Origin of the sequence: Paenibacillus sp. DMB20 (assembly GCF_000987955.1) — a bacterium.
In the GTDB taxonomy this organism is placed as follows: Bacteria; Bacillota; Bacilli; order Paenibacillales; family Paenibacillaceae; genus Paenibacillus_AQ.
On sequence record NZ_LAZU01000047.1, the window covers coordinates 1 to 57671 of the forward strand.

General features: G+C 50.5%; 61 protein-coding genes, 2 rRNA genes, 12 pseudogenes and 1 other annotated feature (1 of these 76 running past the window's edge). Of the genes and pseudogenes, 69 read left to right on the top strand and 6 right to left on the bottom strand.

Annotation, left to right across the window (positions count from 1 at the left end; translation table 11 throughout):
- Positions 1-235: ribosomal RNA gene (locus XI25_RS26210) — 23S ribosomal RNA — on the top strand; the annotation flags it as partial.
- 68 nt (positions 236-303) lie between these two features.
- Positions 304-420, top strand: a 5S ribosomal RNA gene (gene rrf / locus XI25_RS26215).
- A 90-nt stretch (positions 421-510) separates the two neighbouring features.
- Here rrf and XI25_RS26220 read toward each other — a convergent pair.
- The 3 genes from XI25_RS26220 to XI25_RS26230 all read right to left on the bottom strand — a co-directional run bounded on the left by XI25_RS26220 (position 511) and on the right by XI25_RS26230 (position 2110).
- Positions 511-921, bottom strand: a complete 411-nt coding sequence (locus tag XI25_RS26220; RefSeq protein WP_082112512.1) for a DUF4362 domain-containing protein — start codon at positions 919-921, stop codon at positions 511-513.
- 153 nt (positions 922-1074) lie between these two features.
- A complete protein-coding gene (locus XI25_RS26225; protein WP_046680929.1) occupies positions 1075-1800 on the bottom strand; it encodes an SRPBCC domain-containing protein in 726 nt (241 codons plus the stop codon).
- Positions 1784-2110 (bottom strand): ArsR/SmtB family transcription factor, encoded by a 327-nt coding sequence (locus tag XI25_RS26230; protein WP_052759774.1) that lies wholly within the window; start codon positions 2108-2110, stop codon positions 1784-1786. Before XI25_RS26230 ends, XI25_RS26225 begins: the two co-directional genes overlap by 17 nt.
- Positions 2111-2296: 186 nt before the next feature.
- Here XI25_RS26230 and XI25_RS26235 point away from each other — a divergent pair.
- From XI25_RS26235 to XI25_RS26255, 5 genes and pseudogenes are all read left to right on the top strand, one after another.
- A pseudogene (locus XI25_RS26235) lies at positions 2297-3248 on the top strand (ABC transporter ATP-binding protein).
- Positions 3241-4002: an ABC transporter permease gene (locus XI25_RS26240; protein WP_046680930.1), complete on the top strand. Its 762-nt coding sequence runs from the start codon at positions 3241-3243 to the stop codon at positions 4000-4002. Before XI25_RS26235 ends, XI25_RS26240 begins: the two are co-directional and overlap by 8 nt.
- 52 nt (positions 4003-4054) lie before the next feature.
- Complete coding sequence (locus XI25_RS26245) at positions 4055-4435, top strand: GntR family transcriptional regulator (RefSeq protein ID WP_046680931.1); 381 nt, start codon at positions 4055-4057, stop codon at positions 4433-4435.
- A 1-nt stretch (position 4436) separates the two neighbouring features.
- A complete protein-coding gene (locus XI25_RS26250; protein ID WP_046680932.1) occupies positions 4437-5150 on the top strand; it encodes an ABC transporter ATP-binding protein in 714 nt (237 codons plus the stop codon).
- Positions 5147-5893, top strand: coding sequence for a hypothetical protein (locus XI25_RS26255; RefSeq protein WP_046680933.1), 747 nt, complete (start codon positions 5147-5149; stop codon positions 5891-5893). The genes XI25_RS26250 and XI25_RS26255 overlap by 4 nt, the downstream gene beginning before the upstream one ends.
- A gap of 269 nt (positions 5894-6162) precedes the next feature.
- Here XI25_RS26255 and XI25_RS36575 read toward each other — a convergent pair whose 3' ends face one another.
- Entirely contained in the window at positions 6163-6552 is a 390-nt protein-coding gene (locus XI25_RS36575; protein WP_327204864.1) for a DUF4183 domain-containing protein, read from the bottom strand.
- The gene (locus XI25_RS35420; protein WP_052759775.1) at positions 6465-6818 is read right to left on the bottom strand and encodes a hypothetical protein; all 354 of its coding nucleotides are present in this window, start codon (positions 6816-6818) and stop codon (positions 6465-6467) included. Before XI25_RS35420 ends, XI25_RS36575 begins: the two co-directional genes overlap by 88 nt.
- 231 nt (positions 6819-7049) lie before the next feature.
- Between XI25_RS35420 and XI25_RS26265 the strand changes: the two genes are divergently transcribed.
- The 8 genes and pseudogenes from XI25_RS26265 to pssA all read left to right on the top strand — a co-directional run bounded on the left by XI25_RS26265 (position 7050) and on the right by pssA (position 16148).
- Positions 7050-7463, top strand: a complete 414-nt coding sequence (locus tag XI25_RS26265) for a DUF4183 domain-containing protein (protein WP_046680934.1) — start codon at positions 7050-7052, stop codon at positions 7461-7463.
- 466 nt (positions 7464-7929) lie between these two features.
- Positions 7930-8391, top strand: a complete 462-nt coding sequence (locus tag XI25_RS26270) for a CtsR family transcriptional regulator (protein WP_046680935.1) — start codon at positions 7930-7932, stop codon at positions 8389-8391.
- A 27-nt stretch (positions 8392-8418) separates the two neighbouring features.
- The gene (locus XI25_RS26275; RefSeq protein WP_046680936.1) at positions 8419-8943 is read left to right on the top strand and encodes a UvrB/UvrC motif-containing protein; all 525 of its coding nucleotides are present in this window, start codon (positions 8419-8421) and stop codon (positions 8941-8943) included.
- A 52-nt stretch (positions 8944-8995) separates the two neighbouring features.
- Positions 8996-10070: pseudogene (locus XI25_RS26280) on the top strand (protein arginine kinase).
- A 153-nt stretch (positions 10071-10223) separates the two neighbouring features.
- Positions 10224-12678: pseudogene (gene clpC / locus XI25_RS26285) on the top strand (ATP-dependent protease ATP-binding subunit ClpC).
- Between the two features lie 230 nt (positions 12679-12908).
- Positions 12909-14276 (top strand): DNA repair protein RadA, encoded by a 1368-nt coding sequence (radA, locus tag XI25_RS26290; RefSeq protein ID WP_046680937.1) that lies wholly within the window; start codon positions 12909-12911, stop codon positions 14274-14276.
- A gap of 13 nt (positions 14277-14289) precedes the next feature.
- The gene (disA, locus tag XI25_RS26295; RefSeq protein WP_046680938.1) at positions 14290-15366 is read left to right on the top strand and encodes a DNA integrity scanning diadenylate cyclase DisA; all 1077 of its coding nucleotides are present in this window, start codon (positions 14290-14292) and stop codon (positions 15364-15366) included.
- Between the two features lie 52 nt (positions 15367-15418).
- Positions 15419-16148: pseudogene (gene pssA, locus XI25_RS26300) on the top strand (CDP-diacylglycerol--serine O-phosphatidyltransferase).
- 298 nt (positions 16149-16446) lie between these two features.
- Here the strand turns inward: pssA and XI25_RS26305 are convergent.
- Positions 16447-16842, bottom strand: coding sequence for a hypothetical protein (locus tag XI25_RS26305; protein WP_046680939.1), 396 nt, complete (start codon positions 16840-16842; stop codon positions 16447-16449).
- A gap of 313 nt (positions 16843-17155) precedes the next feature.
- Between XI25_RS26305 and XI25_RS26310 the strand changes: the two genes are divergently transcribed.
- From XI25_RS26310 to rpsK, 54 genes and pseudogenes are all read left to right on the top strand, one after another.
- Positions 17156-18229: a PIN/TRAM domain-containing protein gene (locus XI25_RS26310; protein WP_046680940.1), complete on the top strand. Its 1074-nt coding sequence runs from the start codon at positions 17156-17158 to the stop codon at positions 18227-18229.
- Between the two features lie 98 nt (positions 18230-18327).
- Positions 18328-19005 carry a 2-C-methyl-D-erythritol 4-phosphate cytidylyltransferase gene (ispD, locus tag XI25_RS26315; protein ID WP_046680996.1) on the top strand — a complete coding sequence of 226 codons (678 nt, stop codon included), beginning with the start codon at positions 18328-18330 and terminating at the stop codon, positions 19003-19005.
- A 119-nt stretch (positions 19006-19124) separates the two neighbouring features.
- Positions 19125-19613 (top strand): 2-C-methyl-D-erythritol 2,4-cyclodiphosphate synthase, encoded by a 489-nt coding sequence (gene ispF / locus XI25_RS26320; RefSeq protein WP_046680941.1) that lies wholly within the window; start codon positions 19125-19127, stop codon positions 19611-19613.
- Between the two features lie 35 nt (positions 19614-19648).
- Positions 19649-21112, top strand: a complete 1464-nt coding sequence (gene gltX / locus XI25_RS26325) for a glutamate--tRNA ligase (RefSeq protein WP_046680942.1) — start codon at positions 19649-19651, stop codon at positions 21110-21112.
- Between the two features lie 560 nt (positions 21113-21672).
- Positions 21673-22376 (top strand): annotated as a pseudogene (gene cysE, locus XI25_RS26330) (serine O-acetyltransferase).
- 23 nt (positions 22377-22399) lie between these two features.
- Complete coding sequence (gene cysS / locus XI25_RS26335; protein ID WP_046680943.1) at positions 22400-23806, top strand: cysteine--tRNA ligase; 1407 nt, start codon at positions 22400-22402, stop codon at positions 23804-23806.
- Positions 23803-24243: a Mini-ribonuclease 3 gene (locus tag XI25_RS26340; RefSeq protein WP_046680944.1), complete on the top strand. Its 441-nt coding sequence runs from the start codon at positions 23803-23805 to the stop codon at positions 24241-24243. The genes cysS and XI25_RS26340 overlap by 4 nt, the downstream gene beginning before the upstream one ends.
- Before the next feature lie 91 nt (positions 24244-24334).
- A complete protein-coding gene (rlmB, locus tag XI25_RS26345) occupies positions 24335-25084 on the top strand; it encodes a 23S rRNA (guanosine(2251)-2'-O)-methyltransferase RlmB (protein WP_046680945.1) in 750 nt (249 codons plus the stop codon).
- A 5-nt stretch (positions 25085-25089) separates the two neighbouring features.
- Positions 25090-25611: an NYN domain-containing protein gene (locus XI25_RS26350; protein ID WP_046680946.1), complete on the top strand. Its 522-nt coding sequence runs from the start codon at positions 25090-25092 to the stop codon at positions 25609-25611.
- Between the two features lie 161 nt (positions 25612-25772).
- The gene (sigH, locus tag XI25_RS26355) at positions 25773-26417 is read left to right on the top strand and encodes an RNA polymerase sporulation sigma factor SigH (RefSeq protein WP_046680947.1); all 645 of its coding nucleotides are present in this window, start codon (positions 25773-25775) and stop codon (positions 26415-26417) included.
- 496 nt (positions 26418-26913) lie between these two features.
- Complete coding sequence (rpmG, locus tag XI25_RS32570; RefSeq protein WP_006212941.1) at positions 26914-27063, top strand: 50S ribosomal protein L33; 150 nt, start codon at positions 26914-26916, stop codon at positions 27061-27063.
- A gap of 21 nt (positions 27064-27084) precedes the next feature.
- Positions 27085-27277: pseudogene (secE, locus tag XI25_RS32575) on the top strand (preprotein translocase subunit SecE).
- Between the two features lie 21 nt (positions 27278-27298).
- Positions 27299-27833: pseudogene (nusG, locus tag XI25_RS26360) on the top strand (transcription termination/antitermination protein NusG).
- 23 nt (positions 27834-27856) lie between these two features.
- Positions 27857-28324, top strand: coding sequence for a 50S ribosomal protein L11 (gene rplK, locus XI25_RS26365; RefSeq protein ID WP_046680948.1), 468 nt, complete (start codon positions 27857-27859; stop codon positions 28322-28324).
- An 85-nt stretch (positions 28325-28409) separates the two neighbouring features.
- On the top strand, positions 28410-29102 hold the full coding sequence (gene rplA, locus XI25_RS26370; protein ID WP_046680949.1) for a 50S ribosomal protein L1: 693 nt from the start codon (positions 28410-28412) through the stop codon (positions 29100-29102).
- A gap of 70 nt (positions 29103-29172) precedes the next feature.
- Positions 29173-29333 (top strand) — a sequence feature (ribosomal protein L10 leader region).
- A gap of 55 nt (positions 29334-29388) precedes the next feature.
- Complete coding sequence (rplJ, locus tag XI25_RS26375; RefSeq protein WP_046680950.1) at positions 29389-29892, top strand: 50S ribosomal protein L10; 504 nt, start codon at positions 29389-29391, stop codon at positions 29890-29892.
- Positions 29893-29958: 66 nt separating this feature from the next.
- Positions 29959-30324 carry a 50S ribosomal protein L7/L12 gene (gene rplL, locus XI25_RS26380; protein WP_046680951.1) on the top strand — a complete coding sequence of 122 codons (366 nt, stop codon included), beginning with the start codon at positions 29959-29961 and terminating at the stop codon, positions 30322-30324.
- Positions 30325-30585: 261 nt separating this feature from the next.
- A pseudogene (locus XI25_RS26385) lies at positions 30586-31196 on the top strand (class I SAM-dependent methyltransferase).
- Between the two features lie 345 nt (positions 31197-31541).
- Positions 31542-35088: pseudogene (gene rpoB / locus XI25_RS26395) on the top strand (DNA-directed RNA polymerase subunit beta).
- A 91-nt stretch (positions 35089-35179) separates the two neighbouring features.
- Positions 35180-38791 (top strand): DNA-directed RNA polymerase subunit beta', encoded by a 3612-nt coding sequence (gene rpoC, locus XI25_RS26400; RefSeq protein WP_046680953.1) that lies wholly within the window; start codon positions 35180-35182, stop codon positions 38789-38791.
- 254 nt (positions 38792-39045) lie between these two features.
- The gene (locus XI25_RS26405) at positions 39046-39297 is read left to right on the top strand and encodes a ribosomal L7Ae/L30e/S12e/Gadd45 family protein (RefSeq protein WP_046680954.1); all 252 of its coding nucleotides are present in this window, start codon (positions 39046-39048) and stop codon (positions 39295-39297) included.
- A gap of 134 nt (positions 39298-39431) precedes the next feature.
- Positions 39432-39851: a 30S ribosomal protein S12 gene (gene rpsL, locus XI25_RS26410; RefSeq protein WP_046680955.1), complete on the top strand. Its 420-nt coding sequence runs from the start codon at positions 39432-39434 to the stop codon at positions 39849-39851.
- Positions 39852-39905: 54 nt separating this feature from the next.
- The gene (gene rpsG, locus XI25_RS26415; protein ID WP_046680956.1) at positions 39906-40376 is read left to right on the top strand and encodes a 30S ribosomal protein S7; all 471 of its coding nucleotides are present in this window, start codon (positions 39906-39908) and stop codon (positions 40374-40376) included.
- 53 nt (positions 40377-40429) lie between these two features.
- Entirely contained in the window at positions 40430-42508 is a 2079-nt protein-coding gene (gene fusA, locus XI25_RS26420; RefSeq protein ID WP_046680957.1) for an elongation factor G, read from the top strand.
- A gap of 96 nt (positions 42509-42604) precedes the next feature.
- Complete coding sequence (tuf, locus tag XI25_RS26425) at positions 42605-43795, top strand: elongation factor Tu (RefSeq protein WP_046680958.1); 1191 nt, start codon at positions 42605-42607, stop codon at positions 43793-43795.
- A gap of 401 nt (positions 43796-44196) precedes the next feature.
- Positions 44197-44505 carry a 30S ribosomal protein S10 gene (gene rpsJ, locus XI25_RS26430; RefSeq protein ID WP_006676490.1) on the top strand — a complete coding sequence of 103 codons (309 nt, stop codon included), beginning with the start codon at positions 44197-44199 and terminating at the stop codon, positions 44503-44505.
- 41 nt (positions 44506-44546) lie between these two features.
- A pseudogene (gene rplC, locus XI25_RS26435) lies at positions 44547-45171 on the top strand (50S ribosomal protein L3).
- Positions 45172-45197: 26 nt separating this feature from the next.
- Complete coding sequence (gene rplD, locus XI25_RS26440) at positions 45198-45821, top strand: 50S ribosomal protein L4 (protein ID WP_046680960.1); 624 nt, start codon at positions 45198-45200, stop codon at positions 45819-45821.
- Positions 45821-46114: a 50S ribosomal protein L23 gene (rplW, locus tag XI25_RS26445; protein ID WP_046680961.1), complete on the top strand. Its 294-nt coding sequence runs from the start codon at positions 45821-45823 to the stop codon at positions 46112-46114. Before rplD ends, rplW begins: the two co-directional genes overlap by 1 nt.
- 29 nt (positions 46115-46143) lie before the next feature.
- Positions 46144-46974 carry a 50S ribosomal protein L2 gene (gene rplB / locus XI25_RS26450; protein WP_046680962.1) on the top strand — a complete coding sequence of 277 codons (831 nt, stop codon included), beginning with the start codon at positions 46144-46146 and terminating at the stop codon, positions 46972-46974.
- 67 nt (positions 46975-47041) lie between these two features.
- The gene (rpsS, locus tag XI25_RS26455) at positions 47042-47317 is read left to right on the top strand and encodes a 30S ribosomal protein S19 (protein WP_046680963.1); all 276 of its coding nucleotides are present in this window, start codon (positions 47042-47044) and stop codon (positions 47315-47317) included.
- A 37-nt stretch (positions 47318-47354) separates the two neighbouring features.
- Positions 47355-47687: a 50S ribosomal protein L22 gene (rplV, locus tag XI25_RS26460; protein ID WP_046680964.1), complete on the top strand. Its 333-nt coding sequence runs from the start codon at positions 47355-47357 to the stop codon at positions 47685-47687.
- A 13-nt stretch (positions 47688-47700) separates the two neighbouring features.
- Positions 47701-48366: a 30S ribosomal protein S3 gene (gene rpsC, locus XI25_RS26465; protein WP_046680965.1), complete on the top strand. Its 666-nt coding sequence runs from the start codon at positions 47701-47703 to the stop codon at positions 48364-48366.
- A gap of 2 nt (positions 48367-48368) precedes the next feature.
- Positions 48369-48803, top strand: coding sequence for a 50S ribosomal protein L16 (gene rplP / locus XI25_RS26470; RefSeq protein ID WP_046680966.1), 435 nt, complete (start codon positions 48369-48371; stop codon positions 48801-48803).
- Complete coding sequence (gene rpmC, locus XI25_RS26475) at positions 48793-48990, top strand: 50S ribosomal protein L29 (protein WP_007132561.1); 198 nt, start codon at positions 48793-48795, stop codon at positions 48988-48990. Before rplP ends, rpmC begins: the two co-directional genes overlap by 11 nt.
- A 42-nt stretch (positions 48991-49032) precedes the next feature.
- A complete protein-coding gene (gene rpsQ / locus XI25_RS26480; protein WP_046680967.1) occupies positions 49033-49299 on the top strand; it encodes a 30S ribosomal protein S17 in 267 nt (88 codons plus the stop codon).
- Positions 49300-49334: 35 nt separating this feature from the next.
- Positions 49335-49703: a 50S ribosomal protein L14 gene (rplN, locus tag XI25_RS26485; protein ID WP_046680968.1), complete on the top strand. Its 369-nt coding sequence runs from the start codon at positions 49335-49337 to the stop codon at positions 49701-49703.
- Between the two features lie 56 nt (positions 49704-49759).
- A pseudogene (rplX, locus tag XI25_RS26490) lies at positions 49760-50118 on the top strand (50S ribosomal protein L24).
- Between the two features lie 27 nt (positions 50119-50145).
- A complete protein-coding gene (gene rplE / locus XI25_RS26495) occupies positions 50146-50688 on the top strand; it encodes a 50S ribosomal protein L5 (RefSeq protein WP_046680969.1) in 543 nt (180 codons plus the stop codon).
- A gap of 46 nt (positions 50689-50734) precedes the next feature.
- Complete coding sequence (locus XI25_RS32580) at positions 50735-50932, top strand: type Z 30S ribosomal protein S14 (protein WP_082112513.1); 198 nt, start codon at positions 50735-50737, stop codon at positions 50930-50932.
- Between the two features lie 22 nt (positions 50933-50954).
- The gene (gene rpsH / locus XI25_RS26500; protein ID WP_046680970.1) at positions 50955-51353 is read left to right on the top strand and encodes a 30S ribosomal protein S8; all 399 of its coding nucleotides are present in this window, start codon (positions 50955-50957) and stop codon (positions 51351-51353) included.
- 29 nt (positions 51354-51382) lie between these two features.
- The gene (rplF, locus tag XI25_RS26505; RefSeq protein ID WP_046680971.1) at positions 51383-51925 is read left to right on the top strand and encodes a 50S ribosomal protein L6; all 543 of its coding nucleotides are present in this window, start codon (positions 51383-51385) and stop codon (positions 51923-51925) included.
- Positions 51926-52037: 112 nt separating this feature from the next.
- The gene (gene rplR, locus XI25_RS26510; RefSeq protein ID WP_046680972.1) at positions 52038-52406 is read left to right on the top strand and encodes a 50S ribosomal protein L18; all 369 of its coding nucleotides are present in this window, start codon (positions 52038-52040) and stop codon (positions 52404-52406) included.
- A 27-nt stretch (positions 52407-52433) separates the two neighbouring features.
- A complete protein-coding gene (rpsE, locus tag XI25_RS26515) occupies positions 52434-52931 on the top strand; it encodes a 30S ribosomal protein S5 (RefSeq protein WP_046680973.1) in 498 nt (165 codons plus the stop codon).
- Positions 52932-52943: 12 nt separating this feature from the next.
- Positions 52944-53129 (top strand): 50S ribosomal protein L30, encoded by a 186-nt coding sequence (gene rpmD, locus XI25_RS26520; protein WP_046680974.1) that lies wholly within the window; start codon positions 52944-52946, stop codon positions 53127-53129.
- A 45-nt stretch (positions 53130-53174) separates the two neighbouring features.
- A pseudogene (gene rplO, locus XI25_RS26525) lies at positions 53175-53616 on the top strand (50S ribosomal protein L15).
- Positions 53616-54914, top strand: a complete 1299-nt coding sequence (gene secY, locus XI25_RS26530) for a preprotein translocase subunit SecY (RefSeq protein ID WP_046680976.1) — start codon at positions 53616-53618, stop codon at positions 54912-54914. Before rplO ends, secY begins: the two are co-directional and overlap by 1 nt.
- 80 nt (positions 54915-54994) lie before the next feature.
- Positions 54995-55639, top strand: coding sequence for an adenylate kinase (locus XI25_RS26535; protein ID WP_046680977.1), 645 nt, complete (start codon positions 54995-54997; stop codon positions 55637-55639).
- A gap of 4 nt (positions 55640-55643) precedes the next feature.
- The gene (gene map, locus XI25_RS26540) at positions 55644-56396 is read left to right on the top strand and encodes a type I methionyl aminopeptidase (protein WP_046680978.1); all 753 of its coding nucleotides are present in this window, start codon (positions 55644-55646) and stop codon (positions 56394-56396) included.
- A gap of 9 nt (positions 56397-56405) precedes the next feature.
- Positions 56406-56711, top strand: coding sequence for a KOW domain-containing RNA-binding protein (locus XI25_RS26545; protein WP_046680979.1), 306 nt, complete (start codon positions 56406-56408; stop codon positions 56709-56711).
- A 2-nt stretch (positions 56712-56713) separates the two neighbouring features.
- Entirely contained in the window at positions 56714-56929 is a 216-nt protein-coding gene (gene infA / locus XI25_RS26550; RefSeq protein ID WP_006212898.1) for a translation initiation factor IF-1, read from the top strand.
- Positions 56930-57079: 150 nt separating this feature from the next.
- The gene (gene rpmJ / locus XI25_RS26555; protein WP_003333770.1) at positions 57080-57193 is read left to right on the top strand and encodes a 50S ribosomal protein L36; all 114 of its coding nucleotides are present in this window, start codon (positions 57080-57082) and stop codon (positions 57191-57193) included.
- A gap of 20 nt (positions 57194-57213) precedes the next feature.
- Positions 57214-57582, top strand: coding sequence for a 30S ribosomal protein S13 (gene rpsM / locus XI25_RS26560; RefSeq protein WP_046680980.1), 369 nt, complete (start codon positions 57214-57216; stop codon positions 57580-57582).
- Positions 57579-57671, top strand: the beginning of a protein-coding gene (rpsK, locus tag XI25_RS26565; protein ID WP_046680981.1) for a 30S ribosomal protein S11. Its footprint extends 327 nt past the window's final position; only the first 93 of its 420 coding nucleotides appear in the window; its start codon is at positions 57579-57581; the stop codon falls past the right edge of the window. Before rpsM ends, rpsK begins: the two co-directional genes overlap by 4 nt.

The window sequence follows — 57671 nt, forward strand, 5'->3', positions numbered from 1 at the left end:
ACGAGAGGACCGGGATGGACGTACCGCTGGTGCACCAGTTGTTCCGCCAGGAGCACGGCTGGGTAGCTAAGTACGGAAGGGATAAGCGCTGAAAGCATCTAAGCGTGAAGCCCCCCTCAAGATGAGATTTCCCAATTCGTAAGACCCCTTGAAGACGACGAGGTAGATAGGTTGGAGGTGGAAGTGCAGCAATGCATGGAGCTGACCAATACTAATCGGTCGAGGGCTTATCCTAAAAACACTGAAAAGTGGTTAAAACGCAAAACGTTTCGTATCTAGTTTTCAAGGTTCAACCTTGAATCGTTTGGTGGCGATAGCGGAAGGGTTCCACGCGTACCCATCCCGAACACGACCGTTAAGCCTTCCAGCGCCGATGGTACTTGGACCGAAGGGTCCCGGGAGAGTAGGACGTCGCCAAGCACGAAAAACCGTTGTTGATCATTCAACAACGGTTTTTTTTGCATTCAATTCGTAACATCCATTTAGGCGAAACATATCACTACATGCCACTTATTGTTTTTCATCCACTTGGAGTACCTGAAACTCATGATTTCTTCCGTCACAGCCGGTAAGAACATATTCAACCATCGCTTTGTCGTCTTTTTTCTCCAATCGGTCACAAACATAATTCACGATTTCCGACGAACCGTATTTATCCTGCGAAGGATCATAGCGAAGAGCGATTCGATCGTCGGCATGGCTCAAGGCATAAAATATGGGGTCCCCCTCAACGGTATAGCGGACTATCCTTACGATAGCGATGGATTGCTCCATAAATTGATCCAGCTTCTCAAGGTTACTGACCTTGCCGTGAGTATCGATGACATCCTCCGCTTTATTAATTTTGGGGGAACAGCTAGTCAAAAAGACAGCAAGAAGCAGCGCGTTTATCAAGGTGAAGCAAAGAGAACGGTTCATCATGGAACCCTCCTTGTGTAAGATATGGTTACCATGTTAAACGCTTGATACACAAGGAGGTTGGGTAATAATGAAACGAATTCTTGATCAAAAGAACATAAAGCATCGGAATACGAGATCAGACCTGCATTTATCTTAGGGTTCAAGAGAAAGAACTTATTTTGCGGGAGTTGCCGGGGGAGTCGTACGTCTTTGGCCGTAAGGCAGAACTTCAACATCAGCCTGTAAGACAGATCCATCTCTCCAATAACGAATCATGGCGGATTTATGAGGCTCCATCGAGGTAATGGCTTCTTCAAATTCGTCATAGGAAACGATCGGCGCACCGTTCAGTTCCGTCACGACATCATTCACCTGGAGGGTACCGTCCGCTGGTGAGTCAGCTGCGACCTGGGCGACTTTGACGCCCGAAACTTGGCTGCTTGAAAACGTCAAATGGTTGACGCCGATCCAGCTTTTCCAGAAGCCGGCCCGCAGGTCCTCTTCATGTTCCAACACGCTCCGCATGTTGTTCATAAAGCGATAGGTACCGTAGGCCATGTTCTCCATCTCCATGATCCCCAGGTCACCGCTCCATAAACCGGTATACTCGATGCCGACCTCCGTTCCATCCGGATGGGGCTTCAGCGTCCATATGGTCAATTCGTTTTGTTCATCCGCAAGCACCAATCTTTGTTCCGGAACGATTTCTTTTACGGTGCCGGTGTAAGAGACGCCCCAACCGTAATCCAGCTCGATGATTCCTCCGACGCGGAGCTCCAGGGTATAACTTTTCGTTTCCCATCGGTTGCGCTCTTCCGGAACGGTCAGCCCCCTCCATACTTTTTGGGGTGAAGCTTTAATCACGATACTTCGTATGACGCTCCTATAAGTTTGATCCATCCTCAGATTCCTCCTCCAACCATTGCTTCAAATTCGACAGTTTGTCCTCCAGCAGAAGACCCAGCTCTTCCTTCAGCCGTTCATACTGCTGTTGATATACCGAACGGTTCAATCGGTAGTAGCAGTACCTTCCTTCTCTTCTTTCTTGAATCAACCCTTCATCCAATAAAATGGCCAAGTGCTTTTTTACGGCTGGCTGGGAAATGGTAAATTGCCTCACCAGCTGCGATTGCGTCTGTTCCTGATGAGCGACAAGGTTTAGAATGTGCCGCCGAACAGGATCGGATATAGCCCGGTAGAAGTCTGTCATGTTGATTCCTCCAATGTATAACCTTTTGGTTATGCGATGAAGTATACGACATTTCGAACCGTATGTAAATACCTGGATGTGTTGAGGGATAACGAAATCATCGAAGTTTAGTGAAATAACCTCTTTACACAACCACAAACCTAGTGTACTATTTAACTATAACACTAACACAAAGGGAGTGGAGACATGAACGGAGCTTTTGACAACAATTCGGATGCCGTGGTACTCCGTGCAGATAAGATAACCAAAACGATCGGGAACCGGAACATTGTGGATGAACTGTCTTTTGATATCAAGCGCGGAGAGATCGTGGGCCTCTTGGGACCGAACGGTGCGGGTAAAACGACGACCATCCGCATGATCGTGGGACTGATCAAAATGTCCAAAGGAGATGTTATCGTACGCGGCCACAGTATCCGGAACGAATTCGTCAAGGCCATTCGGCATATCGGGGGAATTATCGAAAACCCGGAGTTTTATCCTTACATGAGCGGCTACGATAATTTGAAGCAGTATCAGCGAATGTCAGAGGGCATAGAAGAGTCAAGGATTCACGAAGTCGTGAAGCTGGTTGGACTTCAGGATGCCATTCACAAAAAAGGTTCGGGCCTATTCCCTGGGGATGCGGCAAAGACTGGGGATCGCCCAAGCGCTGCTGCATGATCCGTCCATTTTGATTTTGGATGAACCGACAAACGGGCTTGATCCGGCAGGCATTCGGGAAATGCGGGATTATCTGAAGCACATTGCGAAGGAAGAAGGAATCGCGGTCCTGGTTTCAAGCCATCTGTTGTCGGAGATGGAGCTGATGTGCAGCAGAGTTGTTGTCATACAGGAAGGAAAGTTCGTCACCGAGCGTGCAATAGGGGAAGAGAAGCAGGAAGAGCAGGTTACCGTCAATTTCCGTGTACATGATCCACAGGCTGCCCTTGAAGCTTTGCATAAGCTTGACAGCGTAGAGGTTCTGGGTGTCCAAACGGATAGAAAGGAAGTTATGGTTCAGGTTAAGGATGAGGCGATACCGCTGATCATTAAGGTGCTTGGCGATGCCGGAGTTGCCATCTACCGGATCGAGGAAATGAAGCAATCGCTCGAAGAGGAATTTTTGAAATGGACAGGAGGCGGCCGCATTGCGTAGCTTTGGTAATCTGGTCATCAATGAATGGCAGAAAATGTATAAAAAGAAAAGTTTCTTTCTACCGTATGCGTTACTGGCGGCGATGGTGGTTTTTGTAGGCTATATGATCGTAACCTTTTCGGAAGATAGTGCGGGGACGGGTATGGAGTTCGCCAAACTGGCCGTTGCCTCCAAAGGGATGGGGCAAGTTCTAACCATTCTAGCGATTGCAGTCACGGCCGGATCGGTGGCCAAGGAACACAGTTACGGGACGATCAAGCTGCTGCTGATCCGGGCGCAAAACCGCGGCAAAATTTTGGCTTCCAAATACGCCGTGATCCTGATTTACGTCATTTCGTTAATTGCCTTAATGCTTGCCGTCGGCTTTGCGACCGGAGCTGCCCTGTTCGGCATGGGGGAAGGCTCGACAAACTGGCAAGATGTCGTGATGGCAGCGGTTTATAATCTGGTTTACACCATGCTATATGTCACGTTTGCTTTTGCCGTCGGCATTGTGACCAGGTCGACCGGACCCGCCATTGGCATCGGGATGTTCATGCTGATGATCGAAAGTCTGGTAAACCAGCTTTTGGCCCGTTACGCTTGGTATAAATATCTGCCGTTCATCAATGTGGATCTGTCGATGTACAGCAATGGCTCAGCCGGCCCGATTCCGGGGATGACGCTGACGTTCTCCGCGGCGGTGCTGGCCGTATATCTCCTCTTGTTTCTTCTCGTCGGCTTTGTTACGTTTAAAAAACGGGATGTCGCATGAGTGAGCCGATGAATGGATCAGAGGAGAGCGGCGGAAAGGAGTTAACCCGAAAGTGACTATTGAATTCGATAATAATCTGCCGATCTATTTGCAAATCATGAATTACATCAAACGCGAGATTATAACCGGAAAGCTGCAGCCCGGAGACAAAATACCGTCCGTCCGCGAGCTGGCATCCGAACTTCAAATTAATCCTAACACGGTCCAGCGCACCTTCCAGGAGCTAGAACGGGAAGAGATCGTAGAAACGCGGCGTGGACTGGGCCGATACGTGACAAGTGAGGGATCCAAGATCATGACGATAAAAAAAGAAATGGCCGGGGAATTGATCGACAATTTTATCCGGGGCATGCGGGAACTCGGCTTTAGAAACGAGGACATCTTGTCCATCGTAGCCGAGGCGGTTAACGACAAGAGCAGGGAATCCAGATAGGATGGTGGGAACGAGCGTGGAACAATTGATGCAATTTCAAGGCGTATCGAAAAAATACGGCGGCAAAATAGCCCTGGATAACGTGTCCCTCAGCATCGGCAGCGGTAAAATCATCGGTCTCCTTGGAACCAACGGCAGCGGCAAAAGCACGCTGATGAAGATCGCGGCAGGGCTGGCACAGCCCTCATCGGGCACGGTTGCGATTAAAGGAAAGCCGGTTGGGCTGGAAACCAAAGCTATCGTGTCCTTTATGCCGGACCGCCCGATGACGGAATTGTGGATGAAGGTATCGGATGCAGTTCAGTTTTTCAAAGATTTTTATGCCGACTTTGATATGGAGAAAGCACAGCATATGCTTCAGTTCATGAATCTGAATCCGGGAGACAAGATCAGCTCCCTGTCCAAGGGGATGAACGAGCGCCTGCAGCTGACGCTGGCCTTGTCCCGCAACGCGTACCTCTACATGCTGGATGAGCCGATCGGCGGCGTCGATCCGGTTGCCCGGGGCAAAATCCTTGACGCCATCGTCGAGTTTTATAATGAGGAGAGCAGCATCATGATTTCAACCCATCTCGTAAGGGACATTGAACGGATTTTTGACGAGGTGGTTTTTATCCGCGACGGCGAAATCGTCATGCATGAGGAAGTAGAAAATATTCGTCTGAAACACGGAAAAAGCGTGGATGAGATGTTTAAAGAGGTGTTCGCGGAATGATAAAGCTCCTAAAATACGACTGGAAAAGGAATGCCAGCCCGGTTATGGGAATAATAGCGGTACTTCTGATCATTCAGATTTCAATTACAACGGTTGGAACGATGCGCAATTGGGAGATCGGCGTTATGCTGGTTCTGAGCATGCTGGCGTATAGTGCGGTAAGCATGACTTTGTTTGTCATGGTATGCAGAACGTTTGATCAGAACATTAAAGCTTATAACCGCCGGCTGCTGCCGGTAAGGCCTATAAACAGTATTTTTTCCTCATTGATACAGTCATTTATCAGTTTATTGGGGGTTATGCTGCTTGTTGCTGTTCATTTATGGATCTACGTTAACATGGAGGATGGCGATAGATTCATTGTATGGGGGGGACTGACGACAGAAGGCATGGTTGCAACCGGTTTGGCCGCTGTCTGGAAGTTCACTTTCATTATCATTGTTATTTTTTTCTGCATTACCGTGTCTAGGGCTGTTCGGGTCAAAGGTAACATCTGGATCGGGATTATTCTTTTCTTTGTGATCACGAACGCCACGTCATGGCTGGAAAGCAAACTGGATATGGCCGGTAACATATGGGTTTCCCCTATGTTCACGGTCTATATTAAAGAGGGGGGCTCCACGGCCTCCGTCATGAACGATACCATTCAAATCCCTTGGATGCCGGTGGTCCTTGAGCTGCTGTTGGCAGCAGGATTCATATATGGCATGGTTAAACTGATTGACCGCAAGATTGAGGTGTAGAACGAGATCATGGAAAAATACATCAGCGGATGATGGACAATATCCGCCGATGAAGAAGAATAAGCTGCCTCCGTTATTACTGACGGTGGCAGCTTATTTTTGTTTTTCGCTATTGCCGTCGCCGGATTCATGGCTGTATGCACTGGTTCAATGACTATAGCTTGAGTTTGTTATCTTTTCTGGAGGAATCCGGCACGCAACAAAGCATTACTCTAATTTCAACCTGAGGTTTCCGTAGGATCCATGGCTATGGCAGCGAAAAAATCTTGTTAAATCGCAAGTTTTAGAGAAAAACTTGAAACTTCGAGGATGATTGGTGTGCCCGCCCAAACCATGTCTCCATTCAATTGAAGCGTCAAAATATTATTGTTTACTTGGTATAGCTGGCCTTGTTGCAATAAACCGTTAATATATAAATTCATGTAACTGTTTGCTCCTATTGCCACAGGTTCGTTGACGGGGGCTCCATTATCGTCCGTAAACTGACTGAGTGGAATATCAACCGTACCTGTTAAGTCTTCAGGAGTAATAAATAAATACCGTTCGACGGCAGGTATGACGGTAATATCCGCTATATTAACAGGAGGTCCTTCGGGTCCCTGGGGCCCTGGAATCCCTTGAGGTCCCTGAAGCCCGTCGGGTCCTGGAGGCCCTGGAATCCCTTGAAGCCCTTGAAGCCCGTCGGGTCCCTGGGGCCCTGAAGCCCCTTGAGGTCCTTGAAGCCCCTGAGACCCTCTTGGCCCCTGCGGTCCTCGGAAGCCTTGCGGCCCTCGTTTGCAATGCCTCTTTTTTTCTGCGGCATGCTTTTTTTATCATGATGTATCTTAGAAAAGAATCGCCTATAACGGTCCCTTTCTAATACTTTCTTTTTCTTTCTTTTCTTTGGTCTTGATCCACAACGAACTTTAATCGTCTTAGGCAACATTTTGCCACCTCCTCGGTTAAATATCCACATTTGAATTCGCAATATGATATGGCATTTTGCAATTTCTGGACAGGGCGGATCACTAACCATTCGGGTATTTCACTCAGAAAATTGTCCTTGCTGCCTTTTTGACTTGGTTGTTTTGCCGTTCCTATTCTTCGGTTCCGGACATTTAATGAATGGAGGGCGAGTCCCTCGCAGAACTTCTTTAATAGAAACGGAGGTGACAAAATGCCGGTTATCAAACCTGTTTTTTCTGCTGTTGCAACGGCGCCGGTAGCTTCAGGCGGTGCAATCACCACTACGGTAACTCCGGTGGCCAGTCGTTTCTTCACAGCGATAACGGCCGATATGATCGCGGGTGGAGTTACCACAATTGCCGCTGCCAGCTTTGTTGACGATGCCGATGCTGCAGTTGTGGCGTTGCCCGCCCTTGCAGCGACGGATTATTTCAATGTATATATCAATGGTGTTTTGCAGCAGCAATCTTTATCCACGTTAACAACAGCCAGTCTGGTATTGGCAACGGTCGATATCGTCGTCGGTGTGCCCGTTACTCTAGAAATCGCCAGCTTTGGCGGCACCACATCAACGATTACAACTCAGCCAACCATTTCCGCCCCAACCATCACCATTATCACTTAGTTTTTTCTAGGTTCCTTGAAGGAACGCCATTTGCAAGCCCGGAGAAATCTGGTTGCACCTGTCCCGAAAGCAGTACCTCTGGACAAGCTGCCCATTCTCCGGGCTTTTTTCCGGGAGCCGAGTTTTTTATGCCGCAGATGAGTGCGATATTTAGGTTTCGTATTATCTTTAACCGAAAATGCATAATCTTCATGTAAGTTAACGGAGGTTTTTGTTAATACTTATAATAAAAACGGCAGCAAGATATCCAATGACTCAAACGTATGCCCGTTAAAACGAAGATTAAACCCCTTGGCAAAAATGAAAAATGTGCTATAATAAACTTAAAGTCAAAGAAAGTCAAAGTCAGCGAGATTGGGTTCTAAACCGGATCATCCGGTTAAAAATTAATGTATGGGCAAGGCTCTGTGAGGACGCGTAAGATCGATTACGGCTTATCGTTTCAAGCAGTGGAGGATGAACAAACATGCGTAATATCTCTGATATTATCGAACAGTATTTGAAGGGAATACTGCAGGACAGCAAAGAAGGAACCGTTGAAATCCAGCGGAACGATCTGGCTGAACAATTTTCCTGCGTTCCTTCCCAGATCAATTATGTGATCAGCACCCGCTTCACTCTGGAGAAGGGGTATATTGTTGAGAGCAAGCGTGGAGGGGGAGGTTATATCCGCATCCAGCGGATCGAGCTTCCGCAGCATACGGCGCTTCACCACCATCTACGCCATACCATCGGTTCCGACATTGATCAGACGGTTGCCGAAGGCCTGATTTACCAGCTTGAGGAATCGGGTTTTCTGACAAAGCGGGAGGCTTGCCTCATGCGGGGGGCAATCTCAAGGGAATGCCTGAATGTCAAACTGCCTTACCGAGACGAGCTTCGCGCAAGAATCCTGAAGGCGATGCTGATCTCATTGTTGGGAAAGTGAGTCTGTGTCATAAGGAGGGGCAAGAATATGGTGTGTCAAGAATGCGGTAAACGTCCGGCGACGCTCCATTTCACCAAGATCGTGAACGGAGAGAAGACCGAATTTCACTTCTGTGAAACCTGCGCGCGTGAAAAAGGGGAACTGATCCCCGGCGCATCCAACGGTTTCTCCATCCACAGCCTGCTGTCGGGCCTGCTTGATCTCGATCCGGCAGGCAAAGGACAGGTCTCCGGCTCAAAGGCGCCTGAGATGCTGCGCTGCGAGGAGTGCGGCATGACGTACTCCCAATTCAGCAAGCTTGGCCGGTTTGGCTGCAGCTCCTGTTACAAATATTTCTCGGACCGACTGGATCCGCTGTTTAAAAGAGTTCACGGCAATACCGCCCATGTCGGCAAAATTCCGAGACGAAGCGGCGGTCGCATCCAGATGAAGCGACAAATCGATGAGCTCAAGAAGGAACTGCAGTACCGGATTGTTCAGGAAGAGTTTGAGGCAGCCGCGGAAATCCGTGACCGGATCCGGGAACTGGAGAGGGGTATGGCTCAGGGCTAGCCCGCCAGTTCGGCTATATATCAAGTTGCACTTAAAGTGGGAGGAATGCGTGATGTCGAATCTCCGGTTCACCGAACAGGCGCTTAGCGAATGGATGCGCGGAAACGGACAGGATTCCGATATAGTCATCAGCACCCGGGTTCGGGTGGCGCGCAATCTGCAGCATCTTCCTTTTCCGCTGCTTGCGACCAATCAGCAGTCGGGAGAAGTGCTGGACCGCCTGACCGGCGTTTTAAACGATGGGAACGAGTTTAAGGATTTAGGACCACTTCATACGATTCGTTTGGACGACATTGACGATTTGGATAAAAGAGTGCTTGTCGAAAAACATTTGATCAGCCCGAGCCTGGCCAATGAGTCGAGGAACGGGGCCGTCATTCTTAATGAGGATGAATCCGTCAGCATCATGATCAATGAGGAGGACCATCTTCGGATTCAATGTTTGTATCCCGGATTTCAGGTCCGGGAGGCTTGGGAAAAAGCCACCGAGCTGGATGATCTGTTCGAGGGCAAGGAAGATTATGCGTTTGATGACAAGAGAGGTTACCTCACCAGTTGTCCGACAAATGTCGGAACGGGGCTTCGGGCCTCGGTCATGATGCACCTGCCTGCACTGGTGATGACGCAGCAGATCAACCGCATTTTATCCGCCGTGTCCCAGGTAGGACTTACGGTGCGCGGAATTTACGGGGAAGGCAGCGAGGCTGTCGGCAACCTGTTCCAAATCTCGAACCAGATCACGCTGGGACAGACGGAATCGGAAATCATCGACAACTTGCACAGCGTCGTCCTGCAGATCATCGAGCACGAGAAGAATGCGCGGGAAAGATTAATGAACGAATCCCGGCTTCGGATTACCGATCGGGTAATGCGTTCTTACGGGATTTTGTCCTACGCGGCCGTTATGGAGTCGAAGGAAGCGGCCCAGCGGTTATCGGATGTAAGACTCGGCGTGGATCTCGGTCTGCTGGACGGACCGTCCGTTTCGGTTATGAATGAACTGAATGTGATGACGCAGCCGGGGTTTCTGCAAAAAAAAATACGGAAATACGATGAATCCCGGGGAGCGGGACGTTTACCGCGCGAAGCTGATCCGGGAAACCTTGGCGAACAAGGAACATGAATAGGACCCTTGGAATTTTTGCAAAAATGAAAAAAGCGGTTTAAAATCACGGTATATAGGCTCCAAAGCATCACACCGTCTATATATTGCACATGGAATCGTATTTTGCAAAATCCTTCAGAGATATCAAACCATCAATCATGGAGGTGCAATACTTATGATGTTTGGCAGATTTACGGAACGTGCGCAAAAGGTGCTGGCGTTGGCTCAGGAAGAAGCGGTACGCTTGGGCCATAACAACATCGGCACAGAACATATCCTGCTGGGATTGATCCGGGAAGGCGACGGCATTGCGGCCAAAGCGCTGATCGGCCTCGGGCTCGGTCTGGAAAAAATACAGGATGAAGTCGAAACCTTGATTGGCCGCGGACAAGAGCAGCCGACCAACATCGCATACACGCCTAGGGCGAAAAAAGGTGATCGAGCTCTCGATGGACGAAGCGCGCAAACTGGGGCACACGTATGTGGGCACGGAGCATATCCTGCTCGGCCTCATTCGTGAAGGCGAAGGCGTAGCCGCCCGCGTCCTTAACAACCTGGGCATCAGCTTGAATAAAGCGCGTCAACAGGTGCTTCAGCTCCTCGGCAGCAGCGAGGCCGTATCGAGCCATCACGGCCAGCCGCAGAATGTGAACACTCCGACGCTGGACAGCTTGGCGCGCGACCTTACCGCGATTGCCAAAGAAGGCAATCTGGATCCGGTCATCGGCCGGAGCAAGGAGATCGAACGCGTCATCCAGGTGCTCAGCCGCCGTACGAAGAACAATCCGGTTCTGATCGGCGAACCGGGCGTAGGTAAAACCGCGATCGCGGAAGGCCTCGCCCAGAAAATCATTAACAACGAAATTCCCGAGACGCTCCGCGACAAGCGGGTCATGACGCTCGATATGGGCTCCGTGGTAGCGGGAACGAAATACCGGGGCGAGTTTGAAGACCGGTTGAAGAAAATCATGGATGAAATCCGCCAGGCGGGCAACATCATTCTTTTCATCGACGAGCTCCACACCCTGATCGGCGCCGGAGGCGCGGAAGGCGCCATCGACGCGTCCAACATCCTGAAGCCGTCCCTGGCACGCGGCGAGCTGCAATGCATCGGCGCTACGACGCTGGATGAATACCGCAAGTACATTGAGAAAGATGCCGCGCTGGAACGCCGCTTCCAGCCGATTACGGTGGATCAGCCTTCACCGGAAGAAGCGATTCAGATCCTGTACGGCTTGCGAGACCGATATGAAGCCCATCACCGGGTGAAAATTACAGACGAGGCCATTGAACAGGCCGTGCGGTTGTCGGACCGTTACATTACGGACCGCTTCCTGCCGGATAAGGCGATTGACCTTATTGACGAAGCAGGATCGAAAGTTCGCCTGCATACGTATACCATCCCGCCAAACCTGAAAGACCAGGAAGCGCGTTTGGAAGATATCCGCAAGGAAAAGGACGCCGCCGTCCAAAGCCAGGAATTCGAGAAAGCGGCAGCGCTTCGCGATACCGAGCAGAAGCTGCGCGAGGAGCTAGAAATCACGAAGAACCAGTGGAAAGAAAAACAAGGCCGTACCGATTCCGAGGTTACGCCGGAAGACATCGCCGATGTCGTGGCAATCTGGACCGGCATCCCTGTAAATAAATTGAAAGAGGAAGAAACCGAGCGCCTGCTGAAGATGGAAGAGCTGCTCCACGGGCGCGTCATCGGACAGGAGGAAGCCGTTAAGGCAGTAAGCCGTGCAGTCCGGCGTTCGCGTGCCGGATTGAAGGATCCGAAACGTCCAATGGGCTCCTTTATTTTCCTTGGTCCTACCGGCGTGGGTAAAACCGAGCTTGCCCGAGCGCTTGCCGAGGCGATGTTCGGGGACGAGAACGCTGTCGTCCGGATCGATATGTCGGAGTATATGGAGAAGCATTCGACCTCCAGACTGGTCGGGGCGCCTCCGGGATACGTCGGTTATGACGAAGGCGGCCAGCTGACCGAGAAAGTGCGCCGCAAGCCATACTCCGTCGTACTGCTCGACGAGATCGAAAAAGCGCACCCCGAGGTGTTCAATATCTTGCTCCAAGTGCTGGAGGATGGACGTTTGACGGATTCCAAAGGCCGCGTTGTCGACTTCCGGAATACGCTGATCATCCTGACCTCAAACGTCGGCGCAGAAGCTATCAAACGCAATTCGACGCTTGGCTTTACGGCTGTCCAGGACGCCGGCCGGGATTACAACAACATGAAGGACAAAGTGATGGATGAGCTGAAGAAGAGCTTCCGTCCCGAGTTCCTGAACCGGATCGACGAAATCATCGTATTCCACTCTTTGGAAGAGAAGCATATCGCGGAGATCGTTACGCTGATGTCCGACGAGCTTCGCAAGCGCCTGCGCGACTTCAACGTGGAATTCCAGCTAACGGATAAAGCCAAGGCATTCCTTGCGAAGGAAGGATATGACCCGGCCTTCGGCGCACGGCCGCTGCGCAGGGCGATCCAAAAGCATATCGAGGACCGTTTGTCCGAGGAGCTGCTGAAAGGGAATGTGGCCAAAGGCGATCATTTGGTAATCGATGAGGAAAACGGCGAGCTGACCGTTACCAAAACATCGACCGAATCCGCAACGGCGAAATTTGAATAAAGCAGGACATTTATATTTGGGAAGCCCTGCCGGCAGGAATGCCGGCGGGGCTTCTTTTTTGAAATTTCCGGTATTTGGAGTCCTCTTCTTGGAACCGGTTCACGTTTCGATGTAAACTTTTCGATTAGGCTTTACGATGAAATATAATAAATGGTAAACTTTGATTAATGCCTGATTTTGTACGTTTTTGACGATTTTGGGCATAGGATGGTCAGCATAAAGGAGAGATCATGGCTAAGACTAAAACGAAGTTCTTCTGTACCGACTGCGGCTATGAATCGCCGAAGTGGTACGGAAAATGCCCGGGCTGCCAAGCCTGGAATTCGATGGTGGAAGAAACAGCTACCGTAATCAAGACGCAAGGGATGAACTCTCCCGTTTTTCATAGTAAAGAAACGCCTGTATCGATCATAAATATAGAAGGCGGCAAGGAACCCCGGATCGAAACCGGAATTAAAGAACTTAACCGGGTACTCGGCGGCGGTCTCGTCCCGGGTTCGCTTGTTCTTGTAGGCGGTGATCCGGGGATCGGGAAATCCACGCTCCTGCTTCAAACGTCCAATCAACTGGCACGGGGAGGCCTTCGGGTTCTTTACATTTCCGGGGAGGAATCGGTGCGTCAGACGAAGCTGCGAGCCGATCGTCTCGGTGCATTGTCGCCCGAACTGTTTGTACTGTGCGAGACAAACCTCGAAAGCATCGAGGAGGCAATCGAGAATGTCCAGCCGCAGTTTGTGGTCATTGATTCAATCCAGACGGTATATCAGCCGGACGTGTCCAGTGCGCCGGGAAGCGTGGCCCAGGTCCGGGAATGCACCGCACGGTTTATGCGCATTGCCAAAGTAAAGGGCATCGCTACCGTACTGGTCGGCCATGTAACGAAGGAAGGCGCCATTGCCGGTCCTAGATTGCTGGAGCATATGGTGGATTGCGTACTGTATTTTGAAGGAGAGCGGCATCATACGTATCGGCTGCTGCGCGCGGTAAAGAATCGGTTTGGCTCCACGAACGAGATCGGCATTTTCGAGATGGGAGAGGATGGACTCCGCGAGGTGGGGAATCCGTCGGAACTGTTCCTGTCCGAACGTCCGCTGGGGGTCGCCGGATCGACAGTCGTGGCCAGCATGGAGGGGACAAGGCCTGTCCTGGTTGAACTGCAGGCACTGATTTCCTCGACGCATTTTCCATCCCCCCGTAGAATGGGAACCGGTGTGGACCATCACCGGATGAATTTAATCATCGCCGTGCTTGAGAAACGGATGGGCATGTTTTTGCAGAATCAGGATGCTTACCTGAACGTCGCCGGAGGCGTAAAGCTGGATGAACCGGCGGTGGACCTGGCGATTGCCGTGAGCATCGCTTCGAGTTTCCGCGATATGCCGACGAAGCCGTATGACGTTATATTTGGGGAAGTAGGCTTGACCGGGGAGGTCCGTGCCGTTTCAAGAGCGGAGCAGAGGGTAAAGGAGGCAGAGAAACTCGGATTTAAACGGGTTTTGATGCCGGAGAAGAGCCTTAAGGGTTGGAAGCATCCGAAAGGCATACAAATTATTGGAGTCAATACCGTGGCAGATGCATTAGCGGTTGCGTTAGATTAGGGGGCATACTAAGGTGAAAGAAACGAGCCAACTGGACAAAATGAATGATCTGCTGAAGCTTGTGGCACCGGGTACGCCGTTCCGAGACGGGCTTGAAAACGTACTGCGGGCCAAGACCGGCGCCCTGATTGTCGTCGGTTACAGTCCAGAGGTCATGGAAGTCGTCGATGGCGGTTTTTCCATCAACTGCGATTTCTCGCCGAACTATCTGTACGAGCTGGCCAAGATGGACGGCGCCATTATATTGAGCGAGGACCTCAAGCGGATTTTATATGCAAATACGCAGCTGATTCCGGATTCTTCCATTGCATCTATCGAAACGGGAATCCGGCACCGGACGGCGGAACGGGTAGCCAAGCAAACCGGGAAATTGGTCGTCTCGATATCCCAGCGGCGCAATATTATCACGCTGTACCAAGGTTCCATCCGGTATGCGCTGAAGGAAATCGGCGTGATCCTGACCAAGGCGAATCAGGCTATTCAGACGCTGGAAAGGTATAGGGTCGTGCTGAACCAATCGCTGACCAACCTGTCGGCCTCCGAGTTTGAGGAGCTGGTAACGATTCACGAGGTCGTGAATGTGATTCAACGGGTTGAAATGGTGCTCCGCATTAAAAAAGAAATCAAGCGCTACATCAACGAGTTGGGGAATGAAGGCCGCTTGATCAGCATGCAGATGGAGGAACTAGTCAGCAATATTGAAGAAGAGGCATGGTTTTTATATGCCGATTATGTACGGGACTACAGCGAGGATAAAATCCGCGAAATCATTCTGTCGCTCAAAAGACTCACGGACGACGAGCTTTTGGATATTCACCACATCATCCGATTGCTTGGGTATCCTTCCTCGGCGGTTGCCTCGGATGAAGAGGTATTGCCCCGCGGCTACCGGATTTTGAACAAAATCCCGCGTCTGCCTAATGTCATCATCCGTAATCTGGTCGACCGGTTTGAGGATTTGCCGAGCATTATGTCGGCAACCATCGATGAACTGGATGAGGTCGACGGGATCGGAGAGGTGCGCGCGCGTACGATTAAGGAAGGATTGAAGAGGCTGCAAGAGCAAGTATTCATTGACAGACAAATGTAAATCTCATACAATCGATGAATGTGATGTAAAAATTAATGAGGTGAATATACAAATGACGAAGTCAATTCCGAACATGTTTACGCTTGGTAACCTGTTTCTCGGAATGATTGGCATTATCTTGGCGGTAAACGGAAAGACAAGTTCGGCTGCCATTATGATTATCATAGCCATGCTTCTCGACGGACTCGACGGCCGGGTTGCCCGCGCGCTCAATGCGCAAAGCGAATTCGGCAAAGAACTGGATTCTTTGTCTGACGTTATTTCATTCGGCGTTGCTCCTGCGCTGATTATGTACAGCGTTTCATTTATGGATATTAACCATGCTCTGGCATGGACGGTTACAGCAATCTTCCCGATGTGCGGGGCGCTTCGCTTGGCACGTTTTAACGTTCGCCCGGGAATCCCGGGATATTTTGTCGGCCTCCCGATCCCCGCTGCCGGCGGCGTTCTGGCTACACTGGCTCTGTTTCATGAAGAGATTACCGTTCCTTATATGATGATTGCGATGTTATTGCTTTCTTATCTCATGATCAGCAGTGTCAAGTATCCGAACTTCAAAAAAAATCGGGCTCCCGAAAAAAGCGATCAAATTCACGCCGATTGTCATTATCGCGGCCGTGTTGGTGGCCGTATTCTTTCCGGAACAGACCTCCATGCTGATCTTTGTTCCGCTCGTGTTATATGCTGGATACGGCTTGAAGCAAAACTTCCGCAAGCTGAACCGCAGGCACCGTGAAGAGGACCGGAAATCGGATGAGGCATACCACTCCTCGGATCGTTGATCGTTTATACCTGAATGAACCGACTTATGAGAAGCGGCCTTGTATGAGGCCGCTTTTTCCTGCCGTAACGGCCCCCCAAGGAATGCACACAGACAATAGATGTTTATAGGTTACCTAAATAAAAAAGCATTTATTTTCCTGTCGAACGACAGCAAAATAAATGCTTTTTTTAAATATAAAAGGGTACAGATTTTCATCCATACTTCGCTTAGGTTTCCCCCAGAAACGCATCTTCGCCACTTGAGAAGGTGGGAGGCGTTTCCGGCTTGAGTATATAAGGTGCATTGTTCACGTTCTGCTACGATAGGTTAAACAGCCCGAGCGTTGAGCATTTCTGCGACTCCTTGATCACAACCTCATCGAGCTGAATATCCAACAGGTTGGCCAAGGCCGACATATAAAACAAATTGCGGCCAAGCTCGGAGCTGACGGCTTCACGGCAGTTCTCGCATAAATGGCCATCCACATGGGTACCGACCAATTCTTTGGCCGTTTCGAGATCCGAACCAACATCAAAGGTTTGCTTCGTGGCGTGCAATTCAATGCAGCCGCATTCCGTAATGGCTTTAGTTACGGCTCGATTGACAGACGCATTGCTTTGTCCGTTCTTGGACAGCACATCCAGCAGACTGCGGTGACGGAGCAACAATTCGGAAACTTGGTCCTGAAATGCCTGTAAACTAGGAGCGCTCATTTTTCAACATCCACCTCGATCTCGATATTTATGAATTGAGTTCATTATATTCCACACTTTTAAAGGATTTCAACCAGATAAGATGCCGGGAGGCGGCATAAATATGGAATTTCCTCATGTTATCACCTTAACACAAGCGGGCCGGGAAAAGGCCATTAAATTCATATTTTTGCATGAATTCTTCCACTTCGTACCCTTAGCTTGAGAAAAAATGGACCGGACAGGATTACGAGGCGAAGAATTGGACCATACTGGAAAATATAAAATGAATAAATTCAAAGGAGGTGCGCCGAACCCATGTTAAAAAAAAGCTATTTTAGCATTTACGGTACTATGCGGAGCATGGTGCGGTTATACGTTATATCATACGGTGGAACGGTCGTTCCCCGAGCTCTCGCTGGTGTTTGGACAAGGATTGTTTGCGGGAGGAAGCGGCGTGTTTGCCCTGCTGGGCGGTTTGTTGTTCGGCATGATCGCCACGCTGGCGGCTGACCGTTTTACAGGCAGGCTCCAGTCCGTCATCGCATCGTTCTCAAATATTCCGATGAACGAGCTTGCCGCAGGCACGGCGGGGTTGCTCGGAGGGCTTTTGCTCTCGCTTCTGCTATCCCCCAGTTTGGCTTGGCTGGGCCAGGGCGGGCGTCTACTTCAGGTAGGAATCACGCTGCTTGGCGGATATATCGGGCTCAGAATCGGCTTGGAGAAAAAGGATGAGCTTGCATCCCTGTGGATGTCGGGAAAATGGAGTCAGGGAGCCGAACCGGAAGCGCAGAGAATTGAGGAACATAAAATTTTGGATACAAGCGTGATTATTGACGGCAGAATCGCCGACATATGCAAAACCGGATTTATCGAGGGGACGATTGTCATCCCGGAATTCGTACTTGAGGAACTTCAGCATATCGCGGATTCGTCGGATTTGCTGAAGCGAAACCGCGGCCGGCGGGGTCTGGATATCTTGAATAAGATCCAGAAGGAGCTGGACGTGAAGGTGCTCATTTATGAAGGGGATTTTGAAGAAATATCCGAGGTGGACAGCAAGCTGGTCAAGCTTGCCAAGGTCCTGCAGGGTAAGGTCGTGACCAATGATTTCAACCTGAACAAGGTGTGCGAGCTGCAAGGCGTGTCCGTGCTTAACATAAACGACTTGGCCAATGCCGTTAAACCTGTCGTGCTGCCGGGAGAAGAAATTTTGGTGCAGATTATCAAGGACGGCAAGGAGCATGGACAAGGCGTCGCTTACCTTGACGACGGAACGATGATCGTTGTGGAGGGCGGACGCGATTACATCGGCACGATGATGGAAGTGCTCGTAACCAGCGTACTGCAGACATCGGCAGGACGAATGATTTTCGCCAAACCGAAACTGTTGGAAAAAGCCCAATAAACGGGGTATGATGGAAGATGTACATATTCCGTTTCCGAGTTTTTCGTCAGCCGATGTATCGGCTGCCGGACCGGAAAAATGAGAACAGGGGTTTTGACATGAAATCGGGCTTCGGGGCTGTAATTGTGGCAGCGGGCAAAGGTTCGCGAATGGGAACCCGGGAAAGCAAGCAATTTTTACAAATCGGAGGCAAACCGATCGTCGTGCAAACGATGGACATATTTAACCGCTTGTCCTGGTTGAACGAAATCGTGCTTGTTACCGGAAGAGACGATGTTGATCGCTGCAGGGAATGGGTGCGGGATTACGGGCTGGACAAGGTGTCTACGGTGATTCCCGGCGGCCGCGAGCGGCAGGAATCGGTTTACCTAGGGATCAAGCAAATGAATACGGAGTGGGTAATGATACATGACGGCGTTCGGCCGTTTGTTACCCACGAGGAGATTGTCACCTGCCGCGAGACGGCGATCCGCGAAGGAGCTGCCGTTCTCGGCGTACCCGTGAAGGACACGGTCAAGCAGGTGAACGGTCAGGGGCTCATTACCGGAACGCCTGACCGCCAGAGTCTGTGGGCTGTTCAAACGCCGCAGGCTTTTCGTCTTTCCGACCTTCTGAATGCCCATGAAACCGCGTTAAGGGACGGCTTTCAAGGTACGGACGACGCCATGCTGCTGGAGCACATCGGTCTCCCGGTGGCCATGGCGGAGGGGAAATACAGCAATATCAAAATCACGACGCCTGAAGATTTGGAGTATGCCGCTTTTTTTAAAATATAAGAAAACATGAGTATTTCTTTTATTTATGCGTGGCTTATATTCTTGGGCAGAAGCTTCTTGCTTCTTGAAAAAGGACGGGCGAGGTCTTTTCTGCATAAAGAGACAAGGGGGAGATAGGAATGATTCGCGTAGGTCAAGGCTTTGACGTACATCAGCTGGTTGAGGGGAGGCCATGCATCATTGGCGGTGTTACCATTCCGTACGAACAGGGGCTGCTTGGGCATTCGGACGCTGACGTGCTCTTGCATGCGCTGACGGATGCTATTCTGGGCGCACTGGGGTTTGGGGACATCGGTCGTCATTTTCCGGACAACGATCCGGCATACAAGGATGCCGACAGCCTGAAGCTGCTGAAGCAGGTTTGGGGCATGGCCAAGGAAAAGGGCTACCGTCTAGGCAATGCGGATTGCACGATTATCGCGCAAAAACCCAAAATGGCGCCGTATATACCGGAAATGGCGAAAGTAATTGCCAAGGCGCTGGAAGCGGATGTTTCGCAAGTTAACGTGAAAGCCACGACAACCGAGCAATTGGGCTTTACGGGGCGGGGAGAGGGAATCGCCGCACAATCTGTTGTATGCCTTGTCAAAGGTATGCTATCATCTTGAAGGAATCTTTGAACCAGCGAACGGAGGGGTTAGAAATGACCGGAGAAGTCCGTGTGCGCTATGCACCGAGTCCAACGGGACATTTACATATCGGCAATGCCAGAACGGCATTATTCAATTATTTGTATGCAAGGAAGCATAACGGCAAGTTTATCATCCGTATCGAGGATACGGACGTCAAACGAAACGTGGCGGGCGGCGAGGAAAGCCAGCTGAAATATCTGAAATGGCTTGGCATGGACTGGGATGAGAGCGTGGATGTGGGAGGCGAGTACGGACCGTACCGTCAAACCGAACGTTTGGATATTTATCGCAAATATTGGCAGGACCTGCTTGACCGCGGACTTGCCTACCGCTGCTATTGCACGGAGGAAGAGCTGGAGAAGGAGCGGGAGGAACAGACCGCCCGCGGGGAAACGCCGCGATACTCCGGCAAGCACCGCGACCTGACCGAGGAGCAGTGCCGCGCGTTTGAAGCCGAGGGCCGGATAGCGAGCATCCGCTTCCGCGTGCCTGAAGACAAGGTGTATACCTTCGATGATATGGTGAAAGGGACCATTTCCTTTAACACGAAGGAGACCGGCGACTTTGTCATCGTGAAAAAAGACGGCATCCCAACGTATAATTTTGCGGTGGTTATCGATGACTATCTCATGAAGATCACCCACGTGCTGCGCGGGGAGGACCATATCTCCAATACGCCGCGCCAGCTGATGATTTACGAAGCGCTCGGCATGGAGCCGCCGCGTTTCGGGCACATGACGCTGATCGTGGGAGATGACCACAAAAAGCTGAGCAAGCGCAACGAGTCGATCATCCAGTTTATCGAGCAGTACGATCAGCTCGGCTACCTGCCTGAGGCTCTGTTTAACTTTATCGCGCTCCTGGGCTGGTCTCCGGAGGGCGAGGAAGAAATTTATTCGAGAGAGCAGCTCATTGAAATTTTTGACGCGAGCCGCCTTTCGAAGAGTCCTGCCGTGTTCGATTCGAATAAGCTGGCTTATTTGAACAATTACTATATCAAGCAGGCCGATCCGGGACGGATTGCAGGCCTGGCGATCCCTCATCTGCAGCGTGCATCGCGGCTGCCGGAGAAGTTGTCGCCGGAGCAGGAAGAATGGGCCCGCGCGCTCGTCGCTTTATATCAAGAGCAGATGACCTCGGCTTCCGAGATTGTGGGCTTGTCCGATGTGTTCTTCCGCACCCATCTTGAGCTGGATGCCGAAGGCACGGCCATTCTTGCCGAGGAGCAGGTTCCTGCCGTACTGTCGGCCTTCCTCGCGAAAGTGGAGCACTCCGAGGAATACACCCCGGCCAAGATCGCAGCCATGATCAAAGAAGTGCAGAAGGAAACCGGATTTAAAGGCAAGCAGCTCTTCATGCCGATCCGGGTGGCGCTTACGGGGCAGACCCATGGCCGCGACCTCAACCAGACGATCTGGCTGCTTGGAAAAGACCGGGTGCTTGACCGTTTGCGCTCCCAAATCAAGGGGGCATAATCGCTTCTTGTCAGGATTCCGTCTTTTGGTTAGAATATAAGTCAACATCCTATCGATCATTAAACGAAAAGCTTGGATCAGGAGAAGTACGCGTATGAAAAGGCGGTATCCAGAGAGGACGACCGGAAGAAGACAAGTTAGCTTGATTCTTCCAGGCTGAGAGTCGTCCGCTGCCGGAAGCGGAAATGCGCCTGTGAGCTGCATGATTGAAGCGGGACTCCCGTTAGATCATGCCGGAGGTCTCCGTTATTGGACTTGAAGTGGAACCGGCATGTCCCGTCCTGTACAGCAGGAGGTACCCTGACCGGTTCAAGCAGAGTGGAACCGCGTGTCATAACGCCTCTGCAGCGAAAGCTGCGGAGGCGTTTTTTTTTTTAGGATACGAACAAATTTTGCAACTTTGGCAGAAACAACGGGAGCGCCGAGGCTAAAACGCTGAGTAATCATTCGCCGAAGCGGTGCGTGCGGCATAACGCCGCCGTCTTTTTGGCAACCGCATCGCATGCTGCGGAAGCTTTGCGTAAGCTGGCCGGCGGCTTTAGGGGGAAGGAGGAACGACCATGTTTAAACAGATGAAATCGGATATCCGGACCGTGTTTGAGAACGATCCGGCGGCCCGCGGGCTTTTTGAAGTCATTTTCACCTATTCGGGTCTGCATGCCCTGTGGCTCCACCGTTTGGCTCATGCGCTTTTTTAAGCGGCGCTGGCATACGCTGGCGCGTATCATATCGCAAATCAGCCGATTTATGACCGGCATTGAAATCCATCCGGGGGCCAGGATCGGCCAGCGCCTGTTCATCGACCACGGGATGGGGGTCGTGATCGGGGAGACCTGCGAAATCGGTGACGATGTGGTCATTTACCAGGGCGTAACGCTCGGCGGTACGGGGAAGGAAAAGGGAAAGCGGCACCCGACCATCGGCAGCAACGTGGTTATCGGGTCCGGCGCCAAGGTTCTCGGTTCTTTTACGATCGGGGACAATTGTAATATCGGGTCGAATGCAGTCGTACTCCGAGAGGTTCCCTCAAATAGCACCGTCGTCGGCAACCCGGGAAAAATCGTGAAACAGAACGGCGAAAAAAATCCGCGACCGGCTCGACCATACGAAGCTTCCGGACCCGATCGTCGATATGCTGCGCAGCATGCAGAAAGAAATCGACGAGTTGCGGGGGGAACTGGACACACTGAGAAAAGAACAATCGGCATCAGCGGCAGCAGAACCGGGAGAGCCCTCCCTGCATAGAGATTTACAAAAGCGATAAGACGAAAGGAATGTGACCATACGATGGCGCTTCAGATTTATAACACGTTAACCCGCATGAAGGAACCGTTCAAAGCTCTCGAGCCGGGAAAGGTAAGCATGTACGTATGCGGACCGACCGTATACGACTATATTCATATCGGCAATGCACGGCCCATGATCTTCTTTGATGTGGTGCGCGCTTATTTCGAGCAGCAGGGCAGCGAGGTCGGCTATGTCGTAAACTTTACGGATGTGGACGATAAAATGATCCGCAAGGCAGAGCAAACCGGTACGACCGTGCCGGAAGTGGCGGATAAGTTCATTTCCGCTTATTACGAGGATCTTGACGGGCTGGGCATTCCCCGGGCGACGCTGAACCCCCGCGTAACGGAGAACATGGACAGCATCATCCATTTCATTCAGGAGCTGGTAGACAGAGATTTTGCCTATGAAAACGGCGGGGACGTATTTTACCGGACGCGGATGTTTGAGGACTACGGCAAGCTGTCCCAGCAGAACCTGGATGAGCTGCAGTTCGGCATCCGGATCGAAGTCGATAAGCGAAAGGAAAGTCCGGAGGACTTTGTGCTGTGGAAAGCCGCCAAGCCGGGAGAGATCTACTGGGAGAGTCCGTGGGGGAACGGGCGTCCGGGCTGGCATATCGAATGCTCGGCCATGGCGCGCCGCTACCTCGGCGATACGCTGGACATCCACGGCGGCGGCCAGGATTTGCAGTTCCCGCACCATGAGTGCGAGGTGGCCCAGTCGGAAGCCCTGACCGGAAAACCGCTGGCGAACTATTGGATGCATAACGGCTATATTCGGATCAACAACGAGAAAATGTCGAAATCCCTCGGCAACGGGGTATTGGTCAAGAAACTCCGTCAACAATATACAAAAGAAGCCATTCGATATTTTATGCTTTCCACTCACTACCGGAACCCGCTGAACTTCAGCGACGAAGTGATGGAGCAGGCACAGAACAGCGTGGAGCGTCTTGCCAACGCGGCCGGCAACCTCCGTCACCGTTTGCAGGTAGCCGTAAATGCACCCGACGGAAACGCCGGCGTCGAAATAACCGGCAAAATGACAGACGTGCTGCGAGAGTTCCATGACAAAATGCAGGATGATTTCAATACGCCGGACGCGATTACAGCCATGTTCCAGTGGGCGAGCGAAGCCAACCATCTGCTTCAGCAGGCTTCCGTGCCGACGGAGGATCTGAGAACCGTCTTGGACGCCTTTGAGGAAATGAACGGGGTGCTTCGCATCGTCAATTCATCCGCCGAAGAGCTGCTGGACGAGGAGATCGAACGGCTGATCCAGGAACGGATCGAAGCCCGGAGCAGCAAAAACTGGGCGCGTGCAGACGAAATCCGTGATCGCTTGGCGGCGGAAGGGATTATATTGGAGGATACGGCGCAGGGCATGCGCTGGCGGCGCAAATGAGCGGGGGAGATTACAAGGAGCTGGACGGGGGCTGGTTTCCTTATCCCCCCTCCAAGCCCGTCCGTCTCATCCCGCCGATCGTTCTGGCTTACATCGGCGATGCGATTTATGAGGTTGCCGTTAGGCAGTACCTGATTTCCAAACCCGGCCTGCGGCCGAACCACCTGCACCGCACGGCGACGGGGCTCGTTTCGGCGAAAGCCCAAAGCCGCATTTTATCCCATTTGGATCCGGTTTTGACCGAGGAGGAGCGGGATGTCGTGCGGCAGGGCCGGAACGCCAAATCGGGCAGCATCCCCAAAAATGCAGACGTGCTGGAATACCGGCACGCCACGGCCTTTGAATGTCTTGTCGGTTATCTTTACTATGCCGGACAGCATGACAGGCTGCGGCAATTGATCGGACAGGCGATGGAGTACATGCAGCGCGCCGAATAGGCGGCAAGAATCGACAGCAACCTTTAATTAGAATGAGACCCAGCCGCCGGCTTTGATAAAAGCATGGGCAGGCATCCAGGAGGAAAAATTCATGCAGGAAGAAGAATTGATTGCGGGGAAACACTCCGTTACCGAAGCGCTGCGTTCGGGGCGCACGATCAACAAAATATGGATTGCGGATAACGCGCAGAAGCATTTGACCCAGCCGATCATCGCTGAAGCGAAAAAGCTCGGGATTGTCATTCAAAATGTGGACAAGCGCAAGCTCGATCAGCTGGTGCCGGGAATCCAGCATCAAGGCGTCGTCGCCCAAGCCGCACCCTATGCCTACGTGGCAGTGGACGACCTTTTGAAAAATGCCGAAGGCAAAGGAGAGGCGCCGTTTCTGCTAATCCTTGACGAGATCGAGGATCCCCATAACCTGGGTTCCATTCTCAGAACCGCGGACTGCACAGGAGTTCACGGCGTCATTCTTCCCAAGCGCCGTTCGGCGCAGATTACGGCAACGGTCTCCAAGACTTCGGCCGGAGCCGTGGAATATGTCCCGGTAGCGCGGGTCACGAATCTGGCGCAGACGATCGAACAGCTGAAGGAAATGGGCGTCTGGGTGGTCGGCACGGTCGTGGACGCCGCCGAGGAAATCTATGACACCGAGGTGTTTAACGGTCCTGTCGCGGTGGTGATCGGCAACGAGGCCAAAGGCATGGGCAGATTGATCCGGGAAAAATGCGACGTGCTCGTGAAACTTCCGATGGCCGGCCGGATCAATTCGCTTAACGCATCCGTCGCCGCAGGCGTCGTTATGTACGAAGTGCTTCGCCGTCGACGCCTTCAAGGTTAGCCGGCATGGCCGATTGGCGGGATGTTCTGCTGGTCGATGGATACAATATGATCGGCGGATGGCCCTTCTTGGCGGAGCTCTCAAAAATCGGAATGCACGAAGCTCGGGACGTTCTCCTGGAAAAACTGTCGGATTACCAGGCATTCTCCGGTTTGCGGGTGATTGTGATTTTTGACGCTTATCGCGTGCCCGGCCTTGGGAAGTCTTTTACTCAAGGAAAGGTGCAGGTGTATTTCACCAAGGAAAAGGAAACGGCTGACGAGTGCATCGAGCGCCTGGTCGGAGAGCTCAGCCACAGACGGCGCAAAATTTATGTGGCCACGAGCGATTTAATGGAGCAGCATATTATTTTTGCGCTAGGGGCCCTCCGGGTCTCGGCCCGCGAGCTGCTTACCCAGGTGGAACAGAGCGAACGGGAGGTCAAGCGGAAAATCGAGGAGGACCAGGCGAAATCCAAGCGAAACACGCTTGACAACAAGCTGTCCCCGGAGGTATTGAAAATGTTTGAACGGTGGCGGCGGGAATAAAACACGATAAAATGTCGAAATCATGAAACAGTTTACATTTATGTTATTCTCGCTCTAAAATAGGGAGCCTGTGGTTGACGGTACTATGGACATCATATATACTTGTCATATATTTCAAGCGAGTGACGGGCTACCGTGCGTTCCGGGCCGGAGGGATTCTATTGAGTGTCGACCTCAAGGAAATCATGTTGTCGGGGTATGATTTGATAAGCGATGAAGACATTGTCGAGGCGGTCCGTGAAGGTGACAGCGGGGCGTTGGAATATTTGATCAATAAGTACCGGAACTTCGTGCGTGCCAAGGCTCGTTCTTATTTTCTGATCGGGGCCGACCGCGAGGACATCGTGCAGGAAGGCATGATCGGGCTGTACAAGGCGATCCGTGATTTCAAGGGGGACAAGCTGTCCTCGTTCAAGGCTTTTGCCGAACTGTGCATCACGCGGCAGATCATTACGGCGATCAAGACGGCCACGAGACAGAAGCACATCCCGCTTAATTCCTATGTATCACTGGACAAACCGATCTATGACGAGGATTCCGACCGTACGCTGTTGGATGTGATTTGCGGCACCGCGGTATGCGATCCGGAGGAATTGATTATCAATCAGGAAGAGTTCGTCGGTTTGGAGGACAAGATGTCCGAAATTCTGAGCGATCTTGAACGGAAAGTGCTTATGTTATATCTGGACGGACGATCCTATCAGGAAATCGCGGTAGATTTGAGCCGTCATGTGAAATCTATCGATAATGCCCTCCAGCGGGTGAAACGCAAGCTTGAACGCTACCTGGAGGTTCGGGATAATTAGAAGAGAAAGCGGAAGGCTCGGTTTGAGCCTTTTTATTTTTTTTTGATGTCATCTAATGGAGAAAGAAGAAGGCTGCAACTTCCTGTTGCTCGGAATCCAAATCATCCGTTTTCGACGTATTTTCTTCTATGAAAATGCGTGCCGTGACGTTTTTTCTTGTTCATTTTGCGATCCCGGTGTTTCAGCCGCCGGAACAATGAACATAATGGTAAGTAAATGCAGCCCGCATTCAGAGAGAAAAAGGCTTGAAATGGCGGTAGCCATATGATAAAGTGTTTTAGGTAGGCCTAAATTCGCGTGTTTTATGGATGGATCGTTGTTACGACTTTGGAACAACGGTTTTATTCATCTTGCAGAAGGCTCCTTCCTCTTTTAAGGATGAAGCTGTTTCTGCTTGTCTCGCAGAAAGATGAATTGTCCGTTTACGGGCGGTCTTTCTACTAGGATCAATATCGGTTCTTCTGATGAAGAAGGACGTCTTCGGGAGGTGCACATCATGCGGGTAATTATCACTTTGGCTTGTACAAGCTGCAAACAAAGAAACTACACGACCACCAAGAACAAGCGAAATCACCCCGACCGCATGGAGATGAAGAAATTTTGCAAGTTCTGTAACGAGCAAACTCCTCATCGCGAAACCAGATAGTTTTTTGGAGGTGTAGTCGGCGTGAAACGTGGTTTCAAGTCTCTGTTTTCCTTTTTCTCTGAAAGCTGGGCGGAACTTAAAAAAAGTTCGCTGGCCCAATCGTAAAGAACTGACGAACTATACACTCATCGTTATTGGCACCATCGCGTTTGTCACGATTTATTTTTGGGTTTTAGACATCGGCATTTCCGCTGTGATCGAAGCGATAATTTAGAAGGGTCCCAGGTGGCTTGATATGGAAAAAAGATGGTACGTCGTTCATACCTATTCAGGGTATGAGAATAAAGTCAAAGCCAATTTGGAAAAACGTGTCGAGTCCATGGGCATGGAGGACAAAATATTCCGAGTTCTTGTTCCGATGGAAGAAGAAGTGGTAAACAAGGACGGTAAGAAAAAAGACCGTTATGCGTAAAGTTTACCCGGGATATGTCTTGGTCGAAATGATTCAAACCGATGATTCTTGGTATGTTGTCCGCAACACGCCGGGAGTGACTGGTTTTGTCGGTTCGACGGGCTCGGGTTCCAAGCCGACGCCTTTGCTTCCGGAAGAAGTGGAACAGATTCTGAAGCATATGGGCATGGAAGAACCGAAACCGAAGATCGAATTCGATATCAAGGAATCCGTTCGGATCAAGGTTGGTCCTTTTGCGAATTTCGTGGGCTCCGTGGAAGAAATTTTGGCTGATAAGAGCAAGCTGAAGGTTCACGTCAACATGTTTGGACGGGAAACCCCGCTGGAGTTGGATTACACTCAAGTGGAGAAAATATAGGGTTTCTTGTGGGAGGGCGTTTTATGGCGTCCGATACCACTATTGATGCAAGGAGGTGTCTACCATGGCAAAAAAAGGTTATCAAGGTTGTTAAACTGCAAATTCCTGCAGGGAAAGCGAATCCGGCTCCTCCAGTAGGTCCAGCATTGGGTCAAGCGGGTGTCAACATCATGGCATTCTGTAAAGAATTCAACGCTCGTACCGCTGATCAGGCTGGTTTGATCATTCCGGTTGAAATTTCGGTGTTTGAAGACCGTTCCTTTACGTTCATCACCAAAACTCCGCCGGCTGCCGTTCTGCTTCGCGTGGCTGCCAAGATCGAAAAAGGATCCGGCGAACCGAACAAGAAGAAAGTGGCAACGGTTAAGCGTGACGTTGTTCGTCAAATCGCTGAACAAAAAATGCCTGACTTGAACGCTGCATCTGTCGAAGCTGCAATGTTGATGGTTGAAGGTACTGCCCGCAGCATGGGTATCACGATCGAAGACTAATTGTCTTTTTGCTTGCGTTAACCGGACATGGTCCGGAATATGTGGGAGGAATTTCCGCTAACACCACAAAGGAGGAAAAACAATCATGGCTAAACACGGTAAGAAATACCTGGAAGCTGCCAAGCTGATCGACAGCGAAGCAACTTATGAGCCTTTGGAAGCCGTTGAACTGGTGAAAAAGGCCGCAACTGCCAAATTCGACGAAACCGTTGAAGTGGCTGTACGTTTGGGCGTAGACCCTCGTAAACAAGACCAGGCTGTTCGCGGTGTCGTTGTCCTGCCTCACGGTACGGGTAAAACACAACGCGTTCTGGTATTTGCAAAAGGTGAAAAAGCGAAGGAAGCCGAAGCGGCTGGCGCTGACTTTGTTGGCGATCAGGACATGATCAACAAAATCCAACAAGGCTGGTTCGAATTCGACGTCTGCGTAGCTACACCTGATATGATGAGCGAAGTCGGTAAATTGGGCCGTCTGCTCGGCGGTAAAGGCCTGATGCCTAACCCTAAAGCCGGCACGGTTACTTTCGATGTTGCCAAGGCTGTTCAAGAAATCAAAGCCGGTAAAATCGAATACCGTCTGGACAAAGCAGGTCAAATTCACGCTCCGATCGGTAAAGTGTCTTTTGACGCGGAAAAACTTAACGAGAACCTCAAAGCTCTTGTTGATGCATTGAACCGCGCGAAGCCAGCTGCAGCTAAAGGTGTATACCTGAAGGGCATCGCTGTGTCTTCGACTATGGGACCTAGCGCTCGCGTGAACACGGCTTCTTACAGATAATAAAATTGCCATTGACTTGTTCATGGTGATTTGATATTATGTAACAGTTGTGAGTCTTAGGACTGACCGTTAAAGTTGAATATGCTTACCGTAGACAGTAGGTGCCGTTAGCTGGCTTAATTTCCTACCGAGGTGTTATGATAGAACGTCAGCAGTTTGTCCGGACTTGTCCGGCTAAAATGATGATTCATCAGGCCTTCGTGATTCTACGGAGGCTTTTTTAGTGCCCGTAGGATGGCGGCCGTATGCGGTCTCCAGCTAACCATACAATCAGGAGGTGTAGACATTGGCAAACGCAAAAGTGATTCAATCCAAACAAGAAGCGGTTGACGTAGTAACTTCCAAGCTGCGCGGCAGCGCAACTACGGTTATTGCAGACTATCGTGGACTGAACGTTGCCCAAGTGACCGAACTGCGTAAACAGCTTCGCGAAGCCGGCATCGAGTTTTCAGTATTGAAAAACACCCTGCTTCGCCGTGCGACTGCAGCTGCAGAGCTGACTGAACTCGACGAAGTGTTGACTGGACCAACCGCTGTTGCATTCAGTACAGAGGACGTTGTGGCTCCGGCAAAAATCTTGAACGATTTCGCCAAGAAAAACGACGCTTTGAAATTGAAAGGCGCAGTAGTAGAAGGCCGTGTCATCGGAGTTGACGAAATCAAAGCACTGGCAGAGCTTCCTTCCCGCGAAGGTCTCCTCTCCATGCTCCTCAGCGTGCTTCAAGCTCCTGTGCGCAACTTCGCGCTTGCAGTTAAAGCTGTTGCTGAGAAAGAAGAACAAGGCGCGTAAGCATCTTATTCGACCGGCAGTTTAAAAAAACAAAATCTCAAATATAAAAATGGAGGTTCAACCCAAATGAGCAAAGAGCAAATCTTGGAAGCAATTAAAGGCATGTCCGTTTTGGAACTGAACGATCTCGTTAAAGCAATCGAAGAAGAATTCGGCGTAACTGCTGCAGCTCCAGTTGCAGTAGTAGGCGGCGGCGCTGGCGCAGCTGCTGAAGCCGAGCAAACCGAATTCGACGTAATCCTGACTTCCGCAGGCGCGTCCAAAATCAACGTTATCAAAGTGGTTCGCGAAATCACAGGCCTCGGCTTGAAAGAAGCGAAAGAACTGGTTGACAACGCTCCGAAGCCGCTGAAAGAAAAAGTAGCTAAGGAAGAAGCAGAAGCAGTTAAAGCTAAATTGGAAGAAGCAGGCGCATCCGTAGAAGTGAAGTAATTCCTTCTCATGGAAATCTTGCATCATGAAACAAACCCCTTGAATAATTGTTCAAGGGGTTTGTTGTTAGAATATAAGAAGCTGCGCTTATATTTCGGGAGGAATTCCGTCGTCCTAGAGAAGTGACGGAATTGTTCCTGCTTGTGAAAGCAAGACCGTCTGGCTGAACGCAAAGAAGGTTATAATAGATTCTGAGCGTAGGTTAAGCTGGGGATGACTCGATGAAGCATGGATTGATATTTGGCGATACGGAGGGTTGGTATGCCGAATCAGCATTATTATTCAAACCGGCCAGAGGCCGGGCATGACCGGCGGGAGTTGGAAACGGTGCTGCGTGGCAGCAAACTGAAGTTCATTAGCGATGCCGGCGTTTTTTTCCAAGAGCGGGGTGGATTACGGAAGCAAGGTTTTGATAGAGGCGATGGATTTTCCGGGCGGGTCGGAAGTGCTTGACGTAGGGTGCGGTTATGGCCCGATCGGTTTAACGGCCGCCAAACTGGCAACGAACGGCCATGTAACCATGATCGACATCAACAGCCGGGCGGTTGAACTGGCCAAGGAGAATGCGAAGCTGAACGGGATCGGCAACGTGACGATTCTGGAAAGCGATCTGTTTTCCGCAGTAGAGGGGAAATTTTTTGATGTCGTGTTGACCAATCCGCCAATCCGCGCAGGGAAGGAAACGGTTCATGCCATTTTTGAACAGGCGTTTCGCCATCTGAAGCCGAATGGCCAGTTGTGGGTCGTCATTCAAAAAAAAACAAGGCTCCCCATCGGCCAAAGCCAAATTGGAAAGCCTGTTTTCCACCGTTGAGGAAGTGACGAAGGATAAAGGATACCGTATTTTTAAGGCGGTAAAAGGTTCTTCATAAAGTTGCAAATGGGTTATTGACTCGAATTTCTCATTGTGGTATTATTATAAAATGTCAGTATTAGGATGGTCTCTTTGTCTTTAGTTTGCTGAAATGTCAAGACTTGATGTGGAAATCCATGCATAAAGTCAGTCATATTGACGTATAATATGTACATTTTGGGCAAATCTACTGGATATGGGATGATTATCATAACCATGGATAAGCTGCTCTTTTTTCGAAAGATATTCGATAAGGGCTTTTCTCTATTTATGGGAGTTTCCTCTGTACGTTCCATTATAGTGTTACAAACAGAGGTTCGCAATGAATTTTTAAAAGTGAGTAGACATGAGGGGTGAGTTTAAGTTGGCAGGACATCTTGTTCAATATGGTCGACGCACTCGGCGAAGTTATGCACGCATTAACGAGGTACTCGAAGTTCCGAACCTGATTGAGATCCAACAAAAATCTTACGAATGGTTTTTGGAGGAAGGACTTCGCGAAATGTTCCAGGACATCTCGCCGATTCAGGATTTTACAGGGAACTTGGTGCTGGAGTTTATTGACTACAGCCTTGGAGAACCGAAATACACCGTCGATGACGCGAAAGAACGTGACGTTACTTATGCGGCGCCGCTCCGTGTGAAAGTCCGGCTCATCAACAAGGAGACGGGAGAGGTCAAAGAGCAGGAAGTGTTCATGGGAGATTTCCCGCTGATGACGGAAACCGGAACATTTATCATCAATGGTGCCGAACGGGTCATTGTCAGCCAGTTGGTTCGCTCTCCCAGCGTCTATTTCAGCACTAAAGTTGATAAAAACGGCAAAAAAACATACACGGCGACGGTTATTCCGAACCGCGGCGCATGGCTGGAGCTTGAGACGGACGCCAAGGACATCGTTTATGTCCGTATCGACCGTACCCGTAAGATCCCGGTAACCGTTCTGCTCCGCGCACTCGGTTTTGGAACGGATGCCGAAATTCTTGATCTTCTTGGTAATGATGAGTATATTCGCAATACCTTGGATAAAGACAACACGGATTCCACGGAAAAGGCGCTCATCGAGATTTATGAACGTCTTCGTCCGGGCGAGCCTCCTACACTGGAGAACGCGAAGAGCCTGCTCGTTGCGCGTTTCTTCGATCCGAAGCGCTATGATCTGGCTAACGTCGGACGTTATAAGATCAACAAGAAGCTTCATATCAAAAACCGCCTCTTCAACCAGCGTTTGGCCGAGAGCTTGATCGACATCGACACGGGCGAGATTATCGCGGAAGCGGGCCAAACCGTAGACCGCCGTCTTTTGGACGAGATCATGCCTCACCTGGAGAAGAGCGTTGGTTTTAAAACGTATCATGTATCCGGCGGCGTGCTGGACAGCGAAGACATTCCGCTCCAAACGATCGACGTATTCTCTCCGATTGAGGACGGGAAGGTCGTTAAGATCATTGCGAACGGAAATATCGATAAGTCGGTGAAACATATTACGCAGGCGGACATTATTTCGTCCATCAGCTATTTTATCGATTTGCTGCACGGCATCGGCGATACGGATGACATCGACCATCTGGGCAACCGTCGTCTCCGTTCGGTCGGTGAGCTTTTGCAGAATCAGTTCCGCATCGGCTTGTCCCGTATGGAGCGCGTGGTTCGCGAAAGAATGTCGATTCAGGACGCAAGTGTAATCACGCCGCAGGCGCTGATTAACATCCGTCCGGTGATCGCCTCCATTAAAGAGTTCTTTGGCAGTTCCCAGCTGTCCCAGTTCATGGACCAAACGAACCCGCTTGCCGAATTGACGCATAAACGCCGTCTGTCGGCGCTCGGACCGGGCGGTTTGACCCGTGAACGCGCGGGCTTTGAAGTCCGGGACGTTCACCACAGTCACTATGGCCGCATGTGTCCGATCGAAACGCCTGAGGGACCGAACATCGGTCTGATCAACTCCTTGTCGACTTTTGCCCGTATCAACGAATACGGCTTTATCGAAGCGCCATACCGCTGGGTTGATCCGAAGACGGGTCAGGTTACGGATCAGATCGATTATCTGACGGCCGACGAGGAAGACAATTACGTGGTTGCGCAGGCAAACGCGGAATTGACCGAGGACAACAAGTTTAAGGACGACATGGTTATCGTCCGTTACAATAAACAGTCCGACAACATCCTGCCTATGCCGAGCGAGCGTGTGGACTACATGGACGTATCACCGAAGCAGGTTGTATCCGTGGCGACGGCTCTGATTCCGTTCCTCGAGAACGACGACTCCAACCGCGCGCTGATGGGATCGAACATGCAGCGTCAGGCCGTTCCTCTTCTTATCCCTAAAGCTCCGCTTGTCGGAACGGGGATGGAACACAAGTCCGCGAAGGATTCCGGCGTTTGTATTGTATCCAAATACGACGGAATTATTGAGCGTTCGTCCGCTAACGAAATCTGGCTCCGCCGCGTAGAGATGGTCGACGGACAAGAGGTCAAAGGCGACATCGTTAAATATAAATTACACAAATTTATGCGTTCGAACCAAGGTACCTGCATTAACCAGCGCCCGATCGTTCAGCGTGGAGATGTCATCAAAAAAGGCGACATTCTTGCTGACGGTCCGTCGACGGAAATGGGCGAATTGGCTTTGGGCCGCAACGTTGTCGTGGCCTTCATGACTTGGGAGGGCTACAACTACGAGGATGCGATCCTGTTGTCCGAGAAACTCGTGAAAGAGGATGTATACACTTCGATCCATATCGAAGAGTACGAATCCGAGGCGCGCGATACGAAGCTTGGACCGGAAGAAATCACCCGCGACATCCCGAACGTCGGCGAAGAAGCGCTGAAAAACCTCGACGAGCGCGGCATCATCCGCATTGGTGCGGAGATCAGCGCCGGGGACATCCTGGTAGGTAAAGTTACGCCTAAGGGCGTGACGGAGCTTACTGCGGAAGAGCGTCTCCTGCACGCCATCTTCGGTGAGAAGGCCCGCGAAGTTCGCGACACCTCGTTGCGCGTTCCTCACGGAAGCGACGGTATCATCGTGGACGTGAAGGTGTTTACCCGCGAGAACGGCGATGAACTGCCTCCTGGCGTTAACCAACTGGTACGCGTCTACATCGCTCAGAAGCGTAAAATCTCCGAAGGCGACAAAATGGCCGGACGTCACGGCAACAAGGGTGTCGTTGCCCGTATTTTGCCTGAAGAGGATATGCCGTTCCTGCCGGACGGCACGCCGGTGCAGGTTGTCCTCAACCCGCTGGGCGTACCTTCCCGGATGAACATCGGCCAGGTGCTTGAGGTCCACTTGGGCATGGCTGCCCTGCAGCTGGGCATCCACGTGGCTACCCCGGTGTTTGACGGAGCTAGCGAATACGACGTGTTTGATACCATGGAAGAAGCAGGCATGCAGCGCAACGGTAAAACCGTGCTGTATGACGGTCGTACGGGCGAGCGCTTCGAGCGCGAGGTAACCGTCGGCGTCATGCACATGATCAAACTGGCGCACATGGTTGACGATAAAATCCATGCCCGTTCGACGGGACCATACTCTCTCGTTACGCAGCAGCCGCTCGGCGGTAAAGCGCAGTTCGGCGGACAGCGTTTCGGGGAGATGGAAGTGTGGGCGCTTGAAGCTTACGGCGCCGCCTATACACTGCAAGAAATCCTTACCGTCAAGTCCGATGACGTGGTTGGCCGGGTGAAAACCTACGAATCCATCGTCAAGGGCGAGAACGTTCCGGAACCGGGCGTTCCAGAATCGTTCAAGGTATTGATAAAAAGAACTCCAGTCTCTTGGTATGGACGTCAAAATCCTTAGCGAGAACGAAGAGGAAATCGAGATGAAAGAGCTCGATGACGAAGACGATACAGCAGGCGATAAACTGAGCCTTAACTTGGAAGGCGCTGAAGTCGGAGCGGAATAACGATTCAATTTCACCCCGCCGGTTGAAACAACCGGCGGCGGTGATTTGATCGTAAGCACATATTTAGGACTAAGTTGAGGAGGGTTGCTCCTTGTTGGACGTTAACAATTTTGAGTACATGAAAATCGGTCTCGCTTCCCCGGAGAAGATTCGTTCCTGGTCCCGCGGTGAAGTCAAGAAGCCGGAAACGATTAACTACCGTACATTGAAGCCGGAGAAGGAAGGCTTGTTCTGCGAACGCATCTTCGGTCCCCAAAAAGACTGGGAATGCCATTGCGGCAAATACAAGCGTGTCCGTTATAAAGGCGTTGTCTGCGACCGCTGCGGCGTTGAAGTAACGCGCGCCAAGGTGCGCCGCGAACGGATGGGACACATCGAGCTTGCGGCTCCTGTATCCCACATCTGGTATTTCAAAGGCATTCCAAGCCGCATGGGTCTCGCTTTGGATATGTCTCCAAGATCTCTTGAAGAGATCATTTATTTTGCATCATATGTTGTAACCGATCCGGGAGATACGCCTCTGGAGAAGAAACAGCTTCTGTCCGAGAAGGAATACCGCAGCTACCGTGAGAAGTACGGTTACGGATTCCAAGCAGGCATGGGTGCCGAAGCGGTTAAAAAGCTTCTTCAGGACCTCGACATCGACAAAGAGCTCGATTTTCTGAAAGAAGAGCTGCGTACGGCTCAAGGCCAGCGCCGCAACCGTGCCATCAAGCGTCTTGAAGTCATTGAGGCGTTCCGCAATTCCGGCAACAAGCCGGAGTGGATGGTTATGGACGTTCTGCCTGTTATTCCTCCGGAGCTTCGTCCGATGGTACAGCTTGACGGCGGACGTTTTGCGACCTCCGACCTGAATGACCTGTATCGCCGCGTCATCAACCGGAACAACCGCCTGAAAAGGCTGCTGGATCTCGGTGCGCCCGACATTATCGTTCAAAACGAGAAGCGGATGCTCCAGGAAGCCGTTGACGCCCTGATCGACAACGGCCGTCGCGGCCGTCCGGTTACGGGTCCCGGCAACCGTCCTTTGAAATCCCTCAGCCACATGCTGAAAGGTAAACAGGGACGTTTCCGTCAGAACTTGCTCGGTAAACGGGTGGACTATTCCGGCCGTTCCGTTATCGTCGTGGGCCCGTACCTGAAAATGTACCAGTGCGGCCTGCCTAAGAAAATGGCCCTGGAGCTGTTCAAGCCTTTCGTCATGAAAGAATTGGTCAACAAAGGACTTGCCCATAACATCAAGAGCGCCAAACGCAAAGTGGAACGCGTAAGTCCGGAAGTATGGGATGTGCTGGAAGAAGTCATCAAGGAACATCCGGTTCTTCTGAACCGTGCCCCTACGTTGCACAGACTTGGCATTCAAGCATTTGAGCCGATTCTCGTAGAGGGTCACGCGATCCGTCTTCACCCGCTCGTATGTACGGCATACAACGCCGACTTCGACGGTGACCAAATGGCCGTTCACGTACCGTTGTCCGCGGAAGCGCAAGCAGAAGCTCGTCTTTTGATGCTGGCGTCGGGTAACATCTTGAACCCTAAAGACGGCAAGCCGGTCGTTACCCCGTCTCAGGATATGGTTCTGGGTTCCTTCTATCTGACGATGGACAACAAGGAAGAAAAAGGAACCGGCATGATTCTGGGCAGCGTAAACGAAGCGGTATCCGCATACCAGCGCGGCGCTGCAGGCCTGCATGCGCGTGTCGCCATCCCGGTTAAAGCCTTGGGTAAAACCAGCTTTACGGATGCGCAGCAGAAAGCCATGCTTGTTACGACGGTGGGACGCATCATTTTCAACGAAATATTCCCTGCAAGCTTCCCGTACATTAACGAAGCCACTCGCGAGAACCTGTTCCAGGGGACGCCGGAAAGATACTTCGTTTATGAAAAAGGGGCCAACATCCAGGAGATCATTCAGAGTCTTCCGGTCAGCGGCGCTGTAGGCAAGGAATACCTGGGCCAAATTATCGCCCGCTGCTTCGAGACGTACCACACGACGGAAACATCCGTTATCCTGGACAAAATCAAGCAGCTCGGCTTCACCTATTCCACGCGTGCCGGGGTTACCGTTGCGGTGGCTGACGTTATCGTACCGGAAGAGAAGAACAAAATTCTCAAGGAATCCGAGGAAAAAGTCAGCGTCGTCATGAACCAGTACCGTCGTGGTCTGATCACGAACGAAGAGCGCTATGACCGGGTTATCGATATTTGGTCCAAAGCGAAGGATGATATTACCGACGTTCTCATGAAGTCGATGGACCGCTTTAACTCCATCATGCTCATGGTGGATTCCAAAGCGCGGGGTAACAAATCGCAGATTACCCAGCTTGGCGGGATGCGCGGTCTGATGGCGAACCCGTCCGGCCGGATCATCGAGTTGCCGATCAAATCGAACTTCCGTGAAGGTCTGACGGTACTCGAATACTTCCTGTCCACGCACGGTGCGCGTAAAGGTCTTGCCGATACGGCGCTTCGTACCGCGGACTCGGGTTACCTGACCCGCCGTCTCGTCGACGTTGCGCAGGACGTTATCGTCCGCGAAGACGAGTGCAGCACGGATAAAGGCTTTACGGTAAGCCGTATCCAAGATGGCAAGGAAGTCATCGAGGATCTTTATGACCGCATCGAAGGACGTTACTCGTTTGAGACCGTCCGTCATCCGGAAACGAATGAAATTATCGTAAACCGCAACGAGCTGATCGACTCCGACAAGGCGGATGAAATCGTCAAAGCCGGGGTGGAAAAGGTTCAAATCCGTTCCATTTTGAGCTGCCGCGCCCGTCATGGCGTCTGCAAAAAATGTTACGGCCGGAATCTGGCAACAGGCAAGTTCGTCGAAATCGGCGAAGCTGTCGGCATCATTGCCGCCCAGTCGATCGGCGAACCGGGAACCCAGCTCACGATGCGTACGTTCCATACCGGGGGCGTTGCGGGTGATGACATCACCCAAGGTTTGCCGCGTATCCAGGAGCTTTTCGAAGCCCGTAACCCTAAAGGTCAAGCTACGATCAGTGAGATTGACGGGGTTGTCAAAGAGATCCGCGAAACCAAAGACCGCCGTGAAATCGAAATTCAGGGCGAGGCGGAAACCAAAGTATATTCCGTTACTTACGGCTCCCGTCTGCGCGTAAGCGAAGGCAAGCATATCGAAGCCGGCGACGAGCTTACGGAAGGTTCCATCGACCCTAAAGAAATGCTCCGCATCAAAGGGATCCGCGGCGTTCAGAACTATATCCTTCAGGAAGTTCAGCGCGTTTACCGGAACCAAGGCGTAGAAATCAACGACAAGCACGTCGAGGTTATGATTCGTCAGATGCTTCGTAAGATCCGGATCGTAGACGCAGGGGACACCAACCTTCTGCCAGGCTCCTTCGTGGACATCCACGAATACGAGTCTGCCAACAAGGATGCCATCCTGGCGGGTAAAGAGCCTGCCGTTGCCAAACCGGTGCTGCTTGGTATTACGAAAGCCTCCCTTGAGACGGATTCGTTCCTTTCCGCGGCCTCCTTCCAGGAGACTACGCGCGTGTTGACCGATGCGGCCATCAAAGGCAAAGTCGATCAACTGCTCGGTCTGAAAGAGAATGTCATCATCGGTAAACTGATCCCTGCCGGTACGGGCATGAACCGTTACCGCAGCGTAAGATTCGAGGGTCAGGACGATGCAAACGAAAATCAGGAGCTCGAAAGCGTAACTGCTGAATAAGAAATAGACGGAGGCGGGAAGAAGGCGAAAGCCTGAATTCCCGCCCCCTGAATTTCTTTTCACAAATATAAGAATGCGTAGATTTCATTTATGCTTGGCTTATAGTTCGCGCAAAAACACGATCGTCCTTTGAGTAGGGCAGTTTGTTTGGACAAGAGCTTAATAATATGCTTGACATCATTTATTGCAAGTGCTAATATAGCAAAGGTGCGTGAGTAGTAGCTTTATCCCTGTTCTTTTGGAGGAATCACCCGATGTCTAATGATAAAGGATTACAGGATGCTCATGTTAAGATTGGCACCAAACAAACCATGAAGGCCGTTGAGAACGGTCAGGCCACTGAGGTTTATGTGGCTGAAGATTGCGATCAGCGTTTTGTCGTCAAGATCGTATCCCTGTGCGAGAAGCACGGCGTGGATATAACGTACGTTCCTTCGATGAGGCAACTCGGCGAGGCGTGCGGGATCGAAGTCGGCGCCGCGATGGCAGCAGTCTTAAAACAATGAGTTCGAACTGTTTTTGTTGGAGGAGGGTTCTTCTCTCGGCAAAAACTTTTCATTTGTCTTTTTATGAACCGCCTGGGTCTGTGGACTTAAAATGGTTTGTACGAGGATGAGAAATATAGGAAGGGGGTGGCAGCATGCCAACTATTAACCAACTGGTTCGCAAGGGCCGTCAAGCTAAAGTTTACAAATCGAAATCTCCGGCACTGCAAAAAGGATTCAACGCTTTGAAACGTGAGGATACCAATTTGAGTGCTCCGCAAAAACGCGGCGTTTGTACTCGTGTAGGCACCATGACGCCTAAGAAACCTAACTCTGCGCTTCGTAAATATGCTCGTGTTCGCTTGACGAACCGCATTGAGGTGACTGCATACATTCCAGGTATCGGTCACAACTTGCAAGAGCACAGTTCCGTATTGGTTCGCGGCGGTAAAGTAAAAGACCTTCCGGGTGTACGTTACCACATCGTTCGCGGCGCGCTTGATACCGCTGGTGTTAACAACCGGATGCAAGCTCGTTCCAAATACGGCGCGAAACGTCCTAAAGCAAAAAGCTAATTGATTGACATTTAAGCATGTTGAGATAACATGACTGAAGAAAGGGGGATATCCATGCCACGCAAAGGTCCAGTTACTAAAAGAGACGTGCTGCCGGATCCGGTGTACAACAGCAAGCTGGTAACGCGTCTGATCAACCGCATCATGCTGGATGGTAAAAGAGGTGTCGCTCAAAGCATCCTTTATAATGCATTCAATATTATCCAAGAACGTACGGGCAACGACCCAATGGAAGTATTCGAAGCAGCCATCAAGAACATCATGCCGGTTCTGGAAGTTAAAGCTCGCCGTGTCGGCGGTGCGAACTACCAAGTACCTATCGAAGTTAAGCCTGAAAGACGTACTTCCCTGGGATTACGTTGGCTCGTAAACTACTCCCGCAACCGCGGCGAGAAGACGATGGAAGAGCGTTTGGCGGCTGAGATCATCGATGCTTCCAACAACACGGGCGCTTCCGTTAAGAAACGCGAAGACACGCACAAAATGGCTGAAGCGAACAAAGCGTTTGCTCACTACCGCTGGTAGGGTTAAGCCGTTCATAAAAAACTTAACTTCAATTTTGAAGGGAGACTATTCGCATGGCAAGAGAGTTCTCCTTGAAAAATACACGTAATATCGGGATCATGGCGCATATTGACGCTGGTAAGACGACCACCACAGAGCGGATCTTGTTCTATACAGGCCGTACGCACAAAATCGGTGAAGTTCACGAGGGTGCGGCTACGATGGACTGGATGGAGCAGGAACAGGAGCGCGGGATCACGATTACTTCCGCTGCGACCACCGCTCAATGGAAAGGTCATCGCGTTAATATCATCGACACCCCGGGACACGTTGACTTCACAGTGGAAGTTGAACGTTCCCTTCGTGTATTGGATGGGGCAGTAGGTGTATTCAGTGCGAAAGAGGGCGTAGAACCTCAGTCGGAAACCGTATGGAGACAAGCCGACAAATACGGTGTTCCGCGGATCGCATACGTAAACAAAATGGACATTATCGGCGCCGACTACTTGAATGTCGTTAACGACATGAGAGAGCGCCTGCAAGCCAATGCGGTAGCTATTCAGCTTCCGATCGGCGCGGAGGCAGACTTTGTCGGCATTATCGATATCGTTGAGGAAAAAGCTTATATGTTTAAAGATGACCTCGGCCAAAATATCGATGTAGTCGAAGTTCCTGCGGAATTCAAGGACAAGGTTGAAGAACTTCGCAACGAGCTGGTTGAGAAGGTTGCCGAACTTGACGAAGACTTGACGATGAAATACCTTGAAGGTGAAGAAATCACCATCCCTGAGCTGAAAGCGGCTCTGCGTAAAGGTGTTGTCGAAGTTAAGATCTTCCCGGTTATCTGCGGATCTTCCTACCGCAACAAAGGGGTTCAGCTGATGCTGGACGCTGTTGTCGATTACCTGCCGGCTCCGACCGACGTGCCAAGCATTCAAGGACATCTTGAAGACGGTACTGAAGTAGAACGTCACTCTTCCGACGAAGAGCCGTTCGCAGCGCTGGCATTCAAAATCATGACAGACCCTTACGTTGGTAAGCTTACGTTCTTCCGTGTGTATTCCGGCGTATTGCAATCCGGCTCTTACGTACTGAATGCAACGAAAGGCAAACGCGAGCGTATCGGACGTATCCTTCAGATGCATGCGAACAGCCGTCAGGAAATTACCGAAGTTTACTCCGGTGACATCGCGGCTGCCGTAGGTTTGAAAGATACGGGTACAGGTGATACACTGTGTGATGAGAAGAATCCGGTTATTCTGGAATCCATGAACTTCCCTGATCCGGTTATCGAAATCGCGGTTGAACCTAAAACGAAAGCCGACCAGGATAAAATGGGTGTGGCTCTCGGCAAGCTGACAGAAGAGGATCCGACTCTTCGCGCGCATACTGACGAGGAAACCGGTCAAACGATCCTTGCAGGTATGGGCGAGCTTCACTTGGACATCATCATCGACCGTATGCGTCGTGAGTTCAAAGTGGAAACCAACGTAGGTAAACCTCAGGTTGCCTACCGTGAAACCTTCCGTGCTCCTGGGCGCGTTGAAGGTAAATTCGTACGTCAGTCCGGTGGTCGTGGTCAATACGGTCACGTCTGGGTTGAATTCGAACCTCTGGAGCCGGGTACTGGCAACCAGTTCGACAGCAAGATCGTCGGCGGTGCTGTACCGAGAGAATACATTGCGCCAGCACAACAAGGTATCGAAGAACAAATGAAGAACGGCGTACTTGCCGGCTTCCCGCTTGTGGACGTTAAAGCTACAATCGTTGATGGTTCTTACCACGATGTCGACTCCAACGAGATGGCGTTTAAGATTGCCGGTTCCATGGCTTTGAAGGCAGCTAAAGACAAGTGTCAACCTGTCCTGCTTGAGCCAATCATGAAAGTGGAAGTAACCGTGCCTGAGGAATACATGGGCGACGTTATGGGTATGCTGAACTCCCGCCGTGGACGGATCGAAGGTATGGATTCCCGCGGTGGCGCTCAAATTATCCGTGCGAAAGTGCCTCTGTCCGAAATGTTCGGCTACTCCACGACGCTTCGTTCCGGTACACAAGGCCGCGGCGTGTTCTCGATGGAACTCTCCCATTACGAAGAAGTTCCTAAGAATATCTCCGAGGAAATCGTGTCCAAGAACAAAGGCGGAGAATAATAACGTTTTACTTGTCGGTAAGGAGAACGGGATGCAAGTTTCGTCTCTCCGAAGCCGGCCCAAACATATATATCCCCTTAAGGAGGAATTGTTCAAATGGCTAAGGCTAAATACGAACGTACGAAACCCCACGTTAACATCGGTACTATCGGTCACGTCGACCATGGTAAAACGACTTTGACTGCTGCAATCACAACTGTATTGTCCAAAACTTACGGTGGCGCAGCTATGTCCTTCGACCAAATCGACAAAGCTCCAGAAGAGCGCGAACGCGGTATCACAATCTCTACTTCCCACGTAGAGTACGAAACTGATACTCGTCACTATGCACACGTTGACTGCCCAGGTCACGCCGACTATGTTAAAAACATGATCACTGGCGCGGCTCAAATGGACGGCGCGATCCTGGTTGTATCCGCAGCTGACGGCCCAATGCCGCAAACTCGCGAGCACATCCTGCTGTCCCGCCAAGTAGGCGTTCCTTACATCGTTGTATTCCTGAACAAATGCGACATGGTTGAAGACGAAGAGCTTCTGGAACTGGTTGAAATGGAAGTTCGCGATCTCCTGAGCGAATACGACTTCCCTGGCGACGACACTCCAATCACTCGCGGTTCCGCTCGTGAAGCGCTGATGAACCCAGACGGCGAATGGGCACAAAAAATCGTTGAAATGTTCAAAGTTATCGACGAGTACATCCCATTGCCTGAGCGCGACACAGACAAGCCTTTCTTGATGCCTGTCGAGGACGTATTCTCCATCACTGGACGCGGTACGGTTGCTACAGGTCGTGTAGAGCGCGGTACTGTTAAAGTCGGCGATGAAATCGAAATCGTTGGTATCACTGAAGAAACTAGAAAATCCGTTGTTACGGGCGTTGAAATGTTCCGTAAATTGCTGGATTCCGCTCAAGCCGGCGACAACATCGGCGCTCTGCTTCGCGGTGTTGACCGTACTCAAATCGAGCGTGGTCAAGTACTGTCTAAACCAGCATCCGTTAAGCCGCACACTGAGTTCACAGCTCAAGTGTACGTTCTGAGCAAAGAAGAAGGCGGACGTCACAAGCCTTTCTTCACTGGCTACCGTCCACAGTTCTACTTCCGTACTACGGACGTAACTGGCGTGATCAATCTGCCAGAAGGTTCCGAAATGGTTATGCCTGGTGACAACATCACCGTAACCGTTCAACTGATCTCTCCAATCGCGATCGAAGAAGGAACTAAATTCTCCATCCGTGAAGGCGGCCGTACCGTAGGTGCTGGTTCCGTAGCTTCCATCATTAAGTAATTAAGGCTTGATGACAGCCTGACATAGAGCAACAGTGTACTGGAACGAGCAACAGTGTGAAGTAAAGACAGAAGGAGTCCGACCCAAAGGTCGGGCTTCTTTTTTTTGAACCCTTTTATATGAAAGAAAGAATTTTCAAAGAAAGCGTAAGGCGGTTATATTTCTGGATTCATGGGCTTTTTAGAGGCAAATGAAACCATTATGAAAATGAAAATATGTTTTATCATTTAATGCTTGCATTGCGCCTATCTTTTCTATATAATAATGAATGTTGTTCTGCGACGTTGCGATGATGTGAGAGGTTACTGACACACCCGGCCCCTTTGCCATGAGGCAGGTGGTCAGAAAATTTTCACGGAGTATGTCCGATACCAAATTGGGCGATAGAAGGAGGGAATAAAATGGCAAAGCAAAAAATTCGTATTCGTTTAAAAGCTTACGACCACAGAATTCTTGATCAATCCGCTGAGAAAATTGTTGAAACAGCAAAACGTTCGGGTGCCGGTGTTTCAGGTCCGATCCCGCTGCCAACTGAGAAACAAGTAATTACCATTCTCCGTGCGGTGCACAAGTATAAGGATTCTCGGGAACAGTTCGAAATGCGCACACACAAGCGCTTGATCGACATCGTGAACCCGACTCCACAAACTGTGGATGCCTTGATGCGCTTGGACCTGCCGTCCGGTGTAGATATCGAAATCAAGCTGTAATATTAGAATAACCATTTAGTGAAGAGAAAAGAGGTGTCAACATGAAAGGTATCTTAGGGAGAAAGCTCGGAATGACTCAAGTATTTACCGCTGAAGGTAATGTAATTCCTGTAACGGTTATCGAAGCAGGACCTTGTGTTGTTTTGCAAAAGAAAGATCTCGAGAACGACGGCTATGAAGCTGTTCAGCTCGGATTTTCCGACAAGAAAGAAAAGAATGCCAACAAGCCAGAGGCAGGACATGCGAAAAAAAGCAAATACTGCACCTAAGCGCTACGTTCGTGAAATTCGCGGTGTTGACCTCGCGAGTGTCGAGGTTGGTCAAGAAGTGAAGGCAGACGTCTTTGCGGAAGGCGAATTTGTTGACGTAACAGGCATTTCCAAAGGTAAAGGCTTCCAAGGCGTTATCAAGCGTTGGGGACAAAGCCGCGGACCGATGTCTCACGGTTCCCGTTACCATCGTCGTCCAGGTTCCATGGGTTCGATTCAGGCTAACCGCGTTCCAAAAGGGAAGCGTCTGCCAGGACACATGGGTCATGACACGGTAACGATCCAAAAGCTCGAAATCGTTAAAGTGGATACCGAGCGCAATGTATTGCTCGTTAAAGGCTCCATTCCTGGGCCTAAAAAAGGTTTTGTGCAAATCAAAGAAACGGTGAAGAAATAATCGCCTGAAGAAAGGAGGAACAATCAATGCCAAAAGTAGCACTATTTAATATCGACGGCGGCCAAGTGGGCGAAGTTGAATTGAACGATGCAGTATTCGGCATCGAGCCGAACGTGCACGTTTTGCATAATGCAGTATTGCTTCAGCGCGCTTCCCTGCGTCGTGGCACACACAAAGTAAAAGGACGCTCTGAAGTACGCGGCGGCGGACGCAAGCCGTGGAAACAAAAAGGTACCGGTCGTGCCCGTCAAGGTTCGATCCGTTCTCCGCAATGGAAAGGCGGCGGTGTGGTATTCGGACCGACTCCACGCAGCTACACTTTCAAACTTCCTAAGAAAGTTCGTCGTTTGGCGATCAGATCCGCTTTGTCTTCCAAAGTGTTGGACAATGCAATCATCGTATTGGATCAATTGACGCTGAATACGCCAAAAACGAAAGAGTTTGCTAACATTCTCAGCAACCTGAAGGTGGGTCGCAAAGCTCTGATCGTTGCTCCAAGCTATGATGACAATGTTGCCCTTTCCGCTCGCAACATCCCTGGTGTGAAGTTTGTAGCGGCAGACGGCATTAATGTTCTTGACGTACTGACGTACGATCAACTGATCATTACGAAAGAAGCAGTTCAGAAGGTAGAGGAGGTGCTCGCGTAATGAAGGATCCTCGCGATATCATTAAGCGCCCGGTGATCACGGAACGTACGGCTGACTACATGGCTGAGCTGAAATATGCTTTCGAAGTAGATATTCGTGCGAACAAAACGGAGATCAAACAAGCCGTTGAGTCCATTTTCAAGGTTAAAGTGTCGAACGTGAATACGATGCGCGTTCCTGCGAAGCCAAAACGTTACGGCCGCCACTTCGGTTACACGTCAGAGTGGAAAAAGGCAATCGTAACACTGGCTCCAGACAGCAAACCGCTTGAGTTCTTTGAATCGGTTGAATAAGAAATTTCTGAGTAAGGAGGGAAAATTCAGTGCCTATTAAAAAGTATAAACCGACATCCCCGGCTCGACGCAACATGTCCGTGTCGACTTTCGAAGAAATCACCACGAACCAGCCGGAAAAATCGTTGCTTGCACCGCTGAGCAAAACAGCAGGCCGCAACAACCAAGGTAAAATTACGGTTCGTCACCATGGCGGCGGACACAAACGTAAATACCGTATCATCGACTTCAAACGCACGAAAGACGGCATTCCAGGTCGCGTTGCCACAATCGAATACGACCCGAACCGTACTTCCAACATCGCTCTGATCCACTATGCGGACGGCGAAAAACGTTACATCATCGCTCCGAAAGGTCTGAAAGTGGGAGACCAAGTCGTTTCCGGCGTTGGTGCTGACATCAAAATCGGTAACGCACTTCCATTGGAAAACATTCCGGTTGGTACCGTTATCCACAACATCGAGCTGCAGCCAGGCAAAGGCGGACAATTGGTTCGCGCTGCCGGTACGGAAGCTCAGCTTCTCGGTAAAGAAGAAAAGTACGTAACCGTACGCCTGTCTTCCGGTGAAGTTCGCCACATTCTAAAAACTTGCCGCGCAACGATCGGTTCCGTAGGTAACGGAGACCATGAGTTGATCAAGATCGGTAAAGCAGGCCGCAGCCGCTGGCTCGGACAGCGTCCAGAAGTACGCGGTGTTGTTATGAACCCTAACGATCACCCTCACGGTGGTGGTGAAGGCCGCGCTCCTATCGGACGCAAATCGCCTATGTCTCCTTGGGGCAAACCAACCCTTGGTGCGAAAACTCGTAAAAAAGGAAAAGCTTCTGACAAATATATCGTTCGCCGTCGCACGAAGTAATCACACTGTGCATAACTTCGTGCCCTGCGCGAGTAACGAGACAATTTGGTGAAGGGAGGATTACGATATGAGCCGTAGTTTGAAAAAAGGACCTTTTGTTGACGGATACCTGCTCAAAAAAGTGGAGGAAATGAACTCTTCCAGCAAAAAGGCTGTGATCAAAACCTGGTCCCGCCGCTCCACGATTTTCCCGCAATTTATCGGTCACACATTCGGCGTATACGATGGACGTAAACACGTGCCTGTATATGTAACGGAAGACATGGTGGGTCACAAGTTGGGCGAGTTCGCGCCAACGCGTACTTACAAAGGTCACGAAGACGATAAGAAGACAAGAAGATAATTATTGAAAGCTCTTTGTTCGAGAGGAGGTTAAACCCATGGAAGCAAAAGCACATGCAAAATCGATTCGGATTGCTCCTCGTAAAGCTCAACTGGTTGTTGACTTGATCCGCGGCAAGGAGGTCGGTGAGGCGATTGCGATTCTCCGTCACACTCCGAAAGCTGCATCTCCAGTTGTTGAGAAGCTGCTGAACTCAGCGATCGCAAACGCTGAGCATAACTACTCTTTGGATGTAAGCAAGTTGGTCGTAACTCAAGCTTACGTCAACCAAGGTCCGACAATGAAACGTTTCCGCCCACGCGCGATGGGACGTGCAAGCCGGATCAACAAACGCACCAGCCACATTACTTTGGTGGTAGCTGAAAAATAAGGAGGGAAAACGTGTGGGCCAAAAGGTAAATCCAGTAGGACTCCGTATCGGTATTATCCGTGACTGGGAATCCAAATGGTATGCAGGCAAAGACTTCGGTGATCTTTTGCTGGAAGACGTGAAAATCCGTGAATACCTGAAAAATAAATTGAAAGACTCCGCTGTATCCCGTATCGAAATCGAGAGAGCGGCTAATCGTGTGAACGTAACGATCCACACTGCGAAACCAGGCATGGTTATCGGTAAAGGTGGTTCGGAAGTTGAAGTGCTGCGCGGTCAAGTAACTAAAATCGCCGGCGGCAAAAAGGTTCACATCAACATTTCTGAAATCAAAAACCCTGAGATCGACGCGATTCTTGTCGCTGAGAGCATTGCACAACAACTGGAACGCCGCGTTTCTTTCCGTCGTGCACTGAAACAAGCGATCCAAAGAACGATGCGTGCCGGAGCTAAAGGGATTAAAACATCGGTTAGCGGACGTCTTGGCGGTGCCGAGATCGCTCGTACGGAAGGCTACAGTGAAGGAACTGTTCCACTTCATACGCTTCGCGCAGACATCGACTATGGCACAGCAGAAGCGCATACGACTTACGGCCGGATCGGCGTGAAAGTATGGATCTATCGTGGAGAGGTTCTTCCTACGGCTAAGAAACAAGCTGCTCAGGAAGGAGGCAACTAATCATGTTGGTACCAAAACGTGTAAAACACCGCAAGCAACAGCGCGGCCATATGAGAGGCCAAGCTAAAGGCGGTACTGAACTGAACTTTGGCGAATTCGGCCTGCAAGCTCTTGAACCAGGCTGGATCACGAACCGCCAGATCGAAGCTGCGCGTATCGCGATGACTCGTTATATTCGCCGTGGCGGTAAAGTTTGGATTAAGATTTTCCCAGATAAGCCGATTACTCAAAAGCCTCTCGAGGTGCGGATGGGTTCCGGTAAAGGTAACGTTGAGAAGTGGGTTGCCGTTGTTAAACCAGGCAAAATCATGTTTGAACTTGGAGGCGTGTCCGAGGAAATCGCCCGCGAAGCGATGCGTCTCGCCGCTCACAAGCTGCCTGTGAAAACGAAGTTTGTGAAACGTGAAGAAGTGGGTGGTGAAGCAAATGAAAGCTAATGAACTGCGCAACTTAACCACTGCAGAAATCGAGCAAAAAATCGCCGGATTTAAAGAGGAACTCTTTAACCTCCGTTTCCAATTGGCTACAGGCCAGCTTGATAATCCAACCCGGATCCGTGACGTGCGCAAAGAAATAGCTCGTGCTAAAACCGTTATCCGTGAAAGAGAACTTGGGATTAGTTAATGAAACAGGCGACGCTGTCTGTATTCAGAAAGGAGGCCAACAATGAGCGAAGAACGCAATGCTCGTAAAGTGCAAATCGGTAAAGTCGTCAGCGACAAAATGGATAAAACCATCGTGGTAGCTGTTGAAACCTATAAAAAGCATGATTTGTATCACAAGCGCATTAAATACACGAAGAAATTTAAAGCGCATGATGAGAACAACACGGCTCAGATCGGAGATACCGTTAAAATCATGGAAACTCGTCCGCTCTCCAAAGACAAGAACTGGAGACTGGTTGAAGTTGTAGAGAAAGCGGTCATCATCTAAGACGTAATCAGTTTTTCCGAAAGGAGGAAATTTCAATGATTCAACCATTTACACGTTTGGCTGTTGCCGACAACTCCGGTGCGAAGGAACTGATGTGTATCCGCGTATTGGGTGGTACAGGTCGCCGTACAGCTCAGATCGGCGATTTGATCGTATGCTCCGTCAAACAAGCAACACCAGGCGGCGTTGTCAAAAAAGGTGATGTAGTTAAAGCGGTTGTCGTTCGTACGAAGCGTTCCGTTCGTCGTAAAGACGGATCTTACATCTCTTTTGATGAGAATGCAGCGGTTGTTGTTAAAGAAGACAAAAGCCCACGTGGAACTCGTATTTTCGGACCAGTTGCTCGCGAGCTCCGCGAAAGAGACTTCATGAAAATCGTTTCCTTGGCTCCGGAAGTAATCTAATCGGACGACCCGAGATAAGTAATGCTTGCACGAGCAGGCCCCAGGAGGTGTAACGAATGCCTAGAGTGAAAAAAGTTCTGGAATCCCACAGCAATAAATTGCATGTGAAAAAAAGACGACACGGTTATCGTCATCAGCGGTAAAGACAAAGGCAAAAAAGGCCGCGTCATCGCAGCGTACCCTCGTGAGAACCGCGTTTTGGTGGAAGGCGTGAACATGATGAAAAAACATCAGAAGCCGAACCAGCAAAACCCGCAAGGCGGAATCATCGAGCAGGAAGCTCCGATCCATGTCTCGAACGTGATGCACGTTGATCCTAAGAGCGGAGGCGTAACCCGTATCGGTTACAAAGTGCTGGACAACGGCAAAAAAAGTTCGTGTCGCTAAGAAATCCGGAGAAGTTATCGATAAATAAGACGTCAAGAAAGGAGGTCCTTGAATCATGGCAGCAAGAATGAAAGAACGTTTTCTGAATGAAGTTACTCCTGCTCTGATGCAGAAGTTCAACTATAAAACAGTAATGCAGGTTCCTAAAATCGAGAAAGTGGTCATCAACATGGGTGTGGGTGACGCTGTAGCCAACTCGAAGGTGCTTGATTCCGCTGTAAACGACATGCAGCTGATCGCTGGTCAAAAACCGGTTATCACCCGCGCGAAGAAATCCATCGCCGGATTCAAACTGCGTGAAAACATGCCGATCGGCGTTAAAGTAACACTGCGCGGCGAGCGCATGTATTACTTCCTCGACAAGCTGTTCAACGTTACGCTTCCGCGTGTACGTGACTTCCACGGCGTGTCCACCAAAGCTTTCGACGGACGTGGCAACTACACGCTCGGCTTGAAAGAGCAGCTCATCTTCCCAGAGATCGAGTATGATAAAGTCGACAAAGTTCGTGGTATGGATATCGTAATCGTTACGACGGCTAAAACTGACGAAGAATCCCGTGAACTGCTTGCCCAATTGGGTATGCCTTTCGCGAAATAAGACGGTTGTCCTTTTCTCCGAAACTATTTAGGAGGTGTCAGGCTAAGTGGCAAAAACTTCGATGAAAGTTAAACAACAACGCACACCTAAGTTCAAAGTGCGGGCATACACCCGTTGTGAGCGTTGCGGTCGTCCACATTCGGTACTGCAGAAGTTTAAAATTTGCAGAATTTGTTTCCGTGAATTAGCTTATAAAGGCCAGATTCCTGGCGTGAAAAAAAGCAAGCTGGTAAGAAGTTTATAACCGGGAAGGAGGTTTACCCTACATGACTATGTCCGATCCAATTGCAGATATGCTTACTCGTATTCGTAACGCCAATACGGTGCGTCACGAGACGGTAGAAATGCCTGCTTCGACGATTAAGAAACAAATCGCTGAGATCTTGAAGCGTGAAGGTTTCATCCGTGATGCGGAATTTGTGGAAGATAACAAACAAGGGATCATCCGCGTTTTCCTGAAGTACGGTTCCAATAACGAACGTGTAATCACTGGTCTGAAAAGAATCAGTAAGCCAGGTCTTCGCGTGTACACGAAGAGCAATGAAGTGCCACGTGTCCTCGGCGGACTCGGTATTGCGATCATCTCCACGTCCAAGGGAGTTATGACCGACAAAGAAGCTCGTCAAGCCAAAGCCGGCGGAGAAGTTCTCTGCTACGTTTGGTAATCAACGTCACAAGATAGGAGGTGCAATGAATGTCCCGTATTGGTCGTAAACCAATTGCAATCCCAAGCGGTGTGGATGTCACACTGGATAACTCTGTAATCACGGTCAAAGGACCGAAAGGAACCTTGACTCGCGAACTGCATAAAGACATGCAGATTACTGTAGAAAACAACGAAATCAATGTTGTTCGGCCTTCCGACAACAAACTTCATCGGTCTCTTCACGGCACGACCCGCAGCGTTGTCTCGAACATGGTCAGCGGCGTAACCGAAGGATTCTCGAGAAACCTTGAATTGGTCGGTGTCGGATACCGCGCAAGCAAATCCGGCGACAAAATCGTTCTGAACGTGGGTTACTCCCATCCGGTTGAAATTACGCCGGAGCCAGGAATCGAATTTGAAGTTCCTTCCAACACGAAAATCACCGTCAAAGGAATCGATAAAGAGCGCGTAGGTGCTTACGCCGCTAAGATCCGTTCCGTACGTGAGCCTGAGCCGTACAAAGGCAAAGGGATTAAATATGAAGGTGAACGCATTATCCGTAAGGAAGGTAAGGCTGGTAAGAAGAAATAAGTTAGACAGCTTCCGCATTTACGGATGGCTAGCTAACCTGTTTGTCCTTACTTACCCCATGCGTCTTAAAGTGAAGCTGTTAAGGCAAAACTGAAGGGAGTGAAAGGGAAGCATGATCACGAAACAAGATAAGAACAAAGCTCGTTTGAAAAGACACCTGCGTGTCCGCAAGAAAATCCAGGGCACGGCTGAGCGTCCGCGTTTGAATGTGTTCCGTTCCTCGAAGCACATCTACGCTCAACTGATCGATGACGTGGCCGGCGTGACTTTGGCATCGGCTTCTACATTGGATAAAGAATTGAGCGGCGACATCACAAACGGCGGCAGCGTTGAATCTGCCCGCAAAGTTGGCGAACTCGTTGCAAAACGTGCAGCAGACAAAGGTTATAAGTCGGTCGTATTCGACCGCGGTGGATATCTGTATCACGGACGTATTCAGGCTTTGGCTGAAGCAGCTCGCGAAGCAGGCCTTGAATTCTAAGATATTTTTCAAAAGGAGGTAAACGACTTGCGTGTAGATCCTAACACTTTAGAACTGACTGAAAGAGTTGTAAATATTAACCGCGTTGCTAAAGTTGTAAAAGGCGGACGCCGTTTTAGCTTTAGCGCTCTCGTAGTTGTCGGTGATGGCAAAGGTTGGGTTGGTGCAGGTATCGGTAAAGCTGGCGAGGTGCCAGATGCCATTCGCAAAGCGATTGAAGACGCGAAGAAAAACCTGATCCACATTCCACTCGTGGGAACAACCATTCCTCACCAAGTAACGGGTCACTTCGGTGCTGGCCGTGTATTCATGAAACCTGCATCCGAAGGTACCGGTGTTATCGCCGGCGGACCGGTTCGTGCCGTACTGGAACTGGCTGGCGTAGGCGACATTTTGACAAAATCCCTAGGTTCTTCGAACTCCATGAACATGGTCAATGCGACTTTGGAGGGCTTGTCCCGTCTGAAGCGTGTTGAAGAAGTTGCCAAGCTTCGCGGCAAATCCGTCGAAGAGCTATTGGGTTAAGGAGGGAATCTCATGGCTAAACTTGAAATCACCCTCGTGCGCAGCGTGATCGGCCGTCCGGAAGATCAGCGTGTGACCGTGAAAACTCTTGGATTGCGCAAGATTAACCACACTGTGGTTCATAACGACAATCCTGCGATTCGCGGAATGGTTAAAAAGGTAAATCACCTAATTTCCGTTAAAGAAATCGAAGGTTAATCCCGGGAGTCTTAACCCGGATATATTAAGGAGGTGCAACGAACGATGAAGTTACATGAGCTGAGCCCAGCCCCAGGTTCCCGCAAAGAACGCAAACGCGTTGGCCGCGGTACCAGCAGCGGTACGGGTAAAACATCAGGTCGAGGTCACAAAGGACAAAACGCTCGTTCCGGCGGTGGTGTGCGTCCGGGCTTCGAGGGCGGACAAAACCCGCTGTATCGTCGTCTGCCGAAACGCGGTTTTGTGAACCCAACTCGGAAAGAGTACGCGGTTGTGAACATCGAAGAACTGAACAGCTTTGCAGCAGGTACTGAAGTGACTCCAGAAGTTTTGGTCGAGAGCGGAATCGTAAAAAAATACGAAGAGCGGCATCAAAATTCTTGGCAACGGTGAAGTTACCGTGAAATTGACTGTAAAAGCGAATAAGTTCTCTCAATCTGCGGTAGAAAAGATCGAGGCTGCCGGCGGTAAAACCGAGGTGATCTAATGTTTAAGACCCTGAAAAATATATGGCGTGTCGAGGATCTTAAAAAACGGATCTTGTTCACCTTGTTTGTATTGATTATCTTCCGCATCGGCTCGTTCGTACCGGTTCCCGGCGTGAACAAAGATGTGTTTACTCAAGCAAATCAGGCAGGCAACGAGCTGTTTGGTCTCCTTAACACGTTCTCGGGGGGCGCACTTCAACAGTTTTCAATTTTCGCCCTTTCGATATTTCCATATATTACATCGTCCATTATCGTGCAGTTGCTGTCGATGGACGTCATTCCGAAGTTTGCGGAATGGGCCAAACAAGGGGAACACGGTAAAAAGCAGTTGGCTCAAATCACCCGTTATGGTACGGTAGTGTTGGGCTTGATTCAAGCGTTCGGAATGTCCGTCGGCTTCAACCGTCTGTACGGAACCGATATGATTCCGAATGCAACCTTCGTGAATTATCTCGTGATTGCGATCGTGCTGACCGCGGGGACATCTTTCTTGATGTGGCTTGGCGAGCAGATCACAGAACGGGGAATCGGCAACGGGATATCGATTATTATCTTTGCTGGTATTGCCGCTGGAATTCCGATGCATATCCGCACAATCGTCGAATCGAATTTCATTCAAGACAATCAGGTTTTCTTGAATAGCGTGAAGGGACTTGTGATCCTTCTGATTCTGATTCTGATTGTGACCGGCATCGTATTCATCCAGCAAGGGATTCGCAAAATTCCGGTGCAGTACGCTAAACGTGTTGTAGGGAACAAGATGTACGGAGGACAGAACACGCACATTCCACTGAAAATCAATGGCGCTGGCGTCATTCCGGTTATCTTTGCAAGTTCTTTGCTTCAATTCCCGGTTATTCTTGCAAGCTTCTGGGCTAATCATGGCTGGGCCAAGTGGATTACCTCAAGCCTTGCAATGGATAGACCGCTCGGTATGGTCCTGTATGTCCTGATGATCATCGGGTTCACTTTCTTCTACACTTTCGTGCAGATGAATCCGAACCAGATGGCGGACAACATGAAGAAGAACGGCGGCTATGTCCCGGGCATCCGTCCTGGTAAAGCTACCGAGAAGTACCTCACTCGGGTAATGACCCGTTTGACGATGACAGGAGCTCTGTTCCTGGCTGCGATTTCCGTGCTTCCGGTGTTCTTCGGCGCTTTGGCCGGCCTACCGCGTTCGGTTCAAATCGGCGGTACATCCATATTGATCGTCGTCGGTGTTGCGCTGGATACGATGAAGCAGATCGAGAGCCAGTTGATCAAGCGTCATTACAAAGGATTTATCAATAAATAGGCGATAGGTTCCGGTTAGTGGCGCGTCTGCTTCCGGCACCTATTGTGCTGTTCTAACTATAGGCAAGAGGAGGGACTAGGGTGAACATCTTATTCATGGGCCCTCCTGGGGCAGGTAAAGGAACGCAAGCAGAAACCATTGTCAATGAGTTCGGCATTCCCCACATTTCGACAGGCGACGCGTTTCGTCTGGCGATCAAACAGGGAACTCCCGTCGGGATTAAAGCGAAAGAATACATCGACCAAGGCCTGCTGGTACCTGATGACGTGACGATAGGTATAGTGGAGGAGCGTCTGCAGCAGTCCGATTGCGAAAAAGGTTTTTTATTGGACGGCTTTCCAAGAACCCTTTCGCAAGCGGAAGCGCTGGATGACATTCTGGCTCGCTTGAATACCCGTCTAGATCATGTCATCAACCTGAAGGTAGACCGCGACAAGCTGCTGGCCCGTCTTACCGGACGGCGCATCTGCAAAAGCTGCGGCGCAACCTATCATGTAATCTTCAACCCGCCTACACAGGAAGGCATTTGTGATAAATGCGGCGGCGAATTGTACCAACGTTCCGACGACAACGAAGAGAGCGTAGGCATTCGCTTGGACGAATATATCAACAAAACGGCACCACTCCTCACGTTTTATGAAAATAAAGGTCTTCTGCGTCAAATCGATGGTGATCAGGAAATCGGCGCGGTTTCCGCTGAAATTGCGTCCATACTGCGAGGTTGAGTGAATGATCATTTGTAAATCCGAAACGGAACTGGGCTTGATGAGAGAGGCAGGACGGATTGTGGCGGAATGCCACAAGCTCCTTTCTGCTCATGTGGAGCCCGGCATCACGACCGGGGAACTGGATCAAATGGCCGACCGGTTCATTCGCAGCCAAGGCGCCTTGCCGTCTTTTAAGGGCTACAACGGATTTCCTTCCAGCATTTGCGCATCAGTTAATGAAGAATTGGTGCATGGATTTCCCGGCAAACGCAAATTAATCGAAGGCGATATCGTTACGTTTGATATCGGTGCACAGTATGAGGGTTACCACGGTGACTCGGCATGGACTTATCCGGTGGGCCAAATTTCCGAAGAGGCCCAGCGTTTGCTGGACGTCACGGAAGGCTCGCTGTATGCCGGACTTGCGCTAATCAAACCCGATGTCCGCTTATTTACAATCTCTCATGCCATACAACGTCATATCGAGGATGCCGGATTCTCCGTCGTCCGCGAGTACGTGGGACATGGCGTGGGTACCGAACTGCATGAAGATCCGCAAATTCCGAACTACGGCATTCCGGACCGGGGACCAAGGCTTAAACCGGGCATGGTTCTGGCAATTGAGCCGATGGTGAACGCCGGTAAACGGAATGTAAAGACGCTGGAAGACAATTGGACGGTGGTTACGGTCGACGGTTCGCTGTGTGCTCATTTTGAACACACGGTAGCGGTCACCCAGGACGGCATGGAAATCTTGACGAAGCTGCCGGAGTAGGTGATAAACGTGAGCAACGAAATCCCTTTGCAGATCGGCCAGATCGTCAGAATACTGCGGGGCAGAGATGCCGGCCAGTATGCCGTTGTCGTTTCCATTGAGGACAGCAGGTTTGTTATGATAGCGGATGGGCACAAACGAAAGTTTGACCAGGCGAAGAAGAAAAACGCGCTTCATCTGGAGCCCCAATCCTTCATAAGCAGTGAGGTTGTAAACAGTTTGCAAGAAAGCGGTCGGGTAACGAATGGAAAGCTGCGGTTCGCCGTCAGCCGTTTTTTATCCGAACAATCCGATGCTGATCAGAAAGGAGAATAACTGTGGCCAAGGAAGATGTCATTGAAGTCGAAGGCACGGTGATCGAACCGTTGCCGAATGCAACGTTCAAGGTCGAGCTGGAGAACGGTCATCAAATTCTCGCTCACGTTTCCGGAAAGCTGCGGATGCACTTTATCCGCATCCTTACAGGTGACAAAGTGGTCGTGCAACTATCGCCATACGATTTAACCAAAGGTCGTATCACTTACCGTAAATAGATGGCGTTCCCCCGGGGAACAAGGAAAGCTGCGAAGCGGTTTTACTGATGTAAAACTCAGCAGCGGTTACGAACCGTTTTGCAGCCGCAAAACGACAGTCTAGTTTTCGAAGCTGGTTTTACAACGTAAAACTTGGAGGAGGTAATTAACATGAAGGTAAGACCTTCTGTAAAGCCTATTTGCGAAAAATGCAAAGTCATTCGCCGCAAAGGGAATGTAATGGTTATCTGTGAAAATCCGAAACACAAACAAAAACAAGGTTAAAGAAGGGGGTGTAGCGTAAAATGGCTCGTATAGCTGGTGTGGATTTGCCACGTGACAAACGCGTTGAGATCGCCTTGACTTACATTTTCGGAATCGGTAAAACGACTTCCCAGAAAGTATTGAAAGAAACTGGCATCAATCCGGACACTCGTGTTCGTGATTTGACAGAAGATGAAGTCAGCAAATTGCGCGAAACGATCGACAGAATGGTTAAGGTAGAAGGTGACCTGCGTCGAGAAATTTCCTTGAATATTAAACGTCTTACGGAGATTGGCTGCTACCGCGGTATTCGTCACCGTCGCGGCTTGCCTGTTCGTGGACAACGTACCAAAACCAATGCTCGTACTCGTAAAGGCCCTCGCCGTACGGTAGCGAACAAGAAGAAATAAGAAGGGGGGATAAAAGACAATGGCTAAACCAAAAAAAAGTCGTACGTACTAAACGTCGTGACCGCAAAAATATTGAATCTGGCGTGGCA

Coding starts and splice junctions, on each gene's coding strand:
- rplV (WP_046680964.1), top strand. CDS start 47,355: ATGGAAGCAAAAGCACATGCAAAATCGATTCGGATTGCTCCTCGTAAA.
- fusA (WP_046680957.1), top strand. CDS start 40,430: ATGGCAAGAGAGTTCTCCTTGAAAAATACACGTAATATCGGGATCATG.
- secY (WP_046680976.1), top strand. CDS start 53,616: ATGTTTAAGACCCTGAAAAATATATGGCGTGTCGAGGATCTTAAAAAA.
- XI25_RS26350 (WP_046680946.1), top strand. CDS start 25,090: ATGGCCGATTGGCGGGATGTTCTGCTGGTCGATGGATACAATATGATC.
- rpsH (WP_046680970.1), top strand. CDS start 50,955: ATGACTATGTCCGATCCAATTGCAGATATGCTTACTCGTATTCGTAAC.
- rplE (WP_046680969.1), top strand. CDS start 50,146: ATGGCAGCAAGAATGAAAGAACGTTTTCTGAATGAAGTTACTCCTGCT.
- rpsL (WP_046680955.1), top strand. CDS start 39,432: ATGCCAACTATTAACCAACTGGTTCGCAAGGGCCGTCAAGCTAAAGTT.
- rpsG (WP_046680956.1), top strand. CDS start 39,906: ATGCCACGCAAAGGTCCAGTTACTAAAAGAGACGTGCTGCCGGATCCG.
- tuf (WP_046680958.1), top strand. CDS start 42,605: ATGGCTAAGGCTAAATACGAACGTACGAAACCCCACGTTAACATCGGT.
- gltX (WP_046680942.1), top strand. CDS start 19,649: ATGACCGGAGAAGTCCGTGTGCGCTATGCACCGAGTCCAACGGGACAT.
- XI25_RS26225 (WP_046680929.1), bottom strand. CDS start 1,800: ATGGATCAAACTTATAGGAGCGTCATACGAAGTATCGTGATTAAAGCT.
- radA (WP_046680937.1), top strand. CDS start 12,909: ATGGCTAAGACTAAAACGAAGTTCTTCTGTACCGACTGCGGCTATGAA.
- rplR (WP_046680972.1), top strand. CDS start 52,038: ATGATCACGAAACAAGATAAGAACAAAGCTCGTTTGAAAAGACACCTG.
- rplA (WP_046680949.1), top strand. CDS start 28,410: ATGGCTAAACACGGTAAGAAATACCTGGAAGCTGCCAAGCTGATCGAC.
- XI25_RS26255 (WP_046680933.1), top strand. CDS start 5,147: ATGATAAAGCTCCTAAAATACGACTGGAAAAGGAATGCCAGCCCGGTT.
- rpsQ (WP_046680967.1), top strand. CDS start 49,033: ATGAGCGAAGAACGCAATGCTCGTAAAGTGCAAATCGGTAAAGTCGTC.
- XI25_RS26405 (WP_046680954.1), top strand. CDS start 39,046: ATGTCTAATGATAAAGGATTACAGGATGCTCATGTTAAGATTGGCACC.
- rpsM (WP_046680980.1), top strand. CDS start 57,214: ATGGCTCGTATAGCTGGTGTGGATTTGCCACGTGACAAACGCGTTGAG.
- rplW (WP_046680961.1), top strand. CDS start 45,821: ATGAAGGATCCTCGCGATATCATTAAGCGCCCGGTGATCACGGAACGT.
- rpsS (WP_046680963.1), top strand. CDS start 47,042: ATGAGCCGTAGTTTGAAAAAAGGACCTTTTGTTGACGGATACCTGCTC.
- XI25_RS26230 (WP_052759774.1), bottom strand. CDS start 2,110: ATGACAGACTTCTACCGGGCTATATCCGATCCTGTTCGGCGGCACATT.
- rplN (WP_046680968.1), top strand. CDS start 49,335: ATGATTCAACCATTTACACGTTTGGCTGTTGCCGACAACTCCGGTGCG.
- rpmD (WP_046680974.1), top strand. CDS start 52,944: ATGGCTAAACTTGAAATCACCCTCGTGCGCAGCGTGATCGGCCGTCCG.
- rpsJ (WP_006676490.1), top strand. CDS start 44,197: ATGGCAAAGCAAAAAATTCGTATTCGTTTAAAAGCTTACGACCACAGA.
- cysS (WP_046680943.1), top strand. CDS start 22,400: ATGGCGCTTCAGATTTATAACACGTTAACCCGCATGAAGGAACCGTTC.
- rpmC (WP_007132561.1), top strand. CDS start 48,793: ATGAAAGCTAATGAACTGCGCAACTTAACCACTGCAGAAATCGAGCAA.
- XI25_RS26275 (WP_046680936.1), top strand. CDS start 8,419: ATGGTGTGTCAAGAATGCGGTAAACGTCCGGCGACGCTCCATTTCACC.
- rplF (WP_046680971.1), top strand. CDS start 51,383: ATGTCCCGTATTGGTCGTAAACCAATTGCAATCCCAAGCGGTGTGGAT.
- XI25_RS26270 (WP_046680935.1), top strand. CDS start 7,930: ATGCGTAATATCTCTGATATTATCGAACAGTATTTGAAGGGAATACTG.
- XI25_RS26305 (WP_046680939.1), bottom strand. CDS start 16,842: ATGAGCGCTCCTAGTTTACAGGCATTTCAGGACCAAGTTTCCGAATTG.
- XI25_RS35420 (WP_052759775.1), bottom strand. CDS start 6,818: ATGTTGCCTAAGACGATTAAAGTTCGTTGTGGATCAAGACCAAAGAAA.
- ispD (WP_046680996.1), top strand. CDS start 18,328: ATGAAATCGGGCTTCGGGGCTGTAATTGTGGCAGCGGGCAAAGGTTCG.
- XI25_RS26340 (WP_046680944.1), top strand. CDS start 23,803: ATGAGCGGGGGAGATTACAAGGAGCTGGACGGGGGCTGGTTTCCTTAT.
- rplK (WP_046680948.1), top strand. CDS start 27,857: ATGGCGTCCGATACCACTATTGATGCAAGGAGGTGTCTACCATGGCAA.
- rpmG (WP_006212941.1), top strand. CDS start 26,914: ATGCGGGTAATTATCACTTTGGCTTGTACAAGCTGCAAACAAAGAAAC.
- XI25_RS26220 (WP_082112512.1), bottom strand. CDS start 921: ATGATGAACCGTTCTCTTTGCTTCACCTTGATAAACGCGCTGCTTCTT.
- XI25_RS26265 (WP_046680934.1), top strand. CDS start 7,050: ATGCCGGTTATCAAACCTGTTTTTTCTGCTGTTGCAACGGCGCCGGTA.
- rlmB (WP_046680945.1), top strand. CDS start 24,335: ATGCAGGAAGAAGAATTGATTGCGGGGAAACACTCCGTTACCGAAGCG.
- ispF (WP_046680941.1), top strand. CDS start 19,125: ATGATTCGCGTAGGTCAAGGCTTTGACGTACATCAGCTGGTTGAGGGG.
- rplP (WP_046680966.1), top strand. CDS start 48,369: ATGTTGGTACCAAAACGTGTAAAACACCGCAAGCAACAGCGCGGCCAT.
- rpmJ (WP_003333770.1), top strand. CDS start 57,080: ATGAAGGTAAGACCTTCTGTAAAGCCTATTTGCGAAAAATGCAAAGTC.
- rplL (WP_046680951.1), top strand. CDS start 29,959: ATGAGCAAAGAGCAAATCTTGGAAGCAATTAAAGGCATGTCCGTTTTG.
- XI25_RS26250 (WP_046680932.1), top strand. CDS start 4,437: ATGGTGGGAACGAGCGTGGAACAATTGATGCAATTTCAAGGCGTATCG.
- rplD (WP_046680960.1), top strand. CDS start 45,198: ATGCCAAAAGTAGCACTATTTAATATCGACGGCGGCCAAGTGGGCGAA.
- map (WP_046680978.1), top strand. CDS start 55,644: ATGATCATTTGTAAATCCGAAACGGAACTGGGCTTGATGAGAGAGGCA.